Raw genomic sequence first — 55,487 nt, 5'->3', positions numbered from 1 at the left:
TACGCCCACGGCGATAGCGAACCGATGCATTGCCACGACTGCGCTCAGTTATTGCATATTCTCAGCGGCGTGGTTCGGGTGGAAACGCCGGTCGGATTCTGGGTCGTGCCGCCGGGGCGCGGCGTCTGGCTACCGGCACATACGCCGCACGCGTTGCGCATAACCGGCAATGTGGCCGCACGGACGCTATTTATCGATCCGCTGGCCCGTGCCGATCTGCCCTCTACCTGCCAGATCGTGCAGATCTCACCGCTGCTGCGTGAGCTTATCGTCGCGTCGCTGGCGCTGGAAGAGCGCTATTTCCCCGGCACCCGCGATGAACGTATCTATGAGCTGATGCTGGATGAAATTCGCGGGATGTCGGTATTACCTTTCGGTTTGCCGGAACCGCATAGCGATAGCCTGCGTCGGTTATGCCAGCGGGTGCGCGAAGCGCCCGGTGAACCGTGGGGCAGCCGTGAGGCGGCGCAAGCAGGCGGAATGAGCGAGCGTACGCTGAACCGCCATTTTCAACAGCAGACCAGCCTGACCTGGAGCGAATGGGTGCGCCGGGCGAAGCTGATGGAGGCGCTGGTTCGCCTGGCGCAGGGGCAGTCGGTACTACGGGTAGCGCTGGATCTGGGTTACGGCAGTCACAGCGCTTTTAGCGCCATGTTCCGCCGGGTAATGGGGACCGCGCCCAGCGACTATTTTCGCCCGTTGGATTAATCCCTGGCGTGAACGGCATTACACAACGCCTGTAACGACGCGCGGGCAACGTCATTATCAATGCCGACGCCCCATCGACTTTCGCCATTGGCAAAGACGCAGCGAATATAGGCAACGGAGCGGCTGTCGCTGCGCGCCCCGAGGGTATGCTCGTGGTAGTCCTTGATAACGAAATGACGTTTTAACAGCGCGCTCAGGCCGTTGGCGGCGGCGGATAACAAACCGTTACCACGTCCGTTCAAGCGGCGGGTTTCGCCATTCATCCGCAGCGCAGCCTGTAACGTCAGTTCGCCATCCTGCTGGCCGTCGCTCTGATAGTCGAGTAACGCCAGCGTCGGCTGCGCCAGCAGGCCGTAACGGCTGCGAAACAGCTGCCATAATGCGTTATGGGTCATTTCTTTACCATGGCTATCCGTTTCTTGCTGAACGTACTGGCTGAAGTCCTGCTGCAACGCCCGCGGCAGCTTAAGACCGTGGTTCTGCTCAATCAGCCATGCGCTGCCGCTTTTACCTGACTGGCTGTTAACGCGGATCACCGCTTCATAGCTGCAGCCGATATCCTGTGGATCGATAGGTAAATACGGCATTTGCCAGCGATCTCCTGGTTTACGGGCATCAAACCCTTTTTTAATGGCATCCTGATGTGAACCCGAAAAGGCGGTGTAGGCCAGACTGCCTGCCCATGGATGACGCGGATGTACCGGGAGCTGGTTGCAGTTCTCGACGATCTCTACCACCCGATTCATCTGCGTAAAGCGCAACTGCGGATCCACGCCCTGGCTATAGAGATTCATAGCCAGCGTGACCAGACAGACGTTGCCGGTACGCTCGCCATTGCCGAACAGACAGCCTTCAACGCGATCGGCGCCGGCCATCACCGCCAGTTCGGCGCTGGCGACGCCGGTACCGCGATCGTTATGCGGATGCACGCTGATACACACATCCTGGCGGCGCGAGAAGTGGCGGCAAAAATATTCAATCCGATCGGCGTAGACGTTCGGCGTGTTGACTTCGACCGTTGCCGGGAGATTAATAATCATTGGCCGTTCGCCGCAGGGCTGCCAGATTTCCGCCACCGCTTCGCAGATTTCAAGGGCGAATTCCGGCTCGGTAAAACAGAAGGTTTCCGGTGAATATTCATATTGCCAACGGGTGTCCGGCTGCTGTTCGCAATGCTGACGAATAAGCCGGGTGGCGCGGGTGGCGAGCTCGATCACTTCGGCCTTTTCCATGCCGAAAACCAGCTCGCGAAACAGCGGCGCGGTGGCATTGTAGAGATGGATGGTCGCCTGCCGGGCGCCGCGCAGCGCTTCGAAGGTTCGTGCTATGAGTTCTTCCCGCGCCTGAGTCAATACTTGAATGGTGACATCTTCAGGAATGCGTTGCTCCTCAATCAGCTGGCGCACAAAGTTGAAATCGGTTTGCGAGGCGGAGGGGAAGGCGATCTCTATTTCTTTAAAACCGCACTCCAGCAACAGATCCCAGAACTGCAGCTTACGCGCGGCATCCATTGGTTCGGCCAGCGCCTGGTTGCCGTCGCGCAAATCGGTGGAAAGCCAGCGCGGCGCGGTAGTGATTTGCCGCTCGGGCCAGCGGCGATCGGGCAGGGTGATAGGCGGATAAGGGCTGTATTTTTCGCAAGGATTGGTCAGCATGGTGTTCTCCTGTAGTCGGAGCTTTATCCTGCATGACATAACCCATCGGCGGCTTTAGCGAAATGGACAGAAGCTAGCGCGAAATGGACAAGGTCCGGCAATAAAAAAGGGACCCGCAGATCCCTTTTGTTAATACTTAGTGTGCGCCCCCGCCACCGCCGCCGGCGCTGAACGGCGGCCTGGCGAACCACACCAGGCCTAGCAGAAGGATAAAGATCCCCGCCGAAACCCAGAAGATTTCGTTGGCGGAGATAATCAACCCCTGGTTGGTTATCTGCTGGGCAATCCAGCCGGAAGCCTGCTGCTGGGTCATTCCCATACCCTGCAGCTGATCGTACATCTGCTGGGCGTTGGGGTTGAACGGCGTCACCGACTCGGTGAGCTGCGCATGGTGCAACGCCTCGCGGTTGGTCCACATGGTGGTGGTAATTGAGGTACCGATGGAGCCGGCAAGGGTTCGGGTAAAGTTCGACAAGCTCGACGCCGCCGCCAGCCGCTCCGGCGGGAGGCCAGAGAGAGTGATGGTGGTCAGCGGCATGAAGAAACAGGCCACCGCAAAACCCTGGATAAACTGTGGCCAGGCCGATGCGCCGAAGTCCATTCCCGGTTCAAAGGTCCACGCGCGCCAGTAGAAGCACACCGCATACATAATAAAGCTGAAGGTCACCAGCCGCCGCATATCGAGCTTATGAGCAAAGCGGCCGATAATCGGCGACAGAATGACCGGGATCACCCCGACCGGCGCCGAAGCCAAACCGGCCCAGGTGGCGGTGTAGCCGTATACCTCCTGCAGAAGCTGCGGCAGCAATACAATGGCGCCGAAGTAGAGCATATAGGCCAGACTGATACACAAACAGCCGATGGTAAAGTTACGCGACTTAAACAGCGACAGGTCGACTATCGGGTTATCGTCGGTCAGCTCCCAGACGATAAGGAAACTTATCGCCACCACCGCCACGATGGTCAGGATGATAATCTCGTTGGAAGCGAACCAGTCGAGCTCTTTACCGCGGTCGAGCATCACCTGCAGGCTACCGATCCCGATAATCAGCAACGCCAGCCCGACGCCGTCGATACGCCGCTGCTCGGTGCGGGTTTCACGGCCGCGCAGGGTCTGCAGCGTCATGAGAACCACCGCCACGCCAATCGGCACGTTGATGAAGAAGATCCAGCCCCAGTGGTAGTTATCGCTGATATAGCCGCCGAGAATCGGGCCGCAAATCGGCGCGACGATGACCGTCATCGACCACAGCGCCAGCGCGATTGAGCGTTTCGCTGGCGGGTAGTTGCTGAGCAGCAGACTCTGCGATAGCGGGATCAGCGGACCGGCGACGATCCCCTGAATCACGCGGAAGAAAATCAGCATCGTCAGGCTGTTCGACACCCCACAGGCCCAGGAGGCGATGGCGAATGCCACCGTCGACCAGACGAAGAGTTTCACTTCGCCGACGCGCTTAGCCAGCCAGCCGGTAATCGGGATGGAGATAGCGTTCGCCACCCCAAACGAGGTGATGACCCAGGTTCCCTGACTCAGCGACGAGCCAAGGTTACCGGCAATGGTCGGAATAGCCACGTTGGCGATAGTGGAGTCCAGCACCTGCATGAAAGTCGCCAGCGACAGCGCAATGGTCATGATGACCAGTTGCGCGCCTTCGAGCGGTTTTTGCTGTTGCATTACGCTCACCCCGAATTATCCGGCGTTGGCCTGGATGATACCGTCGATCAGTTTATTTACCGGCTCAAGGCCGATTTCACGGGCATTACTTTCATAGACCGGCGAGCTTCGTACCTGGCTTGCCAGCATCTCGCCTTCGCGATTGCTGGTGTCTACTTCAACCAGCGTCGACAGGCCAATGCGCAGCGGATGTTGCGCCAGCTGTTTAGCATCTATCTCGATACGAACCGGCAGACGCTGGACGACTTTGATCCAGTTACCGGTGGCGTTTTGCGCCGGCAGCAGGGAGAAGGCGCTGCCGGTACCCATATCCAGGCCGACCACTTTACCGGTGTACTTCACGTCATCGCCGTAGATATCGCTGACGATGGTCGCCGGCTGGCCGATACGCATATGGGCGAGCTGTGTCTCTTTAAAGTTGGCGTCAACCCACAGGTTGGTGGCTGGAACCACCGCCATCAGCGGGGTAGTGGTACCGATCTGCGCGCCAGGCTGCACCGAGCGGCGAGAAACGTAGCCGCTAATCGGGCTGACGATTTGCGTACGCTGCAGCGCCAGCCAGGCGTTGCGGACTTCGGTCGCCGCCTGCAGCACCGCCGGCTGCTGTTCCAGTTTGGTGCCCAGTACGATTGCCTGATTGGCGTTGTACTGTTGAATGGCGACGTCGAGTTCGGCCTGCGCGCTGGCGACGGTGTCACGTGCGTGCTGCAGCTCTTCGCGGCCAATCAGGTTCGCGGCGCCCAGCGGGATACGACGATTAAGGTCTGCCTGCGCCTGAGCGAGGGCGGTTTTTTTGACGTCAATATTCGCCTGCAGCTGCTTGCTGTTGATCATCTGCTGGCGAGTCTGGCGCACGCTTGCCGCCAGCTGGGTTTTGGCTTTTTCAAACGCCTGCTGGGCGTCGGTCTGGTCGAGGGTGACCAGCGGATCGCCTTGTTGCACAAAGTCGGTGTTGTCGGCCCAGACCTTAGTCACGCTGCCGGAAACCTGCGCCATGATCTGTACCTGGTTCCCTGCCACATAAGCGTCATCGGTCTCTTCATAATGACGCAGGACTAAAAACCAATAAATGCCGTAGGCTACGGCCACAATAACAAAGAGCAAGGTCAGGAGCAGAAGGGCGCCTTTGCGTTTCCCTTTCTTGCTGCCTGATTGCTGCGGAGTTTGGCTCGCCGCATTTTCGCTCATCTGATTCTCCACAATTTTACATTCTTATTATTTCACATCGGCTGAGCCGACCTGTTTACCAGAAAGGCCAGCAGAAGATCTGCTGGCCTGACCGTGTTCCTTGCAACTCAAAATATTGTGCGGCTCCGTGCTTAGCGCAGGGATCCCGCCAGCGCGCCGTCTTCTTCCATTTGGTCGAGGCGGCCAAGCAGTTTACGGGTGATGTGCTCCAGCTGGTCTTTTTCCGCGGTGCTTAAAGAAGACCACAGCTGGTGTAGACAGTTGTGCTGCGGAGGTAATACCTCGCGCAAGAATTGATGACCTTTGTCGGTCAGCTGCAGGTGCAGGCAGCGACGATCGTTATCGCTTTCACGACGTTCGATCCAGCCGCGTTTTTCCAGTTCGTCGGCGATGCGGGTGGCATTAGTGCGTGACGAACCCAGCGCGCAGCTCAGCTCGGAAGGTTGAATGCTGTGATTTTCCTGAGACTCAAGCGTTATCAGCGCCATAAATAATGTCTCGTTAATCCCTTGCGCTTTCAGCATTTTGTTACGGTTTTCCAGCAGCTTACCCTGCATGTGCATACAGAGACGGGTGAGGAGAATCTCCTGGAAAGGGAAATCTTCATGGCGGCTGGCGCGGAATTTGAGCATCTGCTCAATGGGAGTAAACGAACTATCCATTTGGGTATAACCTCATTAATTACAGCCGATATAATAACTATTGTGACAAATAAAGCAAATGAATTATTGGTCACTATTAATACTTAAAATCTCCGGCGAGTCGCCGATTTTCCATGCCAAACCATAGGCTAAAGCGCTGAGTTGCGTAGGGATAATAATGCTGTTCGCCACCTGTAAGCTCAACCTGAATGCGACGAAACCTACCCGTGTTGGTAGTCACGGGGGCTGACGTCAGGGAGCAGGAGTTTCCATATTGGTGACTTATTGATAACGTTGGTGAAAATTACGCCTGGAAAGAGTTATTCACCTTAGCAGACGGCGTGATGGCTTCACAATCGCTAAAATGGGAAATCAGAAAATACGCATTTTTATGCATATTCGTTTCATGTTGGTACAGGGGAAGGCAGTCCCCACGGCGATAAAACGCCGCGGGGAGAGGGAGAGATTACTTCTGCGCCGCCAGCGCTTCTTTCACCCAGCCATCGAACAACTGCTGGTGGGCTTTAATCCAACCATCAACGTGGCCGTTGATGTCGGCTTCTGAAGCATGGCCGGCATGCATCATCGCGTTTTCGGCGTTGATATCGGCAATTGGCAGCTTCATCAGGCTAAACAGCTTCGCCGCCGCCGGGTTTTTCTCGGCCCAGGCTTTGTTGGCGACGATATGCATGGTGTTCACCGGGAAACCGTAGTTGACGCCGTTCGGCAGCTTGGTGTCGATATCTTTCTGTTCTCCCGGCAGGGAGGAGAACGGTACCTGCAGCCAGACCACATCTTTACCCGGTTTCAGCACGTCGCTGACCCAGTACGGCGTCCAGGTGTAATAAAGAATCGGTTTGCCTTCTTTATAACGGGCGATGGTATCGGCCATCATCGCCGCGTAGTTACCCTGGTTATGGACCACTTTATTGTTCAGCCCATAGGCATCAATCTGATGGTTGATGACCGCTTCGCAGCCCCAGCCGGGGGTACAGCCGGTGAGATCGGCTTTGCCATCGCCGTTGGTATCAAACAGTTTGGCGATCTTAGGATCTTTCAACTGGTCGATGGATTTAATGTGGTACTGCTCGGCGGTTTTCTTGTCGATCAGATAGCCCTGCGCCGCGCCGGTGACGAAGGTTCCTTCACGGTAGAATTTTTTATCGCCGCCCGCCGCCGCGTACATATCATCATGCAGCGGTTGCCAGTTGGTGGCAATAAAGGTGGCATCGCCAGAGGCGATGGAGGTGTAGGCGACGTTATAGTCGACCTCGCTCGGCTTTTCGACGTTATAGCCCAGTTTCTCCAGCGCGCGACTGACCAGCAGCGTCTGGAAGGTTTCTTCGGAAATAGTACTCTGCGCCGGTTTCACGGTGATGCCTTTACCCGGCAGCTCGGCAGCAAACGCGCTGGTCGTGACGAGGGCGGTAAACGCTGTGGCAAGGAGAGTTGTATGTCGCATCGTTATTCCTTCTCTTATTTACAGAAAGGGCGGGTAATCAGCCCCAGAGGTCCGGTGGTGTACCAGCGGCGGTTACCGCGGCTACGGGAATCGCGGCCGACGGCCTGCGTCAGGCGGTCAAGGATAATCGCGAGGATAACGATCCCGACACCGCCGACGCTCGCCAGCCCCATATCCAGTCGGCCAATACCGCGCAGCACCATTTGACCGAGGCCGCCGACGGCGATCATCGAGGCAATAACGACCATCGACAGGGCCAGCATCAGCGTCTGGTTGACGCCAGCCATGATGGTCGGCATCGCCAGAGGCAGCTGGACTTTGAACAGCAGCTGGCGCGGGCTGGCGCCGAAGGAGCGTGAAGCCTCAATGAGGTCTGCCGGCACCTGGTTAATCCCAAGGATCGTCAGGCGGACAATTGGCGGCAGGGCGAAGATAATGGTCACCACCACGCCCGGAACGTTGCCGATACCGAACAGCATGACGATCGGTACCAGGTAGACGAACGCCGGCGTGGTCTGCATCGCATCGAGTAACGGGCGGATGATTTTCGCCGCCCGCGGGCTACGCGCCAGCCAGATCCCCAGCGGCAGGCCGATTATCATGCAGAACAGCAGCGCGGTCAGCACCAGCGCCAGGGTGACCATCGCCTGCGACCATGCGCCGATAGCGCCGATGGCTACCAGCGAGATCAGGGTGGCGATACCCATGCCGACGCTGGAGATCTGCCAGGCGATCAGCGCGAAGAGAATAATCGCCACCGGCGCCGGCATCCCCAGCAACAGTTGCTGGAAGGCGCTGAGAATATAATCCACCGGCACGCGGATCCCCTGGAACAGGGGACGGAAGTGCAGCACGATCCAGTCGATGGCGTGGGTAACCCAGCTATCGAGCGGGATCAGCGTTTTATGGAACGGATCCATAATATTGAAATGTTCTGGCTGCGGCGCAGGCGCGCTGTTAAGCCAGTCGGCGCCGCCGCCGTCAGCGGGCGCCGGTGTTGGGTTGCCCCAGGCGTCGGCGGACTGCGCCGCGTTATCCGCTGGCGCTGCGGTATCCCATGGGTTTGATTGATCAGCCATTGTTTGCCCCCTCGCGATCTAAAGCCTGTAGCAGCATGCGTTTTGAAATAATGCCGAGATACTGGTGTCCTTCATCCACCACCGGGACGGCGCACGGCGCCTGGCCAACGTGGGAGAGCAGGTCGCTGAGCGGCGTTTGTGCCTCCACCGCCTGCGGGGAGTCAATTAACGCCGCATCGAGCCCCTGATTTTCGCTCAGCGCGCTTTTCAGAGAGTCGATGGAGACAATGCCGACAAACTTATTACCGCGTTCAATGACGTAGCCATATTCACGGTCTTCATCCTGCAATAATTTCAGCGCCGAACGCGGGCCGAAACCGGGAGTTTTACGAATCAGGCCAACCGGGCTACGGCGGGCAATATCTTTAGCGCTAAATACCTGGCTAATATCGACGCCGCGGAAGAAAGTACGAACGTAATCATTCGCCGGGTTATTCAGAATTTCGTCAGGGGTGCCAATTTGCACCACTTCGCCATTTTGCATAATGGCAATACGATCGCCAATACGCATAGCTTCATCAAGGTCGTGGGAAATAAAGACAATGGTACGTTGATGCTTTGCCTGTAATTTGGTGAGCTCATCCTGCATTTCAGTACGAATTAACGGATCAAGCGCTGAGAAGGCCTCATCCATGAGCAGAATATCGGGGTTGATCGCTAATGCGCGGGCTAAGCCGACGCGCTGGCGCATCCCGCCGGAAAGTTCGTCGGGATAGGCGTGGGCGTAATTCTCCAGCCCCACCTGACGTAGCGCATCCAGCGCTTTCTGCTGGCGCTCTTCGGCGGAAACGCCGGCCAGTTCCATACCGAACGCGGTGTTATTCAACACGTTCATATGCGGCATCAGGGCGAATGACTGGAAAACCATCGCAATCTTTTTCCTGCGCACCTCGCGAAGCTCGGCATCTGAGATTTTGGCGATATCGACGCCGTCAATCAGCACCTGTCCGCGGGTGGGTTCAATCAGGCGATTGAGAAGGCGAACCATGGTGGATTTTCCTGAACCGGAAAGTCCCATGATGACGAATATCTCGCCTTCTTCAATGGCCAGACTGGCGTCTTTAACGCCAAGCGATAGCCCCGTTTTTTCCAGTATTTGCTCTTTGGTAAGTCCTTTTTCAATATATTTGAACGCGCGTTGCGGGTGCTCGCCAAATATCTTATAGAGATTCTTGATTTCTAATTTAATTGCCATGCAATAAATGATTTCCTGTCTTTAATTATATCGATATCGTACCTGGTGAAGATTATTACCTTTTTACACCCTAACATACTGAGATTCTGTGACAACCCTCGATGTGAATAGCTAGCCAAAATCTGAATAGGGATCTCTGGCTGAATTGCCCGTGATATAAGGGCTGAGCCATCATATACGGCTGGTGATATTTTTTGATTATGCATGAATAATGAATGGGAAAATTGGTGTAAATGAAGGAAATATGACACGAAAATGGCCAGAGGGTTATTTGTGTGATAATAGGAAATAATGTGAAATAGATCACTGGAGAATGTATCGATATATTCCCCAGCGATCGCGAGATTAAAAGTCCCAATCGTCGTCGGCGGTCGCTTCAGTTTTACCCATGACGTAAGAAGAACCGGAACCGGAGAAAAAGTCGTGGTTTTCATCGGCGTTTGGCGACAGCGCCGCAAGAATTGCCGGGTTCACGGCGGCCATTTCCGCCGGGAATAGCGCCTCATAGCCAAGGTTCATCAATGCTTTATTGGCGTTGTAACAGAGGAACGCGTTGACGTCGTCAAGCCACGGGCTGTCGGCATACAGTTCGCGGGTATAAGCCAGTTCGTTATCGTATAGATCCATCAGCAGATCAAAGGCGAAATTTTTCAACTCCTCACGCTTCGCGGCGCTGACGATTTCCAGCCCTTTTTGATATTTATAGCCAATATAGTAACCGTGCACCGCTTCGTCGCGAATAATCAGGCGAATTAAATCGGCGGTATTGGTCAGCTTGCCGCGGCTGGAAAAATGCATCGGCAACCAGAACCCCGAATAGAAGAGGAAAGATTCTAGGAACACGCTGGCGATTTTTTTCTTCAGCGGTTCATCGGCCTGGTAGTAATTGAGCATCAACTGCGCTTTGCGCTGTAGCGGAGCGTTCTCCTCGCTCCAGGCGTAGGCGGCATCGACATCTTTGCTCTGGCACAGGGTCGAGAATATCGAACTATAGGAGCGGGCATGCACCGCCTCCATAAAGCTAATGTTCGACAGCACCGCCTCTTCATGTGGAGTGAGAGCGTCGGTCATCAACGCCGGGGCGCCGACGGTATTCTGGATGGTGTCGAGCAGCGTCAGCCCGGTAAAGACGCGGATGGTCAACTGCTGCTCCTGAGCCGTCAGGGTCTGCCAGTGCGGAATGTCGTTGGACAGCGGCACTTTCTCCGGCAACCAGAAATTACTGGTCAGCCGGTTCCACACTTCGAGGTCTTTATCATCCTCGATTTTATTCCAGTTAATGGCGCTGATGCGCGATAAATGGGTCATCCTGTTCTCCTTACAGCGCGCAGGACACGCAGCCTTCGATTTCGGTACCTTCCAGCGCCAGCTGGCGCAGGCGAATGTAATACAGCGTCTTGATACCTTTCTTCCACGCGTAAATTTGCGCTTTGTTGATATCGCGCGTGGTGGCGGTATCCGGGAAGAACAGCGTCAGCGACAGCCCTTGATCGACATGTCGCGTGGCTTCAGCATAGGTATCGATAATTTTTTGCGGGCCAATTTCCCAGGCATCCTGATACAGCGCCAGATTGTCGTTAGTCATAAACGGCGCCGGATAGTACACGCGGCCGGTTTTACCTTCTTTACGGATCTCGATTTTCGCCACAATCGGATGAATGCTGGAGGTGGCATGATTGATGTAAGAGATCGAACCGGTCGGCGGGATCGCCTGCAAATTGCGGTTATAAATGCCGTAGCGCATCACGTCGTCGCGTAGCTGGCGCCACATCTCACGATCGGGCAGGGTAATCCCCGCACGGGCGAACAGTTCGCGCACCGTGGCGGTTTTCGGCTGCCAGTCACCCTGCAAATACTGCTGGAAATAGTCGCCGCTGGCGTAACGCGACTGCTCAAACCCGGCAAAACGCACGCCACGCTCGCGCGCCATTGCCATAGAGGTGCGCAGGGCGTGCCAGGTGACGGTGTAGAAATAGAGATTAGTGAAGTCCAGCCCCTCCGGGCTGCCGTAGGCGATCCCCTCGCGGGCCAGATAGCCGTGCAAGTTCATCTGGCCAAGGCCGATGGCGTGCGATGCGGCATTACCCGCCGCCACCGATGGCACCGAGCGGATATCGCTCATATCGGAGACCGCCGTCAGGCCGCGAACCGCTACTTCGACGGTGCGGGCGAAGTCCGGCGAATCCATAGCGTGGGCGATATTCAGCGAGCCGAGATTGCAGGAAATGTCCTCGCCAACGGTAGCGTAATCGAGATTTTCGTCAAAGGTGGAGGCGCTATTGACCTGCAGGATCTCCGAGCAGAGGTTGCTCATATTAATGCGCCCGGCGATCGGATTGGCGCGGTTCACCGTATCCTCGAACATGATGTACGGATAGCCGGATTCAAACTGAATTTCCGCCAGCCGCTGGAACAGATCGCGGGCGCGGATCCAGCGTTTACGAACGCGGTCGTCGGCCACCAGTTGCGCATACATCTCGCTGACGGCGATATCGCCAAAGGCTTTGCCGTACAGTCGCTCAACGTCATAGGGCGAGAACAGCGCCATCTGCGCGTCTTCTTTCGCCAGCTGGAAGGTGATATCCGGAATGACTACCCCCAGCGACAGGGTTTTAATGCGGATCTTCTCATCCGCGTTTTCCCGCTTGGTATCGAGGAAGCGCAAAATATCGGGGTGATGGGCGTGAAGGTAAACCGCGCCGGCTCCCTGACGCGCTCCCAGCTGGTTGGCGTATGAGAAGGCGTCTTCCAGCATTTTCATCACCGGCACCACCCCGGAGGATTGGTTTTCGATACGTTTAATCGGCGCGCCCGCTTCGCGCAGGTTGGAGAGCAGGAACGCCACGCCGCCGCCGCGTTTTGACAGCTGCAGGGCGGAGTTCACCGCCCGACCGATCGACTCCATATTATCTTCGATACGCAGCAGGAAGCAGGAGACCAGCTCGCCGCGCTGCTGTTTACCGGCGTTGAGGAAGGTCGGCGTCGCTGGCTGAAAGCGCCCGGCGAGGATCTCATCGGCCAGCTGTCGCGCCAGGGTTTCATCACCCTGGGCCAGGGTTAGCGCCACCATGCAGGCGCGGTCGGCGAAATGCTCCAGGTAGCGTTTGCCGTCGAAAGTGCGTAAGGCATAGCTGGTGTAGAACTTCCACGCGCCGAGGAAAGTACGGAAGCGAAAACCGTGTTGATGCGCGTGGGCGAAGAGGGCCAGTACGAAACGTCGCTCATAGCGGGCCAGCACTGCCGGATCGTAATAACCTTCGTCGCTCAGCCATTGCAGTTTCTCCTCCAGCCCGGCGAACGGTACGCTGTTGGGACGCACGTGATTATGGATAAATGCTTCGACCGCCTGTTGGTCCTTTTCCAGGGGAATACGGCCGTTGCTGTCGTATAAATTCAGCATCGCATTGAGGGCGTGGAAATCAGACGCCCCGGCGGTTACACGTTCTGCGGTTGTCGTTGCCAAAATTCGCTTACTCCTTTACGCACGTTGTCGACATCTTGCTGGGTACCCATCAGCTCAAAACGATACAGATACGGCACGCCGCATTTCTGCGCGATGACCTCTCCCGCCCGGCCATAGGCCTCGCCGAAGTTACGGTTACCGGCGGCGATCACGCCGCGAATCAGCCGGCGATTATGCGGGTCGTTTAAAAAGCGGATCGCCTGGCGCGGCACGGCGCCTGCCGTCCCGCCGCCGCCGTAGCTGGGGACGATGAGAATATAGGGTTCGTCTACCTGAATTCGCTCACGCTCGTTGAGCGGGATGCGCACGGCAGGCAGCGCCAGACGCTGCACAAAGCGATGCGTATTTTCCGAGCTGCTGGAGAAGTAGACGATCAGGCTCATAGGCTGGCCGTAGCCGCGGCGGGACGCAGGCGATTAATCATATCGGGGCGGAAGCCGGACCAGCGGGTTTCCCCGGCCATCACCACCGGTAATTGCTGGAATCCCTGCTCGCGCAGCATGTCGATGGCTTCAGGGTGTTGGTCGATGTTGACCATATCGAAGGCGAAACCGCGGCTCTCCATCGCGCGTTTGGTGGCATGGCATTGCACGCAGTCATTTCGAGTGTAAATAATAATGCGCATGATTCGTATTTCCATTTAAGATAACAAGACGGCGTAAAAAATCGTGCCGAACGTTATGGGCTTACTGTTCAGGAAATACTAGATGTAGTTATTTAAAACTTCAACCACGCAATATATAGAGTTTTTCGATAAGTTATCCCCCACCGACTAGCCTGGCGGGGGAGGGAAGTCGATACCCGAAAATTACATCCGCATCGCGACCGCAAGTCGGTTGAAGGCGTTCATCAGGCTGATGGCGAAGGTTAAATCGCTAATCTGGCGGGGGGTAAAATGCTCTTCTAAAGGCAGGTACACCTCATCTTCAGCGTGGCTGGCTGCGATATCAGTAACCGATTCCGCCCATGCCAGGGCCGCGCGTTCCGCGGCGCTGAAGTGGGCGCTTACGCGCCAGCCTGCCAGCGCATCCAGCTTGTCCTGGGCAACGCCGGCTTTGCGTAACGCTTTGCTATGCATCTCAAGGCAAAAAGCGCAGCCGTTAATTTGCGACACCCGCAAATAGACCAGCTCCACCATCGTGCTGCCCAATTCGCTTTTTTCCAGCGCTATGCTGGCCTGAACCAACCCCTTATAGATTTCCGGGCTCAGTTCGCTGTACGGCTGACGTAATGTGGTCATCTTGCAGTTCTCCTCTCTAAGACCCGGGCAAAATAGCACTATAATGGACTGCATAAGATAGCCATATTGTGATGAAAAAAGCAGACCATAATGGAAGCCAAAAAAGTGCCGCACTACCAGCGTATCGCCCGACAGCTGAAATCAGCGATTGAGAATGGCGAGCTGGCCCCGGGAAGCCGCCTGCCCGCGAGCCGGGTTTATGCGCAGGAGCTTGGCGTGTCGCGGGCGACGATTGAAAATGCCTGGGGCGAGCTGGTGGCCCAGGGTTGGCTGGAGCGCCGCGGCCAGGCGGGTACCTTTGTCAGCGAGCGCCTAAGCCCGCGGCAGGTCACGGCTCAGCGCCCGACGGCAGGCCAGGGATCCTCCGCGCCGCAGCCTTTTCAAATGGGGCTACCGGCACTGGATCTTTTCCCGCGCGGGGTGTGGGCGCGGGTGATGGGGCGGCGGCTACGGACGCAATCGCGCTTCGACCTCGCGCCCGGCGATCCCTGCGGCGAACCGGTTCTCCGTCAGGCGATTGTCGACTATTTACGTCTGTCGCGCAGCATCGAGTGCCAGCCGGAGCAGGTTGTGATTAGCGGCAACTATGCGGCCTCAATGGCGCTAATTTTGCGTACCCTCGCGCAACCGGGGCAGCATATGTGGATGGAGGATCCGGGATATCCGTTCATTCGGCCGGTAGTTAGCGCGGCGGGGGTCAATATCGATCCGGTACCGATTAACCAACAGGGAATGGATATCGACTGGGCGCAGGCACACTTTCCGCAGGCGCGCTTTGCGCTGTTGACTCCAGCGCATCAAAGCCCGCTCGGCGTGGCCCTATCGCTGGAGAGGCGCCGCCAGGTACTGCAGTGGGCGGCGCAGCGAGATAGCTGGATTATTGAAGATGATTACGACAGTGAATTTCGCTATCAGGGGAAACCGCTACCGCCGCTGAAAAGCCTCGATGCGCCACAGCGGGTACTGTACGCCGGGTCATTTAGTAAATCGATGTTTCCCGCGCTGCGCGTCGCGTGGCTGGTGGTACCGCTGCCGTTGGCGGCGCGGTTTCGCCGTCAGGCTGAATTGAGCCACTGTAATGTACCGACCTTATGGCAGCAGACGTTAGCGGACTTCATCAATGAGGGGCATTTCTGGCGCCATCTGAAAAAAATGCGCGCCAGCTACGCGTTGCGCAGGCAGTGGCTGGAGTCGGCGCTGCAGGAGCAGGGTTTTCAGGTGGTACCGCAGTCCGGCGGGATCCAACTGGTGATGGCGGTGAAGGGAGACGATCGCGAGCAGGCCCGGCGCTGCCAACGAGCCGGGCTGGCGGTGCAGGCGTTGAGCGATTGGCGCATGCTTAGCCGCGGTGAGGGCGGGCTATTGATGAGTTTTACGAATATAACGTCGGCGGTGATGGCGCGTGAAGTGGTAGGCGAATTAAAGCAAGCGCTGGCCAGCGTGGAATAACAAAAAACCCTGCGTACCATTGGGACGCAGGGTCAGACGCGTATTTGTTATCTTCACATGTAGTCTATCAACACTATTATCGACGCAAATTAAGCAAAACGCCAATAAATACCCCAACGGCGGCGGCCGCGCCAACGCTCTGCCAGGGTTTATCGCGCACGTAGCTGTCGGCGCAGCCGGCGGCATCCCGGGCGCGTTCAACGGTATCATAGGCCGCCTGGCGCAGGCGGGTATTGCCGTTCAGGCGGGCACGCGTCTCTTTCAGCAGCGACTGCGCTTTTTTGCGCGCATTCTCAGCTTCATCTTTCGCATCGCTGCCCCATGATTTCAGCACTTCTTCCAGCGTATCCGCTAATTGGCTGACTTCGTTATGAATATCCTCGGCGCTTTCATCAATGTCGTTGCGGTTCACACGGTTAGCCATTGGTTTCTCCCTTTGTTCCATTCGAGTTATTAAGTGTAGGACATGATTTTGCATTATGCTTTTGCGGGAGTTTATGGAATTTTCTGAAAGCGCTGCTATTCGTGAATAAGGTAAGGTAAATGTGCGGTAAAAGATAACGAGGAATCAGTATGTATTTAAGACCCGATGAGGTGGCGCGTGTTCTTGAAAAAGCCGGCTTCACCATGGATGTTGTGACGCAAAAAGCGTATGGATATCGCCGTGGCGATAATTATGTTTATGTGAACCGCGAAGCGCGCATGGGGCGTACCGCTTTAGTTATTCATCCGGCGCTCAAAGAGCGCAGTAATTCACTGGCTGAACCTGCCAGCGAGATTAAAACTTGCGACCATTATGAACAGTTTCCGCTCTATTTGGCGGGGGATGCGCAGCAGCATTACGGCATTCCCCACGGTTTTAGTTCGCGGATGGCGCTTGAGCGTTTTCTGAATGGGCTGTTTGGCGAAGCTCAGCCGCAGATGTCTCACGGCTAAATAGTCAAATGCGGGTTGGGTGAAAGCGGGCGACTGGCAGCGGCCAGTCGCTGAATGACAAGGATCAGGCTTTAGCTTGCTGATAAGGGCTGACGCGGAACAGGCGACGGCAGAAGTCGAGAAAGTAGCCGTACACTGCGCCCATCATCATTGATACCAGAATGTTTGAACTGACCGCGGCGGCAATTTGATGCCAGTCTGCGCCTACCGACAGTAGAATCAATACATACACCGGTGACTGGAAAGTCACATATGCGACGACGTCAGCAATGTTTTTCATCCATCCCGAGGTGCTGATTCGGCGCGCCTGACGCATGGCGAAGTCGCGATAGAAGCCATAAGGCACCGCAATAATAATGTTAACCGGGATCGCGACCAGGCGTGAAGATAACGACTGCTCAAAGGTCATTCCGGAGAGGAAAATTTCGATCATCATATTGACAACGGTGCAGTAGACCACCATTGCAAAGGTGTCTGCTACCGCATGACGCAAGCGGGATTGAGCAGAGAACATCGGTATGCTCCTCGAAAAATGAAGTCAATAACGCCGAAAAGTGCGCATGGTGTAGCGGTTTTGGGCTGCCTGTTTTGATGCGTGTAGAGTATATCTCTGTGTAGTAAGTGACAACTAGCTATAAATTTTTATTTATCGCCTTTTTGTCGATAAAACACTCTGTGAACTGGCGTTTTGCTCAGCTTGCGCTACTTTTGTTCCTTTTTTTGATTATGTTGTTTAATATCAAATAGATATGATTTTGTTTTGTAAGGTGACGAGTAAGCATGACAGGGGAAGGGAGGTTGATAAGGCGGGCGCCTGATTCCGTAATGTGATGCTGGTCACTATTGGCGTTATTTACTGGATGGATGCCTTTTTATCAGCATTTGCTGCTGTATGTAAATAATGGGTTTTATTCTGATTATGTGAATTTAAATTCATTGTCGCAAAGCTATTGGCATTCCCCACGGCGGGCGAAGATTTTATAACTCACTGAAGTGGCTATAAATATAACATTATGAATATTATCATGTCGCACTATGCATTATTCATCTGCGCTAGGCTGTATTTATGTTCTATTTCGCTATTACCCGCCAATAAATTTCAGCGCGTTCATAGGTGTAATCCTGTACATATTTATTTGAATAAGCTAAGGCTGGAAATAAATATACATATCTATTAAACTGACCGGGTAATTCTTGTTTTATTTTTTCGATTTGGGATTTTTGATCTTTATGTCTTTTATGTTACAAAAACTGAATAATATTCGCTCACTGCGTGCTATGGCGCGTGAATTCTCCACTGACGTGCTTGAAGAGATGCTGGAAAAGCTCAGGATCGTCACTGAAGAAAAACGCGCTGAGCAGCAGAAGACGCAACAGCAGCAGGCAGAATATCAGGAGAAAATTAATACCTGGCTGGAATTAATGGTTGCTGATGGTATTTCACCTGATGAATTAGTGCTGCATGAAATGGCCCCGGCGAAAAGCAGTAAAAAGCGTAAGCCGCGTCCCGCTAAATATCGTTATACCGACCATACCGGCGCAGAAAAAACCTGGACCGGGCAGGGACGTATGCCGAAGCCGATCGCTTTAGCCGTCGCGCAAGGGAAATCGCTTGAGAGCTTCCTGATTTAAATCGAGCGTAGGTTAAAACGGTGGGATTCCCCACCGTTTTACTTAGCAGACGCCGAAATCGCCTTCTTCGGTATAAGGCGTAACATCAACCGCTTTCAGAGTAAACTTTTCACCCTGCTCGTTACTTGCCTGAACGACGACCAGACTATCGCCATTCACTTCCACTACCTTCAATTTTGGCCCGCCGACGCGCGGTTGTACCAGATCGCCTGTTGCAAACATGGTGTTTCTCCTGTGCATTGGTCACAACTAAGAACCTAAACGATAGCTCAACGACGCTGACGGATTCAATGATCGTGCTGTTTTTTGTTAAAACAATGTGGGGGTGGATGTATTATCTTTGTTAATGGTTTTGACGGCGCTGCGGTGAAGGCAACTAACGCTGCCAGCGAGGAATGATTTAAAACAGAACATGGTCAGATAAGCGAATATGAAGTATATCATTTTACTTATTATTATAATTGCTGTGCTCTACGTCCATTATCGCGGAAAGGTTCGCTATCGTTTCTGGCGGCAGCTTTCCGATCATTCAACTTTTACCGCGCCCCTTAATGGCTTTATGTACCTTTTTTCTCGCGTGCCAAATACGCCGTATCTACGCCCGGAGACTTTTCCAGAGTTGGCGATATTACAAAAGAACTGGTTGGTTATTCGTGAAGAGGGGATTAACCTGCAGCGTCTGGAGCAAATAAAAGCGGCGGAAAAATATAATGATGCCGGATTTAACTCATTCTTTAAAACCGGCTGGAAACGTTTTTACCTGAAATGGTATGAAGACGCGCATCCCTCCGCCAGCCAGCTATGTCCAAAAACGACCGAGCTGCTGCGTGGGATTCCTTCGGTTAAAGCGGCAATGTTCGCCACGCTACCCGATGGTAGCCGTTTGCCTCGCCACCGCGATCCTTACGCCGGGTCGCTGCGTTTTCATCTCGGGCTGGCGACGCCGAATGATGACCGCTGTTTTATTGAAGTGGACGGCGAACGCTACAGCTGGCGCGATGGTGAGGGTGTGCTGTTTGACGAAACCTATATTCACTATGCGGAAAATACCAGCGGTGAGAATCGGCTGATTCTTTTTTGCGATATCGAACGGCCCATGCGTTACCGCTGGGCGCAGAAGGTGAACCACTGGCTGGGGCGAAATTTAATGAGCGCCGCCGCCGCGCCGAACGACGTCGGCGACCGCACCGGCGGAATTAATCGCAGCTTCCGTTACATTTATCAAATCCGCATTATTGGCAAGCGATTGAAAAAATGGAATAAAACGGTTTATTACATCGTCAAATGGCTGCTCTTCGGCGGCATCGCCCTACTCATCTGGCAGGCGTTTTAACGCCGGTTCCACGGCATGACCGCCAGCAGGCGCGCCATGCCGCAGAAACCGGTGAGACCAGCGAAAGTGAGCCCCGCGCCAACGAAACCACTCAGCAAGAAAAAGCCGCTGTTGACGGCGTAGCCCAGCACTACGCCCAGCAAAATCAGCGCGCCTGCGGCGATTTGCACCTGGCGCATTAGCGGCAGCGGCTGGGATTTATCTTCGACTATCGGCAACCCCGCCGCCCGCCACGCCTGAATACCGCCAGCCAGCAGCTTAACCTGCGCGGGCGCGGCGGCGGCGGCCAGAAGGCTGGCGTTATTTTGCGTGCGCGAGCCGGCCTGGCAGTGAAAAATGATGGTGTCGCCCGGCTGCGCATTGAGCGCCGCGCCGTGAGTTAATTGTTCTAATGGCAGCAGTGTCGCCGCCGGAATATGCTCGCGGGCGTATTCGTCGGCAGCGCGGATATCAATTAACCGCGCCCCCTGGGCGATAAGCGCCTGGGCTTCGTTGGCTGAAACGGTGGCGATAGTCATAAGGACTCCTTACGGGCAGTAAATGGTCTTCAGCGTGGCGATGACCTGCTGAACGGCGGGATGGGTAATGAAATAGCGCAGGCGCTGCGCATCGCGCTCGCAGTCGATTAGCCCTTCATCACGCATTCGCGCGAGGTGCTGAGAGGTGGCGGAAGGGCTCAGGCCGGTGATTTGCGCCAGCTCGCCTGCGGTTGTACGCGGGGCTTCGCAGAGCATGCACAGAATCAGTAGCCGGTGGGGATTGCTCATCGCTTTCAGCAGGACAGCGGCTTCCCCGGCGCTGGCCTGCAGTTGTTGTGCTGTGGTCATCTTATTTTAGTATTTGCTAAATTTAGATTATTCTAAAATAAAAGATGACCCTTTACCAGCCGTATAAAGAACGGAGCTCACGCCTGCTGAGCGGCCCTGGCGATATGCTGGCGGGCGTGGGCAATGCCCGCGTCGCGGCCGTGCGGGCGAATATCCATCCCTTCGGCATAGATAAATTCAACGTCGCTAATCCCCATCAATCCCAGCACCGCGCGCAGGTAAGGGGTGACCGCATCGCTGGGTTGCCCGTCATGGACGCCGCCGCGCGAACTAATGACCACCGCACGCACGCCTTCCACTAGTCCCTGAGGCCAGGTCTCGGTGTAGCGGAAGGTTTCCCGCGCCCGCGCCACCAGATCGAACCAGTTTTTGAGATCGGTTGGCACGTTGAGGTTATACATCGGCGCGCCGATCACCAGCAGATCGCTGGCCTTTAACTCGCCGATGAGTGAGTCAGAGAGGGCAACCCCTTGCTGAATCGCCGGGCGCGAGTCTTGCGCGCCGCGCAGCGCGGCAAACAGCGCGCCGTCGAGTTTCGGCAAGGCGAGGGTGGTCAGATCGTGTTCGACGACCGAATCCTGATGACCGGCCTCGCGGCGGGTCTGCATATATTCATCTATTAGCTGGTTGGTTAGCGACGCCGGGCCGTTGATGCTGGATTTTAAAATCAAAACGTTACTCATGACGGACTCCCCATAAAGTTGATGGTCCGCAGGGTAACACTGTCTTTTTTTCTCCAGTAGTGACATTATTTTTTATCATTGTATCCATTCAGGAACCAATCAATGCGCAGTGATTTAAATGCGATCCCGGTATTTGTCGCCGTCGTCGAATGCGGCAACTTTGCGCAAGCCGCGGAGAAGCTGAACGTGACGCGCTCCGCCGTCGGCAAGAGCATTTCCCGGCTGGAGCAGCGGCTTGGCGTCGCGCTGTTTCAGCGCACCACGCGTCGGCAGGCGTTGACCGAAGAAGGCGAGGTCTTTTATCTGCAATCCCGCCGGGCGCTGGATAACCTGCGGGATGCGGAAAATGAAATTCAGCGCGGGAAAACCCTGGTGCAAGGGCGGCTGCGAATTAGCCTGCCGGTGCTGTTTGGCCAACGCTGCGTGGCGCCGATCTTGTTTCCTCTTAGCCAACGTTATCCGGAGCTTAAGCTTGAGCTGTCGTTTAGCGACCGTCAGGTCAATCTGTTTGAAGAAGGGTTCGATATGGCGATACGTATCGGCGCGTTGAGCGATTCCAGCTTTCTTAAGGCCCGGCGTTTAGGCCAGCACGGCATGATTCTCTGCGCATCGCCGTTATATCTGCATAATCAACCAGCGCCGCAGACGGCGGAAGAACTGCACGAGCATCTTACCATCGGCTATCTCTACGCCGGGCAGATGCAGAAATGGCATTTGCGCGATACGCAGGGAGCGGCGCTCGCGTTTCGCCCTCAGCCCGGACTGGCGATGGATGATTTCGCCGCCATCGCCGCGGCGGCAAAAAGCGGGCTGGGAATCGCCTGGCTGCCGGATTGGCTAGTGGCGGACGAGATAGCGCGGGGAGAACTCCAGCAAATATTGCCGTCGTCCGTTAGCGGCAGTTTTGCGATCAGCGCCGTCTGGCCGGAAGCGGTATGGGTGCCGCAGAAAATTCGCGTAGTGGTAGATGAACTGCTGGCGCGGCTGCCGCAGCAGTTAGCCGGTGGAGAAAACCAGGAGGATTCTTCAGCGTCAGGTTAATCCGGGCTTAAGGTATGCCGGCGATAATGACAGCATGATGACTGTGACGAGAACTCGCCATGAACCTGTTAGAAACGTTTAACCAGAACGCCTTCCTTACGCTGAATGCCGGGCCAGGTACGCCGGACAGCCTATTGCTACTGGCTCAATTCTCCGCCAGCTGGCTTATTCTCATTGTGCCGGCGATATTGCTGGGATTATGGTTCCTTGGCGGTCGTCAGGGGCATCGACAGGCGCTGTTTTGCGCCATGACGATTTTGATAGCGTTAGGGCTGGGGGTTGCCTGTGGAACCCTGTGGTTCCATCCGCGGCCGTTTATGATGCCGCTGGGCCATACCTGGATAAGCCACCCGGCGGATAACTCTTTTCCAAGCGATCACGGCACCGTAATGTTCAGCGCCGCCTTCGCGCTGCTGTCATTACGCCTGCGCGGCATTGGGCTGCTGGTGCTGGCGGCGGCGCTGCCGGTTGCGTGGGCGCGTATTTTTCTCGGCGTCCATTTCCCGCTGGATATGCTGGGCGCGGCGCTGATTTCAGCACTGAGCCTCTGCGTAGCAAAAGTGGTCTGGCAACGGCTGGGGCAGACGCTGGTGGCGCTGTGCGAAGCGCTGAGCCGCCGTCTCTTCTCCTGGCTGCCGGCGCGCTTTACGCCGTAGTCACTTCCTTTGTACGCGCGCGGCCCGTCGATACAGCGTGCTGCGCGCGACGCCTAACGCCTGCGCCGCTTTACTCACATTGCCGTTAAAGCGGGCCAGCGTATCGGCAATCAGCTTTGCATCATGTTGTTGAAGCCCGCCCGGAGCGCTGGTTTGCTGCGCGCTTTGATACTCCTCCGGCAGCGCCGCGACGCCCAGGCATTCGCCATCGTCCGCCAGCGCCAACAGGACTTTGAGCAGGCTTTGCAACTGACGCACGTTACCCGGCCAACGACATAATGTCAGTTGATGAATCAGCGCGTCAGAGAGGGTTATATGGCGTTCTGCCGCGCCAAGCGAGCGCCACAACGCTGGAATAAACTGCTTGAGTTCAGGCCATTGGCGTAGCGGCGGGATGGTAAAAGCATACTCGCGCAGGCGGTAGAGCAGGTCCTCGCGAAATGCGCCTTCGGCGACACGCTGCGCGAGATGACGGTGGGTAGCGCAAATCAAGGCGAAGTTCACCGGCGCGCTGCGATTCCCACCCAGCGGCATGACCTCTTTTTCCTGCAATACCCGCAGCAGACGGGTTTGCAGAGCCAGCGGCATATCGCCGATTTCATCGAGGAACAGCACCCCACCATCGGCTTCGCGAATTTTGCCGATATAGCCGTTTTTATTCGCGCCGGTAAAGGCCCCCGCCTGATAGCCGAAAAGCTCCGATTCAATCAGCGATTCTGGAATGGCCGCGCAGTTGATGGCGACGAATTTACCGCTGCGCCAGCGGCTATGCGCATGCAGTTCACGGCTGAGGAACTCTTTGCCGCAGCCGGTTTCGCCTTCGATGCACAACGCGATACCGGCGTTGAGCAGGCGGACCATTTTCTCGCCTTCGCCGGACGCGCAAAACGGCAGGTTAAGTGCTGGTTGTGCGGGGACGGCGACGCTGGCGCGGGTTGGCGCGCGCAGACGGTAATAGTAGCCACGTTGCTGGAAGGTCATCGGTAGCGGCACGCTGACCGCCGTTTGCGTCAGGCGGGGGAACAACTGCTGGAAGGTCATTTGCCCTATCTGTCCGGCCTGCAGGCCCAGTTCGCGGATGGCCAGGCGATTGGCCGCGGTCAGCAGGTTATCGGAGAAAACCAGCAGCAGCTCTTCGGCGCTATCGAGCTTCTGTACCCGCGAGTGCAGGCTCATTAACCACTGTTGCGGATGCAGACTCTGTTTTACCCACAGATATTCAATCTGTTTGGCGGCCTCTTTAATCCACGCCAGAGAGTGGGGATGCGGGATATGCGCCGGGCCGGAAATATCCAGCGCCCCGGCAATCTGGCCATCGGGGCTTTGTAGGGGAACCGCCGCGCAGTACAAATCCTGATTACGGGTTAAATAGTGTTGGCGGCCTTCGACTTCGCAGCTGTCGTCAATCGCCAGCGCGGTACCGATAGCGTTGGTGCCGCGACCGCTTTCGCTCCAGATATTGCCAGGCTCCAGCGCGAAGCTTTGCGCTTTTTCCATCGCTGCGCTATTGCCGAAGGTTCGGAGTACCAGCCCGCTGGCATCGGAAAGAATCACTACCGATTGCAGCCCGGCGGCACGTTGCGCCAGCGGCGTCGCCACCGGTTGCGCCAGCCGTTGTAGGCTGCGGTTGCTTTCCAGCACGTCGGCCAGTTCGCCGCCGCGCAGGCGCGGAAATTCGTCGCTCGTTGGCTGCAGGCCATAACGCTGGCTGCGTTGCCAGGAGTCGCTCAGCAGCGTGCTGGACTGCGCCTCGGGGGTGATAGTGAACGGATTTCCTTGCACGGCGCACCTCGTGGTCGGCTGGTTTGTGTTGCAATATTGTAGCAATTTGGTTTTCTTGGTGTTGCGATTCGCAACACAGAAGCGGGATCCTGTGCGACAAAGAGGACGCGAATCGGCAGAGGGATATATGTAATTATTTGGAAATTATGAATTTTATGTGAAGTACGCAAACCTGGCACAACCCCTGCTACAGGAAAAAGCGTGCAGCGGACAATAGCAAAAACCACCACGCCGCTGCGCCTTAACCCTACAGAAGGAGATTGCGATGCGTTATGTTCATCCTGGCAAACCGGGCGCTTTGGTTTCATTCAAATCGGCCTACGGCAACTTCATAGACGGTAAATTCGTCGAGCCGTTAAGCGGCGAATATTTCATGAATACTTCTCCCGTCGATGGGAGCAACATTGCGCAGTTTCCCCGTTCCGACGCCAAAGATATCGATTTGGCCCTTGATGCGGCACACCGGGCGGTGGACGCCTGGGGGCGAACCTCGGTACAGCAGCGTTCTCATCTTCTGCTGCAGGTCGCCGACCGCATTCAGGAGAATCTGGAGTATCTGGCGGTAGCGGAGAGCTGGGATAACGGCAAACCAATCCGCGAAACCCTGAACGCCGACCTGCCGCTGGCGGTCGATCATTTCCGCTATTTCGCCGGTTGTCTGCGCGCGCAGGAAGGCAGTACCGCCGAAATTGACGACACCACCGTGGCTTATCATTTCCACGAACCGTTAGGCGTGGTCGGGCAAATTATTCCGTGGAACTTCCCGCTGCTGATGGCGGCATGGAAACTGGCGCCCGCGCTGGCGGCAGGCAACTGCGTGGTCTTAAAACCGGCGGAGCAGACGCCGCTGAGTATTACTTTGCTGATGGAAATTATCGGCGATCTCTTCCCGGCAGGGGTGTTGAACGTGGTGCAGGGCTTTGGCAAAGAGGCCGGCGAAGCGCTGGCCACCAGCAAGAGGATCGCTAAAATCGCCTTTACCGGCTCGACGCCGGTAGGCCGTCATATTATGGCCTGCGCGGCGGAGAATATTATTCCCTGTACCGTTGAGCTGGGCGGCAAATCGCCGAATATCTATTTTGCCGACGTAATGGATGGCGAGGAGGAGTTTATCGAGAAGGCGGTGGAAGGGCTGGTACTGGGCTTCTTCAATCAGGGAGAAGTCTGTACTTGTCCGTCGCGCGCGTTGATCCACGAATCGATCTACGAGCCGTTTATGGAGCGGGTAATGGCAAAAGTGATGCAGATCCGTCGCGGCGATCCGTTTGATACCGAAACGATGATCGGCGCTCAGGCATCACGCCAGCAGTTCGATAAGATCCTGTCATATATCAAGATCGCTCGTGATGAAGGCGGGCAGATCCTCACCGGCGGCGATCGCGCGAGCATTACCGCCGAGCTGGATAGCGGCTTCTATATTCAGCCGACGCTGATTAAAGGGCACAACGAGATGCGCAGCTTCCAGGAGGAGATCTTTGGCCCGGTCATCGGCGTGACCACCTTTAAGGACGAGGCGGAGGCGCTGGCGATCGCGAACCAGACGCAGTTTGGTTTAGGGGCCGGGGTGTGGACGCGGGATACTAACCTGGCGTACCGCATGGGGCGTGGCATCAAGGCCGGACGAGTGTGGACCAACTGCTATCACGTTTACCCGGCGCATGCTGCGTTTGGCGGCTATAAGCAGTCCGGCGTCGGGCGGGAAACCCACAAGATGGCGCTGGAAGCCTATCAACAGACTAAAAACCTGCTGGTGAGCTACGGCACTGCGCCGTTGGGGCTGTTCTGATTCATTTATAACGGCTGACCCGGGGGCGGCGTAAGCGCCTTCCCCGGGCTACCTATGGCACTGGGCCACCCATTGCACTGGATCTGTAGTCCCGCGCAAGCGCAGCGCCGCCGGGCAATATCCGCGGATAAGACACCGCTTTTGCGCCGGATGGCGGCTTCGCCTTATCCGGCCTACGGTCTGTGCGCTCCCTGCGCCATGAGAGCCATAACGCAGAAGAAATATCGGGAGCGCAATGTGCTCTGAATTAACACAAAGCACATGTTTTCCGTACACAAAACCGTTGCAAACCGATAACAGTAGCACCGGGCGGCGCCCGGTCTCATCTTATTGTTTGCGCTTTCCAGCAGCGGACCTGCGCGCCATTCGCTTGCGCCTCCAGCGGCTGCGGCCGTTCGCAGCCCTGGCTGGCGTAAGGACAGCGTTCCCGAAAGAAGCATCCCGTCGGTAGCCGGCGGTTGCCCGGTAGTTCGGTATTGCGCACGCCTTCGCCTAATGGCGAACCGATGCGCGGTACCGACTCCATCAATAGCTGGGTATAAGGATGCGCAGGGTTATCCAGCACCTGCCGCGCCTCGCCCATCTCAACGATTTGCCCGAGATACATCACCGCCACCCGATCGCTCATATGGCGTATCACCGAGACGTTATGCGAAATCAGCACGTAGGTGAGATTTTGCCGCTGCTGCAGTTCGACCAGCAGATTGAGGATCTGCGCCTGCACCGAGATGTCCAGCGCCGAAGTTGGCTCATCAAGCACGATTATCTCCGGCTGCGACGAGAGCGCGCGGGCGATGGCGATACGCTGGCGCTGGCCTCCGGAAAAAGCGTGCGGCAGCCGATCGAGATATTCGCTACGGATCCCCACCTGTAGCGCCAGCTGCTCGGCGAGATCGCGACGCGCCTTTTCAGGCATGCGCGACTGGATCCACACCGGTTCGGTGATGGTGCGCCAGACCGGTAGCCGCGGATCCAGCGATGAGAGCGGATCCTGAAACACCATCTGCATGCGTCCGCTCTGGTTTTCGCCGCGCGCCGGCGCGCGGGTGAAGTGGCCGGAAGAGGGCTTTAACATGCCCATCAGCAGCTTCGCCAGGGTGCTTTTCCCACAGCCGGATTCGCCAACGATTCCTAAGGTTTCGCCGCGCCTGGCCGTCATATCCAGTCCATTTAGCGCATAGACGCGTTCGATGACTTTCCCGCGCCAGTTTTTCTGCGCGGCAAAGGTCAGGTGCACATCATTGAGGGTTAATAGCGTTTCAGACATGGGCGTTCTCCCGTTGCGGGTACCAGCAGGCAGCCTGTCTATCGGCGGCGCTATCATGAGTCTGCAGCGTGGGGGTGATACCGCAGGCTTCACCCGCGGCGAAGCAGCGTTCGCGGAAGGCGCAGCCGGCGGGAAGACGCGCCAGATTCGGCACGGTGCCGGGAATAGAACGTAGCGGCGCGCGCGGTTCGCCATTATCGGGGGCGCTGTTTAACAGACCAATAGAGTAGGGATGCTGCGGCTGCTGCAGCACTTCTCCGGTGTTGCCGCTTTCAATGACCGCGCCGGCGTACATGACGTACAGCCGATCGCACACCTGAGAGACCACCGCCATATCGTGGCTGATAAACAGCACCGCTGTGCCGGTCGCCTGGGCCTTTTGCTTTAACAGGCGCAGTACCTGACGCTGTACGGTGACGTCCAGTGCGGTGGTCGGTTCGTCGGCAATCAGCAGGTCGGGCTCGCAGGAGAAGGCGATAGCGATCATCACCCGCTGGCGCATGCCGCCGGAAAGTTCGAAGGGATAGCGCTTGAGCACGCTTTGCGGATCGGCAATTTGCATATCCGCCAGTAGTTCGACGGCGCGGGCGCGCGCTTCACGCAACGACATGGGACGGTGCTGGCGGATGACGTCTGCCATCTGCTTACCGATGCGTCGGGTGGGGTTAAGCGCGGTCATCGGCTCCTGAAAAATCATCGCGACCTTGCTGCCGCGAATATCGCGTAGCGTTTTTTCCGTCAGGTTGAGCATATCGTGACCCATCAGGGTGATAGCGCCGCTATGAATATGATAGCTACCGGCGGGAAGCAGCCGCATCGCCAGCATCGCGGTTACCGATTTGCCGGAGCCGGATTCGCCCACCACGCCGACGATTTCACCGCGATCGATGTGCAGCGAGATATTATTCAGCACGTTGACCTGGCCCTGATAGACCGGGAAACTCAGGCGAACGTTATCGATAGTTAAGACCCGATTTTCCATTAGTTGCGCCCTCCGGCCTTGGGATCCAGTAGATCCTGGATGCCATCGCCAAACAGGTTAAAGCCGACGGCGGTGATCAGGATCGCCGCGCCGGGGAAGGCGCAGTACCACCACTGATCGAGCACGTAGTTGCGGCCGTTAGCGACCATCGCGCCCCATTCCGCGGTGGGCTGCTGGGCGCCGAGGCCAATAAAACCGAGCGTGGCGGCCATCAGAATCGCGCTGCCGATATCCAGCGAGGCCTGCACCACCAGCGGCGGCAGGGCGTTACGCAGAATATGCCAGCTGATCAGATGCCAGCGCGAGGCGCCAAACGTCACCGAGGCCTCGACGAAAGTAAGCTGACGAACCACCAGCGTCTGGCCGCGCGCCAGGCGCACATAAAATGGAATACGCACGATGGCGATCGCCAGCATCGCGTTGAACAGGCTCGGGCCTAACGCCGCCGCCAGCGCCATGGTCAACACCAGCGACGGAATCGACAGCATAATGTCCATCAGACGCATAATCAGCGCGTCGCTGCGCCCGCCAAGCACCCCGGAGAGACAGCCCAGCAGCGAGCCGCTGATCCCGGCGATCAATACCACCGCCAGCCCGGCGGCCACCGACTGCTGGCTGCCGATCAATACGCGGCTGAACAGATCGCGGCCGACCTCGTCGGTACCAAACCAGTGATCGAACGACGGCGCCTGCAGACGCGCGGCAAGGTTGATAGCGTTAGGATCGTGCGGCGTCAGCCACGGCGAGAAGATCATTAAAAACAGCATGATCAGCATGATCGCTGCGCCAATCAGCGTTAGCGGGCTCTGGCGGATCAACCACCAACGACGCTTCCAGTGGCCGCTTTTTTCAGCCTTTGGCCGTGGAAGCGGTTGTTCCTGAGTCATCATCACTTAGCTTTCTCCCCGACCCATGCGCGGGTCGATCCATAAATAGAGCAGGTCGACTACCAGGTTGACCAGTACGTAAGCAAAGGAGACCACGATGGCGAAGCCCATCACGGCGGGGAAATCGAGCGCCTGAATCGAAGACACCACGTAAGCGCCCATTCCAGGCCAGGCGAACACCGTTTCCGTGAGCACCGCGCCGTACAGCAGATCGCCCAGCGCCAGCCCGAGCACGGTGATGGAGGGAATCAGCGCGTTGGGTAGCGCATAGCGCACCACAATGGTGAATTTCGGCAGGCCGCTGGCTAACGCGGTCCGAATGTAATCCTCATTGAGCTGCTCGAGCATTGCCGAGCGGATCTGCCTGGCGACGATGCCAAGATGAACGAAGGCAAGGGTGGCCGCCGGCAAAATGAGGTGCTGCAGGGCATTGAAGAAGACTTCAATATTGCCTTCCAGCAGTGAATCCAGCAGATAAAAACCGCTGACGCGGGTGGGCGGATCGAACCAGTCATCGAGCCTGCCGCTGCCGGGTAGCCAATCGAGCTTGCCGTAAAACAAGACGATTACCCCGAGACCGAGCCAGAATGCCGGAGTCGAGATGCCGGTCAGCGCCATCAGGCGCACCAGGTGATCGGTCCAGCGATTGCGGTAAACCGCCGACAGCACGCCGAGCGGGATGCCGACCACTAGGGCAATCAGCAGCGCGCAAAAGGCCAGTTCCAGCGTCGCCGGGAAGAAGGTTTTTAAATCTTCCAGTACCGGGCGGCCGGTGCGAATCGAGGTGCCGAGATCGCCGTGGAGCAGGGCATCAACGTAGCGGGCAAACTGCTGCCAGAGCGGTAAATCCAGCCCCAGCTGCTGGCGAATATGGCGGACGATTTCATCGCTGGCGCGATCGCCCGCCAGCAGCCGCGCCGGGTCGCCGGGAATCAGGTGCGAAATAATAAAGGTAATCACGCAGACGCCGGCGACAACTAAAATCAGCCCCCAACAGCGCTGCCGTATTAAACCCCAGAAACTCATGATGGCGCTCCTCGGCCGGGCCTGCGACGGCCCGACCCGACAAGATGGAGAGACGGCCCGCTACTTGTGCATGTCGGCGATATTGTAAATCTGCTCAAGCATCGGGTTGAAAACGAAGCCTTTCACCTCCTTGTTCATGGCGACCTGATAGTTCTTCTGGAACAGGTAGACGTAGGCGGCGTCATCAATGACGGTTTTTTGCGCCTGCTGATAATCTTTGGTCCGCGCCGCCTGATCGGTGGTGGCTACCGCCTGTTTCAACAACGCATCAACCTGTGGGTTGTCGTAGAACGCGCGGTTTCCCGGCAGCCCTTTTTTGTCCGACTCGAACCAGTAGTTCATAAACATATAGGGGTCGGCGAAATCCGGGCTCCAGTTACCGATAGCGATGTCGTAATCACCTTTACCCACACGCTCGCGCATGGTGGCGTTGGCCAGTTTCTCCAGCTTGACCTGGATACCCAGCGCCTGCAGGTTGGCCTGAGTGGAGAGCGCAATCGGCTCCCAGTTCGGATCGTTATCAGAGTAGAGGAACGTCAGCGTTTTCGGCTTATCCGCTACCTTGTCCAGCGCCGCTTTGGCTTTGTCGAGATCTAATGAATACTGCATGGCGCTGGCGTCGTAACCCCACATGCCATCGGGGATCGGCCCGCGCATCTGCTTACCGTTACCGCCGAGAATGCCGTCGACCATGCCTTTATAGTCCGTTGCCCACGACACCGCGCGGCGCAGATCCGCCTGGTTCATCGGCGCTTTGCTGTTGTTGAGATACAGATAGGTGACGCGCAGCGCCGGATAGTCGTAGACCGTCACCTTGTCCTCTTTCTTCAATGCCGCAAACTGATCGACCGGCAGGGCGTCGGCGATATCCAAATCGCCCTTGGTCAACTGCAGACGGCGAGCGGCGCTTTCGCCGATGATTTTCACCGTGACGCGCTTAAAGGCCGGCTTGTTGCCGCTGAAGTGCGGGTTGGGTACCAGCACCAACTGTTGGCCTTTCTGCCAGCGCTGCAGGCTATACGCGCCGGAGCCTGCGGTGTGCTCGGCCAAATAGGCGCGGGCGTCATCGGCGGCGTTGGCTTTCAGTACCGCCGGGTTAATGATGGAGGCGCCGTCATTGGCGAGGGTATGCAGGAACGGCGCGAAAGATTCCGGCAGCGTGAAACGTACGGTGGCCGGATCGACGACATCCACCTTCAGCCCGCTGGGAAACGCCTCCGATGGCCCCTGTTTAATGCGCATCAGGCGTTCAAAAGAGAGTTTGACCGCCTCTGCCGTCACCGGCGAGCCGTCGGCAAACTGCGCGCCTTTGCGCAGAGTGAAGGTCCAGGTTTTGCCGTCGTCGGAGGCCTGCCAGTTTTCGGCGAGATCGCCTTCGACATCGGTTGAACCTTTGCCATTATCGGTTTTGTATTTGACCAGCCGCTGGTAGGCCGGATAGGTCACCGTCCAGTCGTTGTTATCGATGGTGACGGCCGGGTCGAGCGTTTGCGGGTCGGCGGCTTTGCCGATCACCAGCATATCTTTCGGCACCGCGGCAAAGGCGGAAGGGATGGCGGCGCAGAGCGCGGCGGCTAACAGTAACGGGCGAAAACCTACGGATGCTGGGCGAGTCATGTTCATGGTGAAACTCCGTCAATCTGAGCGGGGGAGAAACAGGCGAAAACATCATCGAGTAGCGGATAACCGGCCGCGTCCGGTAGTTCGAAGTGCCACCATTCCGTGGTAATACCTTTAAAGCCGCCGCCGAACATAATGGCGTTCAGCAACAGGCGATTGCGCTGGGCCTCCTGCGCTACCGCCGGGTGGTAGGGATGCGAGCGATCGTCCATTTCGTCAAAGGCGGTGCCCATGTCGAGCAGGTTGTTGTGTTCATCGAGTAGCGTTACGTCGATGGCGGTGCCGCGGCTGTGGTTGGAGCCGATATTGGCCGGTACGACATAATCCTGGTTCGGGCAGGCATTCCACAGCAGTTGCTGGGCGCGCTGTGGACGATAGGCGTCAAGTACCAGCAGGCGATAGCCCGCCAGCGCGGCGATGGCGATAGATTTCTCCAGCGCGACGGCCGCGTCGGGGTGCAGCAGGCAGCGGGCTTCGCGGTAAATCGGTTCGCCGGTAATGTTATCGGCGGTGGCGTATTTCAGGTCGACAGGCAGCGTGGGAAAACGCGCGGCGATATCCACCAGGGAAAGATGGCTCATCGAAAATTTCCTTAACGTTCAAACTGACCAAATTCCTGCTGCAGCGCGCGGTTCGCGGCAAGGCGGCTGGAGAGGCTCGGCCCCAGCCGTTCCACCACCGCGGAGAGCAGCAGATTAAAAAGGCAACCGATCGGCGCCAGCGAATCCCAGAAGTGGCCGGTATCGGTTTTTACCTGTAGTAAATCAACCGGATAGTCGCGCGCCCACGGACACCAGATATCGGTGACCAGCGCGGTGGCAACCCCGCGTTCGCAGGCGACCCGGCAAAACTGGCGCGCGGCGACGGAGTAAGCGCGGGTATCGGTCAGCACCACATAGGGGCGCTGGTATTCAGAATTCAATGATTCCAGCCAGCTACCGGAGCTGCCGTCGGCGTAGGTCACGCGCGGGCGCAGGTATTCCAGATGGCTGAAGAACGTGTTGGCGATGCCGCGGGTCGACTGAATGCCAATGATGATAACCGCGTCGGCCTCGGCGATGCGTTGACTGACGCGGGCGAAGGTCGGTTCCTGCGCCAGTTGATAGACATAGCGAATGGCATCCAGCTCCATCTGCAACGACAGGCTGGCGCGATCCGGCTGCGCCTGCTGCTGTGACCAGGAGTCAAGCCGGTCGATCACTCCCCACTGGCGGTAGGGCGTTGAAGCGGGCTCCTTCAGGCTGTGCTTCACGTCATCGAGATTGCGATAGCCCAGCTTGCGCAGATAGCGGCCTACGGTTATCCCGCTGGTGCCGGTGGCCTGCGCAATGCTGTCGGCGGTCTCAAACGGGATATGCTCCCGATGGCTTAACAGCCAGCTGCCAATACGCTTTTCGCTCGGCGTGAGCTGGCTGAAAGTGGATTCAATAATGTGAAACAAGCCGTTGCTATCGTTCATCTCTGCCCTTAATGATAGTTCGCTCTCATTTAACAGAATTCTGATACTCAATTAACAAAGCACGATGTGTGCCAGCTATTGCGGGAAATAGTATTTCCCGCAATAACGCTAATCTATTGGGAAGTGTGCGGATCCTGAGCGTAGGATTTGGTTATTCATTGCACAAATAAGGTGCAATGAATCCTGGTTGTGCATTACAAAATAAAAACATTTCATTAACATTTTGTGATATGGATAAAGCATGGATGCTATCAATAGGAGGTGTGCTGGCTGGGTGACGACATTACGCTGGACAGGAAAGGGTGAAAAATGAAAATCGCATTTGGCGAAATAAGATCGTTATTACAAAGTCAGCGTATTTTCCTCGGCGGGCAGAGGCTGGTTTGCGACCATCCGTTTTATCGTGATGAGCAACCAATTGAAGTACCAGAAAATTTATGCACTGAACCGTATACCACCTATTGGGGGCGCTGTGGCGAGCGGTTGGCTTCGCTGGGGGCTTTCAGTTACACCCGTACGTTGTTGCCGGCGTTTATTCAGGTTGGGCGCTACACCTCAATCGCTGATAGATTACAGGTATTAGGCGATCGTCATCCCTTAGAGTGGGCAAGCTCCAGCCCGGTTTTTTACGCCCGTCATTCAGCGCTAATGGAAACCCTGGCAGCGGATAACGGACGGGAAAACCATTTTTACGCTTTTGAAAAACAGACGCGCCCCATCGTGATTGGCAATGATGTCTGGATTGGACAAAACGTGACGTTGGCGCAGGGGATTACCATTGGCGATGGCGCGGTTATCGCCGCCAACGCGCTGGTGGTGAAAGATGTTGCCCCGTATACCATGGTTGGCGGGAACCCGGCGAAGCTCATCAAATACCGTTTTGCCGAACCGATTGTTGAGCAGCTGTTAGCGCTGCGCTGGTGGCAATATTCTGCACAGGATATTGCTATGTTTCCGGTGAACGAGGTGGCGCGCTTTTGTGAATTACTGCGCCATGCGCAGGAGCAAGGTGAACTCACGCCGCTTGCGCTACCAAAGCTGACGGCAACGGTGGTGAAAACCGTGGTCGCTGGCGGCATGAAGATGAAATCATAAGGAATTTAAGATGAAGTTAAAGTTGGGTGTGGCCCTGATGGCGGCGGTGATAGCCTGCGGCGTCCAGGCGCGCGATATGCAGTCGATTCAACAAAGCGGCGAGTTAAAAGTCGGCGTGCCGGGGGACTACGCGCCGTTGGCCTTTCATAACGGCGCCGGCGAACTTATCGGCTACGACGTCGATATGGCGCACGATCTGGGTAAAACGCTGGGAGTGAAGGTGACGTTTATTATCACCAGTTGGCCAACGTTATCGACTGATTTAAAAGCCGATAAGTTTGATATCGCTATGGGAGGCGTAACGGAGACGGCGGCACGGGCAAAAGATTTCTCCCTGAGCCATCCGGTGGTGGCCAATGGTAAAATCGCCCTGGCGAACTGCAGCGCCGCGCCAGCGCTCGGCAGCCTTGAAAAAATCGACCAGCCGAATGTGAAGGTGATTGTGAACCCCGGCGGTACCAACCAAAGTTTCGTTGATGAGCATATCAAGCATGCGCAGATCATCCGCGTGCAGAACAATGTCGATAATCTGCAGGCGCTGCGGCAAAAAACGGCCGATATGATGGTGACCGACCTGATAGAAGGGGATTACTACCAGAGCAAGGAGCCTGGCGTGTTCTGCGTGGCGAATGAGACGCCGTTCCCCGGCACCGCCAGCTATAAGGTCTATATGATGAATAAGGATAATCCGGCGCTGCTTGAGAAAGTGAACCACTGGCTGGATAGCCAGGACAAAAATGTGCTCAAGCGGAAGTGGAAAATTCAGGGGTAATTCATGATTCGCGCTGCCGCCAGAATGCGACATTCTGGCGGCGCAGTGGATTAGCTTTTCTGCCGCGCCTGATAGCGGAAGTAGCAGTAGTAGCCAATCGAGGCGGTCAGGCAAAGCATGTAGCCGAACGACTCGCTACCCTCTTCAACGGTGTTTTTCACCACCCGCGCGTAGTTCTCATCGAGTACGGCATACCATAAGCCATGCATGCCGAACAGCCGTGAGAAGACCAGAATCGCCAGCAGGCCGCTTATCATCATGCCGTAGTAAGGCGTGCGGGTGTATTGCGCCAGTTGCGACAGCGTTTGACGAGCGTGGCGCAGCGGAGCGATTAGCGCGGCTATCGTCGTTGCCAGCGCGAACCACACCCAGCTGCCGTGAGTAATAAGATCAAACAGCGCATCCAGTTCGCGGATCAGCATCGCCAGGAAGAAGCCGCCAACGAGGATATTACAGTAGCGCAGGAGCTCATATTTTTTCGCCAGCAGGAAGTGCATCAGCACGATTATCGCCAGCACGCCCTCCTGCACTACCTCGGTAAGCGAAATCTCCGGGATATCGTTGCCAAACACCCGGATATCCATCCATAGACAAAGTACCGCGATGGCGGAAGCCGCCGCTGCGCCGAGAAAGAAAAGTAAGCTTCTGATGACAGACATTAACACCACTATTTATGTTCAAAACAGCAATGATAAGTATCGTGAATGCGACTTCCTGTTCACTTTGTGCGACATCGCGGCGTGTTTTAAACCTTTTGAGCTATTTAGCGCTAAATAGCGCAACTGCAGGTGAGAAAGGGGAGCTTTGCTCCCCCTGCTTAGCGGGGTAATTCAGACAATATCATCGACTACGCCGCCATCGACCCGTAGCGCGGCGCCGGAGGTGGCGGATGCCTGCGGCGAACAGACGTAGACCACCATATTGGCCACCTCATCCACCGAGGCCGCGCGCTGAATAACCGAAGCGGGGCGCTGCGCCATAACAAACTCTTTCGCCAGTTGTTCCAGCGGCTTACCGGTTCGCGTGACCTCATCTTTCATCATTTCGGCAAAACCGTCAGAAAGGGTTGGGCCGGGCAGCACGCTGTTTACGGTGACGCCGCTGCCGGCGACGTATTTCGCCAGTCCGCGCGCCAGCGACAGTTGCGCGGTTTTGGTTACGCCGTAGTGGATCATGTCGGCGGGAATATTGCGTGCCGATTCGGAGGAGATAAAGACCACCCGACCCCAGCCTTTACGCACCATGGCGGGCAACAGCGCGCGTGACAGGCGAACGCCGGACATTACGTTGGTTTGCCAGTAGTTTTCCCAGGTGGCGTCATCGGTGGCGTAAAAATCCTGCGGGCCGTAAATACCGGCGTTATTCACCAGGATATCGACTTCATTCACCGCCTGCAGCAGTTGGCTGACGCCCGCGGCGTCACTGAGATCGGCCACCGCGGGATAGGGCCGGAATCCCGGCACCTCCTGTTGCAGCCGCGCCATCGCCGCATTAACGCTATGTTCGCTGCGGCCGTTGATAATCACTTCCGCGCCGCTGGCCGCCAGCCCTTTGGCAATGGCATAACCGATGCCGGCCGTGGATGCCGTCACCAGCGCGACTTTCCCCGATAAATCAATATTCATGGTTGAGCCTTTTTTATGGAATGGAGTAGTAAGCGTAGCAGGTGGGGGAAGGGGGCTTCGGTCAGTGGCAATCAACAATATCGATGGTGATATCGAAATTATCCGTTAGAGCATAGCGGTGAGAGCCTCTAATAATGGAGGCTGTTTTTGGCGATTACACTGATACTGATGAGTAAACGATGAATACTACTTTTCCCAGTAAAGTCCTCGGCGATATGCGCGTTACTGCCGTAAGCGATGGCTATTTGCAGGTAGGTTTTGGCCTGTTAACCAAAATTGATGAAGACGAGTGCAGAAACATTCAGGCAAACGCCCGTATAGCACAACCGAATACGGTCAACATAAACACCTTTCTGGTACAACAAGCCGGGATGAATATCCTGATCGATAGCGGCGCTGGCGGCGTTAAAGGGTGGGGAGGCCAACTGATCAATAATCTGGCTAAACTTGGCGTCAAACCAGAGGATATTGACGCCGTACTGTTGACCCATGCGCATCCCGATCACATCGGTGGCTTAATTAATTCGCAGCAAGACGCGGTATTTCCTCGTGCTGAATTGATAATACCTCAAGATGAATTCAGTTATCTCGAAGATGACCGTAATTTGGTTACGGCCAGTGAACGCGTTAAAGGTAATGTTATGTTCGCGCGCAGCGTGTTTAAACAATATCAGCATCGTTTACGGCTGATTGATGAAGGCGAGGTGTTTGCTGGTATCAGTGCCCTGGCATTGAAAGGACATACGCCAGGTCATACGGGGTATCTCCTCTCTGGAAGCATAGAACGCGTATTAGTGTGGGGGGATATTGTGCATTTTCCCCATATTCAGTTATTAGACCCCGAGGTCACGATAGCCTTCGACTTCGACCCGCTTTTGGCGCAGGAGACGCGCATTCGCCTTCTTGAAAAGGTCTGCGCTGAACAGATACTGGTTGCCGGGATGCATTTTGATACAGCAGGTTTCGCCAGGATTAAAAAATGCTCGTCCGGCTATCAAATTATCCCGGGGGACGGAATTAATAGCCAGTCTCACGCAGCCGTGGATCCTGAAATACGGATGCCACCATGAGGTTCAACTGCTGCAAATCGAAATGGGTGCCCTCAGGGCGGCATAGCAGCTCAATTCCGAAATCATTAAACTCACCTGTTAATGGATGGATTTTTATTTTTTGCTGGATCTCATCGCTGATTGAGCAACGCAGCACCAGCGAGACCCCTTTGCCATCGGCGATATTTGAGAACAGCACCGGGTAAGAGCCGCACTCCACGACGCGCCTGGGAGTAATGTTGCCTTCACGGAATAACATATCCAGATTGCGCGTTGAAGTTGCGCATTTTTTACTACTCAATAAAAAGACATTGTCATCCAGAGCGGAGGTCGCGGTGATGGCTAGATGATCTTTCGCGGTGATAATCACTAACTCACTAGTGAGCAACATAGCGCGCGTATGCTGTGGGGAGGAGAAGCCCGCGCCAATAATGACCGCATCATATTCGTGTCTATCGAAAGCATTAAGTAAACTGCTGGTATTGCCGATTGAAACATCAATATCCCAGCCTAAGTCATGGCCTGAATCAATCAATGCGCTGATAACATAGGGCGGCAAACATTCAATGATGCCGATTTTAATCGTTAATCGGCGTCTTTTTGAAAGGGTAATGTTGTGTTTGCAATCATCCGCCAGGTTAAGCATTTTGAGGGCATATTCATACAATATCTTTCCCTGCTCGGTTGGGATGCACCCCTCGTTCTTCCTGTCTAATAGCGTGGCATCCAGGCTACTTTCCAGGCTGCGTATCCGATGGGAAATACTGGATTGCACTCGATTCAGACGTTCTGCCGCCAGGGTGATATTCCCCGTTTCCACAACAGTAACGAACGCCAGAAGTTCATTAAGCTTCATCTTAAACCTTATATGAGCGTTATTTTCTAACCGCCAGCATATTTATAAATTTTGGTGACTACTTTGTCATCAGATTTTTAATTATTGACGAATATAGCGATGATTATCGCGGTGACGAACGGCCATCGATTTTTTCGCTAATAATCTCGATTTTATTCTCTGGTTTTTCCCTCTGGCGACATTCATAACAATAAAACCATTTGATCTGTTTTGATAAGGACCTGCGGATATGTCGCTGGTAAGTAGTTGTTCACTTGATCAAGGTTTTGAGGCGCCGAGGCGCTATTTAGCCGCCGCGGCCATACTAATCGGCGTGCTAATGGCGGCGCTGGATAGTTCCATTGTCAATGTCGCCTTGCCTTCGATTGCCAGTGCGTTACGGGTCGATTCGGCGTCCGGTATCTGGATCACCAACGGCTATCAGGTAGCCAGCGCGGCGACGATGCTGATTTGCGCGTCGCTGGGCAGCAGAATCGGTGAGAAGCGTTTTTATACGGCGGGAATGGTGTTATTTACGCTCTCTTCGCTGGGCTGTAGCCTTGCGCCGACCTTTGGCGTACTGGTTACCATGCGGATACTGCAAGGGGTAAGCTATGCGGTCATGATAAGCGTGGGGCTGGGCTTGTACCGGGTTATTTTCCCACCCCGCGCGCTAGGAACGATTTTCGGGCTGAATGCGCTGGCCTTCGCGGTTGGCACGGCTATCGGTCCGGCGCTGGGCGGATTTATCATCTCGTCGCTCTCCTGGCCGTGGCTTTTCTATATCAATATCCTGCCTGGCGGCGCTGCGATTGTTTTCTCCTTGATTTCATTAGGGGAGGATAACGAAAAGGAGCAGGGCTTTGATTGGGCCGGGGCCGTGAGTTCAGCGGCGGCATTAGGCTTGATGGTGGTGGCGGTCGATCAAATTGGCCGCTGGGAGGGCCGAACGCTTATCTACTGCGCGGTGGCATCAGTGGCGTTATTTGCTTTCTTTATTATCGCCCAGACGCGAGCGAAGCATCCACTATTGCCGCTTGATATATTTCGCTCACGCCAATATACCCTGGCAGTGATCTCGTCCAGCTCTTTGTTCATCGCCCAGGGAATGGCATTGGTCGGTTTACCGTTTGTATTGCAACATACCTACCATTACTCAGTACTGGAATCGGCGTTTATCTTTACGCCGTGGCCGGTGGCGGTCGCAATCTGCGCCCCGCTGGCGGGAAGCTTGTCAAACCGTTTTAATCCGACGCAGATTTCAACTGTCGGGGTGGTTATCTTTTGTCTTGGCTTAGGCTCGCTGGCACTGTTGCCGGGCGCTGCGACGGTGAATGATTTTCTGTGGCGGACCGCCGTTTGCGGGGTGGGGTATGGCTTATTCCTGCCGCCAAATAATAAGGAGATGTTTGCTAATGTCTCAGCAAATCGCACGGCAACGGCCTCCGGGGTATTATCCACCGCCAGGACGACTGGGCTGTCCATCGGTGCGGCGCTGGTGGCGATGGTTATTGCGCTGTTGAACGGCTTAACCGGCCCAGGCGGCGCACAGTTTGCCGTTTATGTGTTTGGCCTCGCCTGCGCTATTGCGGCGATATCCTCTATTGCCAGTACCTTACGCTTGCATCGCTAAAGAAAGGAATGCCGGTAGTGGTGAAAATGCAACCGCTACTGGCACGTTCGATTATGAGTTTTTAGCATTTTTACCCGTTTAGCGCGGGTTCAAAATTTTTAATATATTCAGCAAAACAGATTGTTTTCTTTCGTTATAATAAGGCACTTGAATGCGCTGACCCCCGGACTGGACCTGCTTTCTGATGCTGGAAATAAAAAATATCGCCTGCCTGCGGGATGAACGAACCCTTTTTACCCACCTATCGTTTGCGGTACAACCCGGCGAGATTATTCAAATTTCAGGCCCCAACGGTGCGGGAAAAACCTCGTTATTACACCTCCTGACCGGGTTATCGACGCCAGAAGAAGGGGAAATTCTCTGGCTGGGCAAACCGCTGCGGCGTACTCGCGATAGCTGGCACGCGCAGCTCTTGTGGCTCGGTCATCAGGTGGGGGTTAAAGGGGCGCTAACGGCGGACGAAAATCTGCGCTTTTACCATCCTGAGGCGACCATTGAGGCGCGCTGGCAGGCGCTGGCGCAGGTTGAGTTGGTGGGCTTTGAGGATGTTCCGGTAGCGCAACTCTCTGCCGGGCAACAGCGGCGCGTCGCGCTGGCGAGGCTTTGGCTCAGCCGCGCGACGTTCTGGATTTTAGATGAACCCTTCACCGCGCTCGATGCGGCTGGCGTGCAAACGCTGACCACCCGGCTGGAGCAGCACATCGGCCAGGGCGGTGCGGTCATCCTGACCACCCATCAACCTCTGCGCCCTCTGTGCGTTCCCTTACGCACGATTATGCTGAGTGACGATGAGGCGGTCGCGGCATGATCAAGCAGATATTCTGGCGCGACCTGCGCCTTGCCTTTCGCAATTACGCCGAAATTATCAACCCGCTGTGGTTTTTCCTGATTATTATCACCCTGTTCCCCCTCAGTATCGGCCCTGAACCGCAGCTGCTCCGGCAGATTGCGCCGGGCATTGTCTGGGTGGCCGCGTTACTCTCTTCGCTGCTGGCAATGGACCGGCTGTTTCGCGATGACTGGCTGGATGGCTCGCTGCAGCAACTGATGCTGATGCCGGTGCCGCTGTCGCTGGTGGTGCTGGCAAAAATCGCGGCGCATTGGGTGGTCTCCGGGCTGCCGCTGCTGATAATCTCTCCGCTGATCGCTATGTTATTCGGACTTTCGACCGCGGAGTGGCAGGTGCTGGCCCTGACGCTATTGATGGGCACGCCAACGCTGAGCTTTATTGGCGCCATCGGCGTGGGGCTGACCGTCGGCCTGCGGCGCGGCGGCGTATTGCTGAGCCTGCTGGTGCTGCCGCTGATGATTCCGTTACTGATTTTCGCCACCGCCGCCGTGGGCGCGGCGCAGATGCAGTTGCCGGTTGACGGCTATATGGCCATTCTTGGCGCCTTTCTGGCGGGAAGCGCCACCTTAAGTCCGTTTGCTACCGCGGCGGCACTCAGAATTAGCGTGCAATAATTCCCGTTCCCTCGGGGCAATGAGGCAAAAAAAATGTGGAAAGTGTTACATCAACTCGCCATTCCAGAGCGCCTGTATAGCGTATGCGGACGATTCATTCCGCTGATGGCTATCCTCAGCGCGCTGTTTCTGGTGGTGGGCTGCGTCTGGGGATTTGTCTACGCCCCGGCAGATTATCAACAGGGTGAAAGCTATCGCATCATGTATCTGCACGTTCCGGCGGCGATGTGGTCGATGGGGATTTACGGCTCAATGGCCGTGACCGCTTTTGTCGGCCTGGTCTGGCAGATGAAAATGGCGGATAAAGCGGTGATGGCGATGGCGCTGCCAGGCGCGGTTTACACCTTTATTGCGCTGGTGACCGGTTCCGCGTGGGGAAAACCGATGTGGGGAACCTGGTGGGTCTGGGATGCGCGTCTGACTTCCGAACTGGTCCTGCTGTTTTTATACGTCGGGGTGATTGGCCTGTATCACGCTTTTGACGATCGCCGGCTGGCCGGGCGCGCCGCCGGGATACTGGTGCTGGTCGGGGTGGTCAACCTGCCGATTATTCATTATTCCGTGGAGTGGTGGAACACCCTGCATCAGGGCTCGACCAATATGCAGAAAACCATCGATCCGTCGATGCGCATGCCGTTGCGTTTAACCATTTTCGGTTTCTTATTCCTCTTTATTACTCTGACATTAATGCGTATGCGTAATTTAATTCTGTTGCAGGAGCGCCGCCGTCCGTGGGTCGTGGCGCTGGCTGGCGCTAGTAAGCGCGAGGAGAACTCATGACCAGCGCTTTTCACTCCTGGAGCGATTTCTGGCAGATGGGCGGCTACGCCTTTTATGTCTGGCTGGCGGTTGCAGTGACGGTCATCGCGCTGCTGATTTTGTTCATCCATACCCGCTGGCAGCGCCGGGCGTTGCTGGCGGATGTACGCCGGCAGATGGCGCGCGAGCGGCGGGTATCGGCGGCGCGTAAGCAAAGCACAATGAAGGGAGATGCGTTGTGAATCCTCGGCGTAAAGTTCGTCTCTGGCTCGCCTGCGGAGTGATTGGGGGGCTGGCGCTGACCGTTGGTCTGGTGATGTATGCATTAAGCTCCAATATCGATCTCTTCTATACCCCAGGCGAAGTGATATACGGCAAACGGGAAAATGGCCAGAAGCCAGAGCCGGGGCAGCGTCTACGTATCGGCGGCATGGTGATGCCCGGCAGCGTGAAGCGTGACGATAAAACCCTCGATGTGACCTTCAAACTTTATGATGCCCGCGGCGTCGTCGAGGTGAGCTATACCGGGATCCTGCCGGCGTTGTTCCGCGAAGGGCAGGGGGTTGTAGCCCAGGGGACGCTGCAGGACGGGACGCATATCCGCGCGAAGGAAGTGCTGGCGAAACACGATGAAAATTACACCCCTCCGGAAGTGAAAGAAGCGATGGAAGAGAATCATCATCCGGCTGAGAAGCCACAGGGAGCCGCGCAATGATCCCTGAAATCGGCCTCTTCCTGCTGTGCCTGGCGCTGGGCATTTCCTGCCTGCTGGCGCTATTTCCCTCCTGGGGCGCGATGCGGCAGGATGCGCGGATGATGGCGCTGGCGAAGCCGCTGTCGGTAGCGATGTTTGCCGCCATCCTCGGGGCGTTTCTCATTCTGGTGTACGCCTTTGTGGTGAATGACTTCACCGTTCTGTATGTCGTCAGTAACTCGAATACGCTGCTGCCGGTGTGGTATCGCGTAGCGGCGACTTGGGGGGCCCACGAGGGATCGTTGCTGCTGTGGGTATTGCTGATGAGCGGCTGGACCTGCGCGGTCGCGGCCCTGAGCCGTAATATTCCGCTGGAAGCCTCTTCGCGGGTGCTGGCGGTAATGGGGATGATCTCCTTCTGCTTCCTGGCGTTCATCCTGCTGACCTCAAATCCGTTCGTGCGCACGCTACCTGATTTCCCCATCGAGGGGCGCGATCTGAACCCGATGCTGCAGGATATCGGGCTGATCTTCCACCCGCCGATGCTGTACATGGGCTATGTGGGCTTCTCCGTGGCCTTCGCTTTCGCCATTGCGTCGCTGATGACCGGGCGCCTTGATAGCGCGTGGGCGCGCTGGTCACGCCCGTGGACGCTGGCGGCGTGGAGCTTTCTGACGGTCGGTATCGTGCTGGGGTCGGCGTGGGCCTATTATGAGCTCGGCTGGGGCGGCTGGTGGTTCTGGGATCCGGTAGAAAACGCCTCCCTGATGCCGTGGCTGGCGGGAACGGCGCTGATTCACTCGCTATCGGTCACCGAAAAGCGCGGCAGCTTTAAATCCTGGACCGTACTGCTGGCGATTCTGGCGTTCTCGCTGTGCCTGCTGGGCACTTTCCTGGTGCGTTCCGGGGTACTGATTTCCGTACACTCCTTCGCTTCCGATCCTACGCGCGGCATGTTTATTCTGGCGCTGTTGGTGATCACTATCGGCGGTTCGCTGCTGTTATTCGCCATCAAAGGCGGCAAGGTACGTTCCCGGGTGCGTCACGAACTGTGGTCGCGCGAGTCGCTGTTGCTGGGCAACAATGTGCTGCTGATTGCCGCCATGCTGGTGGTACTGCTGGGGACGCTGCTGCCGCTGATACACAAGCTACTGGGGCTAGGCAGCATTTCTATCGGCGAGCCGTTCTTTAATTCCCTCTTTATTGCGCTGATGATCCCGTTCTCGTTGCTGCTTGGGATCGGGCCGCTGGTGCGCTGGCGTCGCGATGAATTCCACAAGCTGCGTAAGCGGCTGCTGATTGCCGCGGTGGTTGCCGTCGTACTGGCCATCGCACTGCCGTGGCTGATGCAGGATCGTATTAAAGCCATGACCGTAGTTGGCCTGCTGATGTCGCTGTGGGCATTCGTGCTTACCGTGATGGAAGTGGTGGAGCGCGCCACCGACCGCCACCCCTTCTGGCGCGGGCTGACCCGCCTCGGACGCAGCCACTGGGGAATGGTCGCCGGCCATGTGGGGCTGGTGGTCACCGTCATTGGCATCGCCTTCAGTCAGAATTACAGCATCGAACGCGACGTGCGAATGAAGCCGGGCGATAGCGTCGATATCCACCAGTATCACTTTGTGTTCCGTGACGTGCGGGATATCACCGGGCCGAACTACTTTGGCGGTGAAGGGGTGATCGAAGTTTCGCAGAATGGCCATCACGTGAGTACGCTGCGGGCGGAGAAACGCATTTACAGCAGCAGCCGGATGGAGATGACCGAAGCCGCCATCGACGGCGGGCTGGCGCGCGACCTGTACGCTGCGCTGGGTGAAGAGCTGGCCGACGGTAGCTGGGCAGTGCGCTTGTACTATAAACCTTTTGTTCGCTGGATCTGGTTCGGCGGGATGTTAATGGCGTTTGGCGGCGTGCTGTGCATCCTGGACCCACGTTACCGCTTACGTAAATCACTGCCGGAGAACGCGTGATGAACCGCAAAGTCTTATATTTACCGCTGGCTATCTTCCTGATTCTGGCGGCGGCGCTGATGTGGCAACTGATGCGCAATAGCGACGGCGACGATCCTACCGTGCTTGAATCTGCGCTGGTGGGTAAACCTCTGCCGGATTTCCGCCTGGCGTCACTGGAAAAACCGGATGTCATGCTGGATCCCTCTAACATTATCAATGGTAAACCGGTGCTGATTAACGTCTGGGCCACCTGGTGCCCCACCTGTCGGGCGGAGCATCAGTATTTGCGCTCTCTGGCGGCGCAGGGCATTCGCATCGTTGGCATCAACTATAAAGACGATCGCCAGAAAGCGGTGAACTGGCTGCACGAATTGGGCAACCCGTATGCGCTGGGAGTGTTTGACGGCGACGGTATGCTGGGGCTGGATCTTGGCGTGTATGGCGCGCCGGAAACTTTCCTCATCGACGGCAAAGGCATTATCCGCTACCGCCATGCCGGCGATGTGAACGAGCGGGTCTGGCAGCAGGAGATTCTGCCGCTGTGGAATAAATACAGCCAGCAGGGGGGCGCGTGAAATATCTGCTCATCACTTTACTGACGGCGCTGCTCTCGTTTCAGGCGCTGGCGGCGATTGATACCTATCCATTTAAAGATGAGGCTCAGGAGCAGCAGTTCCGCCAGTTGACCGAACAGCTGCGCTGCCCGAAATGCCAGAACAACAGTATTGCCGATTCGAACTCGATGATTGCCGCCGACATGCGCAAAAAGGTCTGGCAATTGATGGAGCAGGGACAAAGCAATCAGCAAATCACCGATTACATGGTGGCGCGCTACGGCAACTTCGTGACCTACGAACCGCCGGTGACCCCCGCGACGATTATCCTCTGGCTGCTGCCGGCTTGTTTCGTTGTGGGCGGCGCGCTGGTGATTTTCCGTTTAAGCCGTCGCTCACGGGCTGAACGCGTCAGCGAGCTGAGCGCGCAGGAACAGGAACGCTTAAAGGCGCTGCTTGATGACAATAAAAGGACCCTGAAATGATTGTCGCTTTGCTCATCATGTTGGTGTTACTGCTGGGAACCGCGGCGCTGCTGTTTATTCCGTGGAGCGGCAGGCAGCGCGTTGACCGCAATACCATGAACCATATGATTTATCGGGCGCGCCTGCAGGAGCTTGATGAGGATCTTTCAGCGGTGAATGCGGCGCAGCAACAGCAGCTGGTTGACGATTTACGCTTGAATTTATTGGAAGATTTGCCCGAATCTGCCGAAACGAATCACAAAAATAGTAGTTATTGGGTGTATATTCTTGGGGTTATTATACTAACCTCTTTATGCGTAGGGGTTTTTATCCGAACGAGTTACATGACCCGCGTGGTTGAGTGGCAGCAAGTTGTCCAGCAAACGCCGCAGTTGATGCAGCGGGTGATGGATCCACAGGGTAAACCGTTATCGGAAGAAGAGCTGTTTCGACTGGCGCTGGGGCTACGCACCCGCCTGCAGCAATACCCGGCCGACCAGCTGAGCTGGACGATGCTCGGCAGGCTGCAACTGGTGCTCAATAATCCAGGCGCCGCGTTACAGGCGTTTGATAAGGCGCGACAGCTGGCGCCAGGCAATGCCGATGCGCAGCTGGGATATACCGAAGCGTTACTTCACTCTACGGATCCCAACGATAGCCGTGAAGCCCAGCAACTGCTCGATACGTTGCTGAAGAATAACCATAACGATGTGCGGGTGCTTAGCCTCGCGGCGTTTAACGCCTTTGAACATCAGCAGTATGACAAAGCGATCGCGGCGTGGCAGCTGATGCTGCAACTGTTACCGGCGGATGATGCTCAGCGAGAAATTATCATTCGTAGTATTGACCGGGCTAAAAAAGAACAAGCCGCTACACTGCAATAATTAAAATAACGTGAGTATTGCTCGAAGGCATATTGGATTTGCAATGGGTTATCGCTCTGAAATCACAGGATAATCATCCCCGGCTGATTATCCTGGCTCCGAAAATTTCCAAAAATTTAGTTGGATTAGAAGGTGAGTGCAATCGTTATAGATTTATTTATATAACGATTGCCATCTGGCAGGGACTTTTGCGTCTTTCATTTAGGAAAAGGGTTAAATAATAAGATGAGTAAACTTTCACTGGAACGCTCTGGTAGGCGAAAAATTATATTTATCGCCTTGCTGGTTGGGATCATTATTGGCGTGGTATTGCTGGCTGGTACCGCGACTATTATGCATAAAACCAGCGATACCGAATTTTGTGTGTCATGTCATACCATGCAGCAGCCTCTGGCGGAATATCAGGGCAGCGTGCATTTCCAGAACGATAAAGGTATTCGCGCCGAGTGCGCCGATTGCCACGTTCCTCATCAGCCGATCGATTATATGCTGACCAAAATTGGCGCCCTGAAAGATGTCTGGGGTGAAATGACCGGCAAAATCGACACTCCGGAAAAATACGAGGCGCATAAACTGGCGATGGCCCAGAGCGTCTGGGATGGGTTGAAGAAGAGCGATTCGGCGACCTGCCGTTCCTGCCACGACTATAAAGCGATGGATATTCTGGCGCAAACCCCTGAAGCCCGTAAGCAGCACCCGGTCGCGATCAAAGAGGGCGAAACCTGTATCGACTGCCATAAAGGCGTGGCGCATATTCTGCCGAACATGAGCGGCCTGGCGGCGGCAGGGGCCAGCGAGCTCGCTAACGCGGCGGCGAAAACCCCGGCGACCGCGACCACCCTTTACACCATTCAGACCCAGCCGTTCTGGCTGAGCGAGAAAGCAGGCGACCATAACGACGGTAACCTGATGGCCTCCACTGAAGTGAAAGTGGTGAAACGTGAAGGCGACATGGTGCTGGCGGATGTTCATGGCTGGCAACAGGATGGCGTCACCGAAGCTTTCTACGCCGCGCGCGGCAAACGCATCATGAGCGCGCTGCTGGGCGAAGAAGCTCGCAAAGCGTTAAAAGTCTCTGGCTCCGTTACCGATGAAGAGACCAAACAGGTCTGGCATGAAGTCGATCTGCAGGTCTGGCTGCCGGCGAAAAATCTGATTGGCGATCAACAAAAAATCTGGAGTTACGCTTCTGAATTAATGGCTAACAACTGTACCGGCTGTCATGGCCTGACCGAGTTGAATCGCTTTAACGCCAACCAGTGGATTGGGGTGGTTAAAGGTATGTCCGGCCGTACTTCACTGACTCAGGAACAGGTTCGTCTCCTGACCCAGTACGTACAAAAACATGCGAGCGACATGCCAGCAGCGGCCAATCAGGACAAACAATAAGGAGCCATGATGAAAAAGAATAACGATTATGACATGGCGGATCAGAGCCAGGAACCCGGTATGAATCTGACGCGTCGCCGTTTTCTGGCTGGCGCCAGCGCCCTGATGGCGGCGCCGCTGCTGGCGGGGCTGTGGCCGCGTTCGGCGCTGGCGGAGGCCATTAGCCAGGCGATGCCGCAGTTTATCGCATTGCGCCAGGCGGAAAGCGGTATCCTCACCGGCGCCCACTGGGGCGCGTTTGAAGCCATCGTCCGCGACGGCAAAATGGTGGACGTTCGCCCGATCAAAGACGATCCGTATCCTAACGAACTGATTACCATGGCGCCGTATCAGGTTCACGCCGAAAACCGGATTAAATATCCGATGGTGCGTAAAAGCTGGTTAGAAGGCGGGGCGAAAAACGGTAAGCCAGAGCTGCGCGGCCGCGATGAGTGGGTCCGCGTCAGCTGGGATAAAGCCCTGCATCTGGTGGCGGGTGAAATCAGCCGTCTGCAAAAAGAGCATGGCCCATCATCTATTTATGCCGGTTCTTACGGCTGGAAAAGCGTCGGGATGTTCCACAACCCAAGAACGCTGCTGCAGCGCATGATGAACCTGGCAGGCGGCTTTGTCGGCTATTCCGGTGACTACTCCACCGGCGCGGCGCAGGTGATTATGCCGCACGTGGTCGGTTCCGTTGAGGTTTACGAACAGCAGACCGCGTGGCCAAACGTGATTGATAACAGCGAGCTGGTGGTGATGATCGGTTGTAACCCCATGATCACGCTGAAAAACAGCTGGAACCTGCCGGACCACGTCGGCCAGACGGGCTTTGAAGCGCTGAAGAAAAAGGGCACCCGGATGATTTGTATCGACCCGGTGCGCAGCGACAGCGCGCGTGAATTAGGCGCCGAGTGGATCGCCCCGCGCAGCTACACCGACTGCGCGCTGATGGCGGGGGTAGCCCATACGCTGCTGGCAGAAAATCTGCATAACCCAGATTTCCTGAAAACCTACACCGTAGGGTTCGATAAATTTGAAGCCTACCTGAACGGTAAAGAAGATGGCGTCGTCAAGGATGCCAACTGGGCTGCGGATATCAGCGGTGTTGATGCTGAGACCATCAAGCAGCTGGCGCGAGATATGGCGAAGCATCGCACCATGATCATGGGCGGCTGGGGCATTCAGCGTCAGCATCATGGCGAACAGGCCCACTGGATGATGGTGACGCTGGCGGCGATGCTGGGGCAGATTGGCCTGCCCGGCGGCGGTTTCGGCTTTAGCTATCACTACTCTTCCGGCGGTAGCCCAACCGCGCGCGGCGGTATTCTGGCGGGGATCTCCGCCGGTAGCCCAACGTCGCCGGCGGCGAAAGATATTACGCCGTTCCCGGTGGCGCGCATCGCCGATGCGCTGGCGAACCCAGGCAAGACCATCGACTATAACGGGACAAAGGTCACCTATCCGGATATTAAAATGGTGTACGTGGCGGGCGGTAACACCTTCCACCAGCATCAGGATACCAACAACCTGGTGAAAGCCTGGCAGCATCCGGAAACCGTGGTGGTGAACGAACCGTACTGGACGGCGACGGCGAAACACGCGGACATCGTACTGCCGGTGACCACCACCTACGAGCGCAACGACATGGACATGGGCGGCGACTATTCGCAGCTTTATGTCTTCCCGCTGCGCCAGTGCGTACCGCCGCAGAACGAAGCGAAAAACGACTTTGATGTCTTTGCGGGGATTTCCGAGATCCTTGGGGTGCATGAGGCCTTTACCGAAGGCAAAGATGAGATGCTGTGGTTGAAGGGCATGTATGATGAGATGAAAGCCCAGGCGCGTAACGCTCGCGTGGCGCTGCCGCCGTTTGATATGTTCTGGGCTTCCAACAACTACATTCGCTTCCCGATCCCGCAAGAGAACACCCAATGGGTGCGTTTCGCCGATTTCCGCGAGAACCCGCTGCTCAACCCGCTGGGGACGCCGTCAGGGAAAATCGAGATCTACTCTGACGCCATCGCCAAAATGGGCTACGAGGACTGTAAAGCGATTCCAACATGGATGCCGCCGCACGAGTGGTATCGCGGGCCGGAAGCCGAGAAATATCCGCTGTCGCTTAATACCGGTCACCCGATTAACCGTCTGCATTCTCAGCTCGATAATACGCCGCTGCGCAAGAAATACGCGGTAGCCGATCGCGAAGCCATCTGGATCCATCCGAAAGATGCGAGCGCGCGCGGCATCAGCGAAGGTGATCTGGTTCGCGCCTTTAACGATCGCGGGCAGATCCTGGTCGGAGCGGTGATTACCGATAACGTTCGCGAAGGTGTGGTGCGCATCAGCGAAGGGGCATGGTTTGATCCGGCCGATCCGTCACAGCCGGGATCGCTGTGTAAAAACGGTAACGTCAACTGTCTGACCTTTGACGTGGGCTCCTCCAGCCTGGCGCAGGGGAACTGTGGTCAGATGTCGCAGCTGCAGATCGAGAAGTACACTGGACCGGCGCTGAAAAACACCGCGCACGATGTGCCGGTAGGCGCGTAACCCGCAGCTGACGTTTGAAAGACAAAACGGACACTTCTTTGAGGGAGTGTCCGTTTTATTGTTGTGCTCTTTCCGGTAAGAGAGATTACCACGGCGCAGGTTTGCTATGGTTACCTGTGCATTCATATTAACAGTAAACGATCTTCTTAATGTGGATTAGAACTTACTGAATAAGATATTTTTGATACTAATGTTTTAATAAAAAAAGAGTTTTCTCCAGGAAGCTACGCCATGTTTCACCCCACGGTTCGGGATGGAACCTGTCATTCGCAATTTTCTCCATAATGGAGGTAAGCACTTCCTCATCTTCGATTTCTAATAAAGAGGAAATTTCTAATTTAGCATTTTCAATTGATGAGATACTGTAGTCACGATAGCTGCCGATAATCTCATTAATTGAATTGCCAAAATCATCGTGCTCGTTACTAAAATAAATAGTGAGCATATCCTGTATGGCAGGGTACTTACGGCCCGGGTTTTTATCCCATATATGGGTAAGACGTGAGAACATAGTACGGTTTCCCCTGATAAACGATGGTTACCAAATTTTAAGCTGGACAACTGTGCCTGGTGTTTGGCTTTAACGAATCGGCTAGGTAAGCGCTAGTCTGCGTACCGTCTTCAGGAATTCGTAGGTAGTCGTTTCCCATAACTCAGGCGAAAAATCATATCCATATCGGCTTTCGAATTCATCATCCTGCCTGTCCCTGTAACTCTCAATGAAAGTATCAATCTCTTAGCCTGCTGGGTAATTGATAGTGAGGCGCCCTCTGCTTTTTCCTGCACCAAGCAAAGATTTGATATTTTCTCGATTAAGATAGACTGCTCTAGAAATTACGTCTTTGCAACGGTTTCCAGAAGTGAGCGTCTCTGTCGGGTAATTCACTCTCTTGATTTTTCCCACCTGTAGACCATGCTCATTTGATACATGCGAGAAACAATAACGTCATCTTTAGCCGAAGGCGCTACAGGTAGTTGGCCTTTGGTATATCTAATGATGCCCCTTAACAATAAGAGACCACCATGCTTGAACTCCGTCCTAATTGCGAATGCTGTGATAAAGATCTGCCCCCTGAATCAAAAGAGGCATTCATCTGTTCATTTGAATGCACATTTTGTATTGATTGCGTGACCCAACGGCTTAGTGGCCTGTGCCCGAACTGCGGAGGGGAACTGGTGCGACGTCCAATACGCCCTGAAGCATCCCTCCTGCGATATCCTGCATCCAGTCAGCGTCACTATAAACAGTAGAGATGAAAACTATGTTCGCTCTTTGCTTATAACGTCCTAAGTGATCCTGCTTGCCGTCTGCTGAGTACCAGAAACGGATGTTAAGTATTGGGGCTCCATCATTGTATTGCTTTATGCAACTGCTGATTATGGTTGCTATGGCAGGCATTTTTCCACCGGAAAAAAAGCCGTAACCCAACATTACAAGGATTACCCTAGGTTTGAGATGCCCCTTCCTGAAAGATTTCGAAGAAGAACCTTTACGCACTTTCATCATACTTCTTTCAAAACTGCACCCTAAACGTTTATGGTGTGGATTCTCCTACAATTATGAAACAGATGTTATTCATGCCGAATGCACAAAAGAATAAAGACTGGGTCAAGCTTGCACACACACCAGGGAAAATAGAGCGCTTGGAGGCGTATTTCAGCGGGCATGGTTATGAACCTCATCGGCACGATACATATGCGATCGGCAGGACATTGTCTGGTGTGCAACGTTTCCGTTATCGTGGCAGTAAACAACATAGTTTACCTGGTGGGACGATGGTCTTACACCCGGATGAAATTCATGATGGAGAGGCAGGAACGCTCGAGGGATTTCAGTATCGGATGTTTTATATCGAGCCCGCTTTAATTCAGAAAATTTTAGGCGGCAAACCGTTACCATTTATTCACAGCGGGATCTCATCTGATCCCCGGTTATTTGCCGCTACCGGGCCGCTTTTAAAAGCGCCAGAAGATTCTATTGATACGCTTGAAGAAGAGGATGCCCTTTACGATCTTGCCCAGACTCTGGCAGTTGTGTCAGGGCAACGATTTCGTCGATGCCTTGTGGACTATCAGTCTGTCGAGCGCGCTCGCGAATATATACAATCTGAATTCAGCCAGAACATCACGCTGGATACGTTGTCCTCCGTCTGTGGTAAAGATCGCTGGAGCCTGAGCCGGGATTTTCGAACTCTTTTCGGAACGAGTCCTTATCGCTACGTAACAATGCGCCGTCTCGCATACTGTCGACATCTGATTCAGTTAGGCCTGTCACTTGCGGAGTCTGCGTTGGCGGCAGGGTTTTCAGATCAAAGTCATATGACACGCCAGTTTATAAAAGCATATGGCATTTCACCGGGTCGTTGGCAAACATTTATTCAAAAACGCCGTCCCTGAGTTGCACGATCGTTCAATACCGGTACCGCAATATTATTTATCCTCGGCGTTTCTTAGCCATTAAGGAATGTCATCATGTACTCACCTGTAAATCTGGAACAGAAGTTCTCTCTCTTCGATACTCACTGGCAGCCAAAAGTCATCGCGCAGATGAACGACTACCAATTCAAAATCGTGAAAATAGCGGGCGACTTTATCTGGCACTCACATCCGGAAACCGACGAATCCTTTATCGTAGTTGAGGGGGTTTTGCGTATTGATTTTCGTGACGGGTATGTTCTTGTCAAGCCAGGAGAAATGTTTGTTGTACCTAAAGGTGTTGAGCATAAAACGTCAGCTGAGACGACGGTAAAAATGATGATGATAGAACCCTGTGGTGTCAGGAATACCGGGCATGAAGGTGGGGAACGCACCGCAGAAAACGATATTTGGATTTAATTTGGGGAGATTTTAAGCCAGCCGATCGGCTGGCTTAAATAGTAGAAAACAAGTACATCGGCTTTTCTCCTTACTCAGCTTTGCTTCATGCCTGGAGCGGACGTTGCTAACCTGGTGATGTGGCTTTATCGGGGCATATCAATATCGCTAACATTGCTAAACTCAACGAGATATATGCAACCTGAATACGGAGCTCTTAATGGTCACCACACATGTTTTCATCGCGGTCAGTCTTGATGGGTATATCGCCCGACAGGATGGCGATATCGACTGGCTGTTGAAGCGCGATGACCCGACAGAAGATCATGGCTATGCCGCATTTATCGCAGACAAAGATTGGATCATTATGGGGCGAGGCAGCTATGAGAAGGTGCTGACCTTTGACGAATGGCCTTATGACCGACCCGTGCTGGTGCTTTCCCGGCAGCTAACTGATACTCCCGTGCCCGAAGCGCTGAAGGGTAAGGTGCAGTTTTCATGCTTCACGCCGAGGGAGGTTCTTGCTCACCTGAAGGAGAAAAACGTGCACAGGGTATATATCGATGGCGGGCAGTTAATACAGTCGTTCCTGCGCGAAGGTTTGGTCGCCGATATCGTTGTCACTATCGTTCCTGTCCTGCTCGGTTCGGGAAAACCGCTGTTCGGAGTCCTGCCCCATGATATCGATTTGACGCTATTATCCAGCCGCAGCTTCCCGTCGGGTCTGGTGCAGTCGCACTATCGGCTGTGAATCTGAGCATAGTGGTGACCTCCGCCGATAACCGCTGTGGTGATTGTGGGATCAGCCGAAAAGGATGCCATCTCTACAGGGACATTACTGTTCCTGCAAAAATATCTAGCCTGAATATAAACAACTCGATATTCTGAAATGCTTTGTATTTTTTGTGAACAGGAAAAAGTATGCTGAGTACATTACCCGATTTACATAGAAGTTTTGCAGAGCAACTCAAACTTAAATTTCAGTCTGATTCGCGAATTCACTCCCTTCTCGCTGGCGGCTCGATTGTTCATGGCGGGTTTGATAAATACTCCGATCTCGATTTTGTCGTTGTCGTAGACACTCTCCACTATGACGAAATCATGACGCAGCGTAGGGAACTTGCCGGAACATTAGGCCATCTGCTCCATGCTTTTACCGGGGAACATGTCGGAGAGCCTCGCCTGCTAATATGCCTGTATGGCCCAGAACTACTTCATGTCGATCTGAAATTCGTCACTCTGGAAATGCTCACTCAACGCGTTGAGGAGCCAGCAGTGTTATTTACCCGTGATAACACTGCTC

At 55.5% G+C, this 55,487-nt stretch carries 59 protein-coding genes (2 of these 59 only partly in view); 28 read left to right on the top strand and 31 right to left on the bottom strand.

The window, feature by feature from the left end; translation table 11 throughout:
• On the top strand, positions 1–708 hold the 3' portion of the coding sequence (locus ABLU78_RS17885; RefSeq protein WP_015370065.1) for a helix-turn-helix transcriptional regulator. The gene continues 60 nt to the left of window position 1, outside the view; 708 of the gene's 768 nt are visible here — the last part of the coding sequence; its start codon lies beyond the left edge, outside the window; the stop codon is at positions 706–708.
• Here ABLU78_RS17885 and leuA read toward each other — a convergent pair.
• The 12 genes from leuA to ABLU78_RS17825 all read right to left on the bottom strand — a co-directional run bounded on the left by leuA (position 705) and on the right by ABLU78_RS17825 (position 14,306).
• Positions 705–2,363, bottom strand: a complete 1,659-nt coding sequence (gene leuA / locus ABLU78_RS17880) for a 2-isopropylmalate synthase (protein ID WP_032712381.1) — start codon at positions 2,361–2,363, stop codon at positions 705–707. The genes ABLU78_RS17885 and leuA overlap by 4 nt on opposite strands.
• 136 nt (positions 2,364–2,499) lie before the next feature.
• Complete coding sequence (gene emrB, locus ABLU78_RS17875; RefSeq protein WP_020078123.1) at positions 2,500–4,038, bottom strand: multidrug efflux MFS transporter permease subunit EmrB; 1,539 nt, start codon at positions 4,036–4,038, stop codon at positions 2,500–2,502.
• A 15-nt stretch (positions 4,039–4,053) separates the two neighbouring features.
• A complete protein-coding gene (gene emrA / locus ABLU78_RS17870) occupies positions 4,054–5,226 on the bottom strand; it encodes a multidrug efflux MFS transporter periplasmic adaptor subunit EmrA (protein WP_015370068.1) in 1,173 nt (390 codons plus the stop codon).
• 131 nt (positions 5,227–5,357) lie between these two features.
• Positions 5,358–5,888, bottom strand: a complete 531-nt coding sequence (gene mprA, locus ABLU78_RS17865) for a transcriptional repressor MprA (RefSeq protein WP_015370069.1) — start codon at positions 5,886–5,888, stop codon at positions 5,358–5,360.
• 445 nt (positions 5,889–6,333) lie between these two features.
• On the bottom strand, positions 6,334–7,329 hold the full coding sequence (gene proX, locus ABLU78_RS17860) for a glycine betaine/L-proline ABC transporter substrate-binding protein ProX (RefSeq protein WP_015370071.1): 996 nt from the start codon (positions 7,327–7,329) through the stop codon (positions 6,334–6,336).
• 14 nt (positions 7,330–7,343) lie between these two features.
• Complete coding sequence (gene proW / locus ABLU78_RS17855; RefSeq protein ID WP_015370072.1) at positions 7,344–8,408, bottom strand: glycine betaine/L-proline ABC transporter permease ProW; 1,065 nt, start codon at positions 8,406–8,408, stop codon at positions 7,344–7,346.
• A complete protein-coding gene (gene proV / locus ABLU78_RS17850; RefSeq protein ID WP_015370073.1) occupies positions 8,401–9,603 on the bottom strand; it encodes a glycine betaine/L-proline ABC transporter ATP-binding protein ProV in 1,203 nt (400 codons plus the stop codon). The genes proW and proV overlap by 8 nt, the downstream gene beginning before the upstream one ends.
• Before the next feature lie 345 nt (positions 9,604–9,948).
• Positions 9,949–10,911, bottom strand: a complete 963-nt coding sequence (gene nrdF, locus ABLU78_RS17845) for a class 1b ribonucleoside-diphosphate reductase subunit beta (RefSeq protein ID WP_015370074.1) — start codon at positions 10,909–10,911, stop codon at positions 9,949–9,951.
• Positions 10,912–10,921: 10 nt separating this feature from the next.
• Positions 10,922–13,066 carry a class 1b ribonucleoside-diphosphate reductase subunit alpha gene (gene nrdE, locus ABLU78_RS17840; RefSeq protein WP_015370075.1) on the bottom strand — a complete coding sequence of 715 codons (2,145 nt, stop codon included), beginning with the start codon at positions 13,064–13,066 and terminating at the stop codon, positions 10,922–10,924.
• Positions 13,039–13,449, bottom strand: coding sequence for a class Ib ribonucleoside-diphosphate reductase assembly flavoprotein NrdI (gene nrdI / locus ABLU78_RS17835; RefSeq protein WP_015370076.1), 411 nt, complete (start codon positions 13,447–13,449; stop codon positions 13,039–13,041). Before nrdI ends, nrdE begins: the two co-directional genes overlap by 28 nt.
• Positions 13,446–13,691 carry a glutaredoxin-like protein NrdH gene (gene nrdH / locus ABLU78_RS17830; RefSeq protein ID WP_015370077.1) on the bottom strand — a complete coding sequence of 82 codons (246 nt, stop codon included), beginning with the start codon at positions 13,689–13,691 and terminating at the stop codon, positions 13,446–13,448. The genes nrdI and nrdH overlap by 4 nt, the downstream gene beginning before the upstream one ends.
• Positions 13,692–13,874: 183 nt before the next feature.
• Positions 13,875–14,306 (bottom strand): carboxymuconolactone decarboxylase family protein, encoded by a 432-nt coding sequence (locus ABLU78_RS17825; RefSeq protein WP_015703232.1) that lies wholly within the window; start codon positions 14,304–14,306, stop codon positions 13,875–13,877.
• A gap of 90 nt (positions 14,307–14,396) precedes the next feature.
• Between ABLU78_RS17825 and ABLU78_RS17820 the strand changes: the two genes are divergently transcribed.
• A complete protein-coding gene (locus tag ABLU78_RS17820; RefSeq protein WP_032712375.1) occupies positions 14,397–15,755 on the top strand; it encodes a PLP-dependent aminotransferase family protein in 1,359 nt (452 codons plus the stop codon).
• A 76-nt stretch (positions 15,756–15,831) separates the two neighbouring features.
• On the opposite strand, the gene ABLU78_RS17815 is transcribed toward ABLU78_RS17820, so the two are convergent.
• Entirely contained in the window at positions 15,832–16,179 is a 348-nt protein-coding gene (locus ABLU78_RS17815) for a DUF883 family protein (protein ID WP_015370080.1), read from the bottom strand.
• Between the two features lie 149 nt (positions 16,180–16,328).
• Between ABLU78_RS17815 and ABLU78_RS17810 the strand changes: the two genes are divergently transcribed.
• Positions 16,329–16,691 carry a DUF2002 family protein gene (locus ABLU78_RS17810; RefSeq protein WP_015370081.1) on the top strand — a complete coding sequence of 121 codons (363 nt, stop codon included), beginning with the start codon at positions 16,329–16,331 and terminating at the stop codon, positions 16,689–16,691.
• A gap of 64 nt (positions 16,692–16,755) precedes the next feature.
• Here ABLU78_RS17810 and alaE read toward each other — a convergent pair whose 3' ends face one another.
• Entirely contained in the window at positions 16,756–17,205 is a 450-nt protein-coding gene (alaE, locus tag ABLU78_RS17805; protein ID WP_015370082.1) for an L-alanine exporter AlaE, read from the bottom strand.
• A gap of 716 nt (positions 17,206–17,921) precedes the next feature.
• Here alaE and stpA point away from each other — a divergent pair.
• The gene (stpA, locus tag ABLU78_RS17800; protein WP_032706443.1) at positions 17,922–18,323 is read left to right on the top strand and encodes a DNA-binding protein StpA; all 402 of its coding nucleotides are present in this window, start codon (positions 17,922–17,924) and stop codon (positions 18,321–18,323) included.
• Between the two features lie 42 nt (positions 18,324–18,365).
• Here the strand turns inward: stpA and ABLU78_RS17795 are convergent, their stop codons facing one another.
• On the bottom strand, positions 18,366–18,545 hold the full coding sequence (locus ABLU78_RS17795) for a hypothetical protein (protein ID WP_015370085.1): 180 nt from the start codon (positions 18,543–18,545) through the stop codon (positions 18,366–18,368).
• 208 nt (positions 18,546–18,753) lie between these two features.
• Between ABLU78_RS17795 and lpxO the strand changes: the two genes are divergently transcribed.
• Positions 18,754–19,656, top strand: a complete 903-nt coding sequence (gene lpxO, locus ABLU78_RS17790; RefSeq protein WP_015370087.1) for a lipid A hydroxylase LpxO — start codon at positions 18,754–18,756, stop codon at positions 19,654–19,656.
• Here the strand turns inward: lpxO and ABLU78_RS17785 are convergent.
• From ABLU78_RS17785 to ABLU78_RS17775, 3 genes are all read right to left on the bottom strand, one after another.
• The gene (locus tag ABLU78_RS17785) at positions 19,653–20,174 is read right to left on the bottom strand and encodes a rhodanese family protein (RefSeq protein ID WP_020078128.1); all 522 of its coding nucleotides are present in this window, start codon (positions 20,172–20,174) and stop codon (positions 19,653–19,655) included. The two genes, lpxO and ABLU78_RS17785, sit on opposite strands and share 4 nt — an antisense overlap.
• Positions 20,175–20,183: 9 nt before the next feature.
• On the bottom strand, positions 20,184–20,483 hold the full coding sequence (locus tag ABLU78_RS17780; RefSeq protein WP_015370089.1) for a metalloregulator ArsR/SmtB family transcription factor: 300 nt from the start codon (positions 20,481–20,483) through the stop codon (positions 20,184–20,186).
• 77 nt (positions 20,484–20,560) lie between these two features.
• Positions 20,561–21,166, bottom strand: coding sequence for an NAD(P)H-dependent oxidoreductase (locus ABLU78_RS17775; protein WP_032712369.1), 606 nt, complete (start codon positions 21,164–21,166; stop codon positions 20,561–20,563).
• A 102-nt stretch (positions 21,167–21,268) separates the two neighbouring features.
• Between ABLU78_RS17775 and ABLU78_RS17770 the strand changes: the two genes are divergently transcribed.
• Both ABLU78_RS17770 and ABLU78_RS17765 read left to right on the top strand, forming a co-directional pair.
• Positions 21,269–22,207 carry a LysR family transcriptional regulator gene (locus tag ABLU78_RS17770; RefSeq protein ID WP_020078131.1) on the top strand — a complete coding sequence of 313 codons (939 nt, stop codon included), beginning with the start codon at positions 21,269–21,271 and terminating at the stop codon, positions 22,205–22,207.
• 59 nt (positions 22,208–22,266) lie between these two features.
• Complete coding sequence (locus ABLU78_RS17765; protein ID WP_015370092.1) at positions 22,267–22,863, top strand: undecaprenyl-diphosphatase; 597 nt, start codon at positions 22,267–22,269, stop codon at positions 22,861–22,863.
• Here the strand turns inward: ABLU78_RS17765 and ABLU78_RS17760 are convergent, their stop codons facing one another.
• Complete coding sequence (locus tag ABLU78_RS17760) at positions 22,864–24,645, bottom strand: sigma-54-dependent Fis family transcriptional regulator (RefSeq protein WP_048229351.1); 1,782 nt, start codon at positions 24,643–24,645, stop codon at positions 22,864–22,866.
• 265 nt (positions 24,646–24,910) lie between these two features.
• Here ABLU78_RS17760 and ABLU78_RS17755 point away from each other — a divergent pair, with 265 nt between their 5' ends.
• Positions 24,911–26,431, top strand: a complete 1,521-nt coding sequence (locus ABLU78_RS17755; protein ID WP_048229349.1) for an aldehyde dehydrogenase family protein — start codon at positions 24,911–24,913, stop codon at positions 26,429–26,431.
• Positions 26,432–26,753: 322 nt separating this feature from the next.
• Here the strand turns inward: ABLU78_RS17755 and ABLU78_RS17750 are convergent, their stop codons facing one another.
• The 7 genes from ABLU78_RS17750 to ABLU78_RS17720 are packed head-to-tail and all read right to left on the bottom strand — an operon-like array spanning position 26,754 to position 33,672.
• Positions 26,754–27,698 (bottom strand): ABC transporter ATP-binding protein, encoded by a 945-nt coding sequence (locus ABLU78_RS17750; RefSeq protein ID WP_032715665.1) that lies wholly within the window; start codon positions 27,696–27,698, stop codon positions 26,754–26,756.
• Positions 27,691–28,680 (bottom strand): ABC transporter ATP-binding protein, encoded by a 990-nt coding sequence (locus ABLU78_RS17745; RefSeq protein ID WP_048229347.1) that lies wholly within the window; start codon positions 28,678–28,680, stop codon positions 27,691–27,693. The genes ABLU78_RS17750 and ABLU78_RS17745 overlap by 8 nt, the downstream gene beginning before the upstream one ends.
• On the bottom strand, positions 28,680–29,570 hold the full coding sequence (gene ddpC, locus ABLU78_RS17740; protein WP_162866942.1) for a D,D-dipeptide ABC transporter permease: 891 nt from the start codon (positions 29,568–29,570) through the stop codon (positions 28,680–28,682). Before ddpC ends, ABLU78_RS17745 begins: the two co-directional genes overlap by 1 nt.
• A 3-nt stretch (positions 29,571–29,573) precedes the next feature.
• Positions 29,574–30,593 carry an ABC transporter permease gene (locus tag ABLU78_RS17735; protein WP_047038950.1) on the bottom strand — a complete coding sequence of 340 codons (1,020 nt, stop codon included), beginning with the start codon at positions 30,591–30,593 and terminating at the stop codon, positions 29,574–29,576.
• A 60-nt stretch (positions 30,594–30,653) separates the two neighbouring features.
• On the bottom strand, positions 30,654–32,216 hold the full coding sequence (locus ABLU78_RS17730) for an ABC transporter substrate-binding protein (RefSeq protein WP_015370099.1): 1,563 nt from the start codon (positions 32,214–32,216) through the stop codon (positions 30,654–30,656).
• Positions 32,213–32,794 (bottom strand): D-alanyl-D-alanine dipeptidase, encoded by a 582-nt coding sequence (ddpX, locus tag ABLU78_RS17725; protein ID WP_048229344.1) that lies wholly within the window; start codon positions 32,792–32,794, stop codon positions 32,213–32,215. The genes ABLU78_RS17730 and ddpX overlap by 4 nt, the downstream gene beginning before the upstream one ends.
• Before the next feature lie 11 nt (positions 32,795–32,805).
• Positions 32,806–33,672 carry a MurR/RpiR family transcriptional regulator gene (locus tag ABLU78_RS17720; RefSeq protein WP_015370101.1) on the bottom strand — a complete coding sequence of 289 codons (867 nt, stop codon included), beginning with the start codon at positions 33,670–33,672 and terminating at the stop codon, positions 32,806–32,808.
• Between the two features lie 309 nt (positions 33,673–33,981).
• Between ABLU78_RS17720 and ABLU78_RS17715 the strand changes: the two genes are divergently transcribed.
• Both ABLU78_RS17715 and ABLU78_RS17710 read left to right on the top strand, forming a co-directional pair.
• Positions 33,982–34,767, top strand: a complete 786-nt coding sequence (locus ABLU78_RS17715) for a CatB-related O-acetyltransferase (RefSeq protein ID WP_015370102.1) — start codon at positions 33,982–33,984, stop codon at positions 34,765–34,767.
• Positions 34,768–34,777: 10 nt separating this feature from the next.
• Entirely contained in the window at positions 34,778–35,539 is a 762-nt protein-coding gene (locus ABLU78_RS17710) for a transporter substrate-binding domain-containing protein (RefSeq protein WP_015370103.1), read from the top strand.
• 50 nt (positions 35,540–35,589) lie between these two features.
• Here the strand turns inward: ABLU78_RS17710 and ABLU78_RS17705 are convergent, their stop codons facing one another.
• Complete coding sequence (locus ABLU78_RS17705; protein ID WP_020078137.1) at positions 35,590–36,198, bottom strand: hypothetical protein; 609 nt, start codon at positions 36,196–36,198, stop codon at positions 35,590–35,592.
• A 171-nt stretch (positions 36,199–36,369) separates the two neighbouring features.
• Positions 36,370–37,164, bottom strand: a complete 795-nt coding sequence (locus ABLU78_RS17700) for an SDR family oxidoreductase (protein WP_015370106.1) — start codon at positions 37,162–37,164, stop codon at positions 36,370–36,372.
• A gap of 179 nt (positions 37,165–37,343) precedes the next feature.
• Here ABLU78_RS17700 and ABLU78_RS17695 point away from each other — a divergent pair, with 179 nt between their 5' ends.
• The gene (locus ABLU78_RS17695) at positions 37,344–38,234 is read left to right on the top strand and encodes an MBL fold metallo-hydrolase (protein WP_048229341.1); all 891 of its coding nucleotides are present in this window, start codon (positions 37,344–37,346) and stop codon (positions 38,232–38,234) included.
• On the opposite strand, the gene ABLU78_RS17690 is transcribed toward ABLU78_RS17695, so the two are convergent.
• Positions 38,182–39,069 carry a LysR family transcriptional regulator gene (locus ABLU78_RS17690; protein ID WP_048229339.1) on the bottom strand — a complete coding sequence of 296 codons (888 nt, stop codon included), beginning with the start codon at positions 39,067–39,069 and terminating at the stop codon, positions 38,182–38,184. The genes ABLU78_RS17695 and ABLU78_RS17690 overlap by 53 nt on opposite strands.
• Positions 39,070–39,298: 229 nt before the next feature.
• Here ABLU78_RS17690 and ABLU78_RS17685 point away from each other — a divergent pair, with 229 nt between their 5' ends.
• From ABLU78_RS17685 to torA, 12 genes are all read left to right on the top strand, one after another.
• Positions 39,299–40,681: a DHA2 family efflux MFS transporter permease subunit gene (locus ABLU78_RS17685; protein WP_015370109.1), complete on the top strand. Its 1,383-nt coding sequence runs from the start codon at positions 39,299–39,301 to the stop codon at positions 40,679–40,681.
• Between the two features lie 184 nt (positions 40,682–40,865).
• Positions 40,866–41,489 carry a cytochrome c biogenesis heme-transporting ATPase CcmA gene (ccmA, locus tag ABLU78_RS17680; protein ID WP_048229337.1) on the top strand — a complete coding sequence of 208 codons (624 nt, stop codon included), beginning with the start codon at positions 40,866–40,868 and terminating at the stop codon, positions 41,487–41,489.
• Positions 41,486–42,145, top strand: coding sequence for a heme exporter protein CcmB (gene ccmB, locus ABLU78_RS17675; protein WP_015370111.1), 660 nt, complete (start codon positions 41,486–41,488; stop codon positions 42,143–42,145). Before ccmA ends, ccmB begins: the two co-directional genes overlap by 4 nt.
• A 33-nt stretch (positions 42,146–42,178) precedes the next feature.
• Positions 42,179–42,925, top strand: coding sequence for a heme ABC transporter permease (locus ABLU78_RS17670; RefSeq protein ID WP_045366782.1), 747 nt, complete (start codon positions 42,179–42,181; stop codon positions 42,923–42,925).
• On the top strand, positions 42,922–43,146 hold the full coding sequence (ccmD, locus tag ABLU78_RS17665; RefSeq protein WP_006798167.1) for a heme exporter protein CcmD: 225 nt from the start codon (positions 42,922–42,924) through the stop codon (positions 43,144–43,146). Before ABLU78_RS17670 ends, ccmD begins: the two co-directional genes overlap by 4 nt.
• A complete protein-coding gene (ccmE, locus tag ABLU78_RS17660) occupies positions 43,143–43,619 on the top strand; it encodes a cytochrome c maturation protein CcmE (protein ID WP_015703212.1) in 477 nt (158 codons plus the stop codon). Before ccmD ends, ccmE begins: the two co-directional genes overlap by 4 nt.
• Positions 43,616–45,568 carry a heme lyase CcmF/NrfE family subunit gene (locus tag ABLU78_RS17655; protein ID WP_020078141.1) on the top strand — a complete coding sequence of 651 codons (1,953 nt, stop codon included), beginning with the start codon at positions 43,616–43,618 and terminating at the stop codon, positions 45,566–45,568. The genes ccmE and ABLU78_RS17655 overlap by 4 nt, the downstream gene beginning before the upstream one ends.
• The gene (locus tag ABLU78_RS17650) at positions 45,568–46,125 is read left to right on the top strand and encodes a DsbE family thiol:disulfide interchange protein (RefSeq protein WP_015370115.1); all 558 of its coding nucleotides are present in this window, start codon (positions 45,568–45,570) and stop codon (positions 46,123–46,125) included. The genes ABLU78_RS17655 and ABLU78_RS17650 overlap by 1 nt, the downstream gene beginning before the upstream one ends.
• On the top strand, positions 46,122–46,589 hold the full coding sequence (locus ABLU78_RS17645; protein WP_045378283.1) for a cytochrome c-type biogenesis protein: 468 nt from the start codon (positions 46,122–46,124) through the stop codon (positions 46,587–46,589). Before ABLU78_RS17650 ends, ABLU78_RS17645 begins: the two co-directional genes overlap by 4 nt.
• The gene (gene ccmI / locus ABLU78_RS17640) at positions 46,586–47,452 is read left to right on the top strand and encodes a c-type cytochrome biogenesis protein CcmI (RefSeq protein ID WP_032712347.1); all 867 of its coding nucleotides are present in this window, start codon (positions 46,586–46,588) and stop codon (positions 47,450–47,452) included. Before ABLU78_RS17645 ends, ccmI begins: the two co-directional genes overlap by 4 nt.
• A 225-nt stretch (positions 47,453–47,677) precedes the next feature.
• A complete protein-coding gene (locus ABLU78_RS17635) occupies positions 47,678–48,841 on the top strand; it encodes a NapC/NirT family cytochrome c (RefSeq protein WP_006798114.1) in 1,164 nt (387 codons plus the stop codon).
• Between the two features lie 6 nt (positions 48,842–48,847).
• Positions 48,848–51,370 (top strand): trimethylamine-N-oxide reductase TorA, encoded by a 2,523-nt coding sequence (gene torA / locus ABLU78_RS17630; RefSeq protein ID WP_045378289.1) that lies wholly within the window; start codon positions 48,848–48,850, stop codon positions 51,368–51,370.
• 187 nt (positions 51,371–51,557) lie between these two features.
• Here torA and ABLU78_RS17625 read toward each other — a convergent pair whose 3' ends face one another.
• On the bottom strand, positions 51,558–51,881 hold the full coding sequence (locus ABLU78_RS17625) for a contact-dependent growth inhibition system immunity protein (RefSeq protein WP_032712345.1): 324 nt from the start codon (positions 51,879–51,881) through the stop codon (positions 51,558–51,560).
• An 81-nt stretch (positions 51,882–51,962) separates the two neighbouring features.
• Positions 51,963–52,103: a contact-dependent growth inhibition system immunity protein gene (locus ABLU78_RS17620; protein ID WP_162866941.1), complete on the bottom strand. Its 141-nt coding sequence runs from the start codon at positions 52,101–52,103 to the stop codon at positions 51,963–51,965.
• 290 nt (positions 52,104–52,393) lie between these two features.
• On the opposite strand from ABLU78_RS17620, the gene ABLU78_RS17615 reads away from it, so the two are divergent.
• From ABLU78_RS17615 to ABLU78_RS17595, 5 genes are all read left to right on the top strand, one after another.
• Positions 52,394–52,621: a DUF1272 domain-containing protein gene (locus ABLU78_RS17615; RefSeq protein WP_072001133.1), complete on the top strand. Its 228-nt coding sequence runs from the start codon at positions 52,394–52,396 to the stop codon at positions 52,619–52,621.
• Between the two features lie 327 nt (positions 52,622–52,948).
• Positions 52,949–53,767, top strand: coding sequence for an AraC family transcriptional regulator (locus tag ABLU78_RS17610; protein WP_032706441.1), 819 nt, complete (start codon positions 52,949–52,951; stop codon positions 53,765–53,767).
• A gap of 75 nt (positions 53,768–53,842) precedes the next feature.
• A complete protein-coding gene (locus ABLU78_RS17605) occupies positions 53,843–54,205 on the top strand; it encodes a cupin domain-containing protein (RefSeq protein ID WP_015370120.1) in 363 nt (120 codons plus the stop codon).
• A gap of 199 nt (positions 54,206–54,404) precedes the next feature.
• A complete protein-coding gene (locus ABLU78_RS17600) occupies positions 54,405–54,935 on the top strand; it encodes a dihydrofolate reductase family protein (RefSeq protein WP_045413281.1) in 531 nt (176 codons plus the stop codon).
• Between the two features lie 170 nt (positions 54,936–55,105).
• Positions 55,106–55,487, top strand: the 5' portion of a protein-coding gene (locus tag ABLU78_RS17595) for a nucleotidyltransferase domain-containing protein (RefSeq protein ID WP_048229335.1). 419 nt of this gene lie beyond the right edge of the window; the window shows 382 of its 801 coding nt (coding positions 1–382); the start codon lies at positions 55,106–55,108; its stop codon lies beyond the right edge, outside the window.

The organism is Klebsiella sp. JN_Kp122 (assembly GCF_040062085.1).
Classification (GTDB): Bacteria; Pseudomonadota; Gammaproteobacteria; order Enterobacterales; family Enterobacteriaceae; genus Klebsiella; species Klebsiella aerogenes.
This window is presented reverse-complemented; position numbering and strand designations above follow the sequence as displayed.

What these genes read in the sequence shown, in the direction of transcription:
- leuA (WP_032712381.1), bottom strand. Translation starts at nt 2,363, where the DNA reads ATGCTGACCAATCCTTGCGAAAAATACAGCCCTTATCCGCCTATCACC.
- emrB (WP_020078123.1), bottom strand. Translation starts at nt 4,038, where the DNA reads ATGCAACAGCAAAAACCGCTCGAAGGCGCGCAACTGGTCATCATGACC.
- emrA (WP_015370068.1), bottom strand. Translation starts at nt 5,226, where the DNA reads ATGAGCGAAAATGCGGCGAGCCAAACTCCGCAGCAATCAGGCAGCAAG.
- mprA (WP_015370069.1), bottom strand. Translation starts at nt 5,888, where the DNA reads ATGGATAGTTCGTTTACTCCCATTGAGCAGATGCTCAAATTCCGCGCC.
- proX (WP_015370071.1), bottom strand. Translation starts at nt 7,329, where the DNA reads ATGCGACATACAACTCTCCTTGCCACAGCGTTTACCGCCCTCGTCACG.
- proW (WP_015370072.1), bottom strand. Translation starts at nt 8,408, where the DNA reads ATGGCTGATCAATCAAACCCATGGGATACCGCAGCGCCAGCGGATAAC.
- proV (WP_015370073.1), bottom strand. Translation starts at nt 9,603, where the DNA reads ATGGCAATTAAATTAGAAATCAAGAATCTCTATAAGATATTTGGCGAG.
- nrdF (WP_015370074.1), bottom strand. Translation starts at nt 10,911, where the DNA reads ATGACCCATTTATCGCGCATCAGCGCCATTAACTGGAATAAAATCGAG.
- nrdI (WP_015370076.1), bottom strand. Translation starts at nt 13,449, where the DNA reads ATGAGCCTGATCGTCTACTTCTCCAGCAGCTCGGAAAATACGCATCGC.
- nrdH (WP_015370077.1), bottom strand. Translation starts at nt 13,691, where the DNA reads ATGCGCATTATTATTTACACTCGAAATGACTGCGTGCAATGCCATGCC.
- ABLU78_RS17825 (WP_015703232.1), bottom strand. Translation starts at nt 14,306, where the DNA reads ATGACCACATTACGTCAGCCGTACAGCGAACTGAGCCCGGAAATCTAT.
- ABLU78_RS17820 (WP_032712375.1), top strand. Translation starts at nt 14,397, where the DNA reads ATGGAAGCCAAAAAAGTGCCGCACTACCAGCGTATCGCCCGACAGCTG.
- ABLU78_RS17815 (WP_015370080.1), bottom strand. Translation starts at nt 16,179, where the DNA reads ATGGCTAACCGTGTGAACCGCAACGACATTGATGAAAGCGCCGAGGAT.
- ABLU78_RS17810 (WP_015370081.1), top strand. Translation starts at nt 16,329, where the DNA reads ATGTATTTAAGACCCGATGAGGTGGCGCGTGTTCTTGAAAAAGCCGGC.
- alaE (WP_015370082.1), bottom strand. Translation starts at nt 17,205, where the DNA reads ATGTTCTCTGCTCAATCCCGCTTGCGTCATGCGGTAGCAGACACCTTT.
- stpA (WP_032706443.1), top strand. Translation starts at nt 17,922, where the DNA reads ATGTCTTTTATGTTACAAAAACTGAATAATATTCGCTCACTGCGTGCT.
- ABLU78_RS17795 (WP_015370085.1), bottom strand. Translation starts at nt 18,545, where the DNA reads ATGTTTGCAACAGGCGATCTGGTACAACCGCGCGTCGGCGGGCCAAAA.
- lpxO (WP_015370087.1), top strand. Translation starts at nt 18,754, where the DNA reads ATGAAGTATATCATTTTACTTATTATTATAATTGCTGTGCTCTACGTC.
- ABLU78_RS17785 (WP_020078128.1), bottom strand. Translation starts at nt 20,174, where the DNA reads ATGACTATCGCCACCGTTTCAGCCAACGAAGCCCAGGCGCTTATCGCC.
- ABLU78_RS17780 (WP_015370089.1), bottom strand. Translation starts at nt 20,483, where the DNA reads ATGACCACAGCACAACAACTGCAGGCCAGCGCCGGGGAAGCCGCTGTC.
- ABLU78_RS17775 (WP_032712369.1), bottom strand. Translation starts at nt 21,166, where the DNA reads ATGAGTAACGTTTTGATTTTAAAATCCAGCATCAACGGCCCGGCGTCG.
- ABLU78_RS17770 (WP_020078131.1), top strand. Translation starts at nt 21,269, where the DNA reads ATGCGCAGTGATTTAAATGCGATCCCGGTATTTGTCGCCGTCGTCGAA.
- ABLU78_RS17765 (WP_015370092.1), top strand. Translation starts at nt 22,267, where the DNA reads ATGAACCTGTTAGAAACGTTTAACCAGAACGCCTTCCTTACGCTGAAT.
- ABLU78_RS17755 (WP_048229349.1), top strand. Translation starts at nt 24,911, where the DNA reads ATGCGTTATGTTCATCCTGGCAAACCGGGCGCTTTGGTTTCATTCAAA.
- ABLU78_RS17750 (WP_032715665.1), bottom strand. Translation starts at nt 27,698, where the DNA reads ATGTCTGAAACGCTATTAACCCTCAATGATGTGCACCTGACCTTTGCC.
- ABLU78_RS17745 (WP_048229347.1), bottom strand. Translation starts at nt 28,680, where the DNA reads ATGGAAAATCGGGTCTTAACTATCGATAACGTTCGCCTGAGTTTCCCG.
- ddpC (WP_162866942.1), bottom strand. Translation starts at nt 29,570, where the DNA reads ATGATGACTCAGGAACAACCGCTTCCACGGCCAAAGGCTGAAAAAAGC.
- ABLU78_RS17735 (WP_047038950.1), bottom strand. Translation starts at nt 30,593, where the DNA reads ATGAGTTTCTGGGGTTTAATACGGCAGCGCTGTTGGGGGCTGATTTTA.
- ABLU78_RS17730 (WP_015370099.1), bottom strand. Translation starts at nt 32,216, where the DNA reads ATGAACATGACTCGCCCAGCATCCGTAGGTTTTCGCCCGTTACTGTTA.
- ddpX (WP_048229344.1), bottom strand. Translation starts at nt 32,794, where the DNA reads ATGAGCCATCTTTCCCTGGTGGATATCGCCGCGCGTTTTCCCACGCTG.
- ABLU78_RS17720 (WP_015370101.1), bottom strand. Translation starts at nt 33,672, where the DNA reads ATGAACGATAGCAACGGCTTGTTTCACATTATTGAATCCACTTTCAGC.
- ABLU78_RS17715 (WP_015370102.1), top strand. Translation starts at nt 33,982, where the DNA reads ATGAAAATCGCATTTGGCGAAATAAGATCGTTATTACAAAGTCAGCGT.
- ABLU78_RS17710 (WP_015370103.1), top strand. Translation starts at nt 34,778, where the DNA reads ATGAAGTTAAAGTTGGGTGTGGCCCTGATGGCGGCGGTGATAGCCTGC.
- ABLU78_RS17705 (WP_020078137.1), bottom strand. Translation starts at nt 36,198, where the DNA reads ATGTCTGTCATCAGAAGCTTACTTTTCTTTCTCGGCGCAGCGGCGGCT.
- ABLU78_RS17700 (WP_015370106.1), bottom strand. Translation starts at nt 37,164, where the DNA reads ATGAATATTGATTTATCGGGGAAAGTCGCGCTGGTGACGGCATCCACG.
- ABLU78_RS17695 (WP_048229341.1), top strand. Translation starts at nt 37,344, where the DNA reads ATGAATACTACTTTTCCCAGTAAAGTCCTCGGCGATATGCGCGTTACT.
- ABLU78_RS17690 (WP_048229339.1), bottom strand. Translation starts at nt 39,069, where the DNA reads ATGAAGCTTAATGAACTTCTGGCGTTCGTTACTGTTGTGGAAACGGGG.
- ABLU78_RS17685 (WP_015370109.1), top strand. Translation starts at nt 39,299, where the DNA reads ATGTCGCTGGTAAGTAGTTGTTCACTTGATCAAGGTTTTGAGGCGCCG.
- ccmA (WP_048229337.1), top strand. Translation starts at nt 40,866, where the DNA reads ATGCTGGAAATAAAAAATATCGCCTGCCTGCGGGATGAACGAACCCTT.
- ccmB (WP_015370111.1), top strand. Translation starts at nt 41,486, where the DNA reads ATGATCAAGCAGATATTCTGGCGCGACCTGCGCCTTGCCTTTCGCAAT.
- ABLU78_RS17670 (WP_045366782.1), top strand. Translation starts at nt 42,179, where the DNA reads ATGTGGAAAGTGTTACATCAACTCGCCATTCCAGAGCGCCTGTATAGC.
- ccmD (WP_006798167.1), top strand. Translation starts at nt 42,922, where the DNA reads ATGACCAGCGCTTTTCACTCCTGGAGCGATTTCTGGCAGATGGGCGGC.
- ABLU78_RS17655 (WP_020078141.1), top strand. Translation starts at nt 43,616, where the DNA reads ATGATCCCTGAAATCGGCCTCTTCCTGCTGTGCCTGGCGCTGGGCATT.
- ABLU78_RS17650 (WP_015370115.1), top strand. Translation starts at nt 45,568, where the DNA reads ATGAACCGCAAAGTCTTATATTTACCGCTGGCTATCTTCCTGATTCTG.
- ccmI (WP_032712347.1), top strand. Translation starts at nt 46,586, where the DNA reads ATGATTGTCGCTTTGCTCATCATGTTGGTGTTACTGCTGGGAACCGCG.
- ABLU78_RS17635 (WP_006798114.1), top strand. Translation starts at nt 47,678, where the DNA reads ATGAGTAAACTTTCACTGGAACGCTCTGGTAGGCGAAAAATTATATTT.
- torA (WP_045378289.1), top strand. Translation starts at nt 48,848, where the DNA reads ATGATGAAAAAGAATAACGATTATGACATGGCGGATCAGAGCCAGGAA.
- ABLU78_RS17625 (WP_032712345.1), bottom strand. Translation starts at nt 51,881, where the DNA reads ATGTTCTCACGTCTTACCCATATATGGGATAAAAACCCGGGCCGTAAG.
- ABLU78_RS17615 (WP_072001133.1), top strand. Translation starts at nt 52,394, where the DNA reads ATGCTTGAACTCCGTCCTAATTGCGAATGCTGTGATAAAGATCTGCCC.
- ABLU78_RS17610 (WP_032706441.1), top strand. Translation starts at nt 52,949, where the DNA reads ATGCCGAATGCACAAAAGAATAAAGACTGGGTCAAGCTTGCACACACA.
- ABLU78_RS17605 (WP_015370120.1), top strand. Translation starts at nt 53,843, where the DNA reads ATGTACTCACCTGTAAATCTGGAACAGAAGTTCTCTCTCTTCGATACT.
- ABLU78_RS17600 (WP_045413281.1), top strand. Translation starts at nt 54,405, where the DNA reads ATGGTCACCACACATGTTTTCATCGCGGTCAGTCTTGATGGGTATATC.